This is a genomic window from Cereibacter johrii, assembly GCF_001720585.1.
GTDB classification, from domain to species: Bacteria; Pseudomonadota; Alphaproteobacteria; order Rhodobacterales; family Rhodobacteraceae; genus Cereibacter_A; species Cereibacter_A johrii.
Window position 1 is genome coordinate 1 of record NZ_MABH01000051.1, and the last position, 56,360, is coordinate 56,360.

Annotated in this window: 51 protein-coding genes and 1 pseudogene (1 of these 52 running past the window's edge); 34 read left to right on the forward strand and 18 right to left on the reverse strand. The window is 66.0% G+C overall.

Translation table 11 applies throughout. The features are described from left to right. The first annotated feature begins 167 nt into the window (after positions 1-167). The 20 genes and pseudogenes from fabF to cysE all read left to right on the forward strand — a co-directional run bounded on the left by fabF (position 168) and on the right by cysE (position 17,829). Positions 168-1,430 (forward strand): beta-ketoacyl-ACP synthase II, encoded by a 1,263-nt coding sequence (gene fabF / locus A9O63_RS03240; RefSeq protein ID WP_069330641.1) that lies wholly within the window; start codon positions 168-170, stop codon positions 1,428-1,430. Continuing rightward, positions 1,430-2,608: an endolytic transglycosylase MltG gene (mltG, locus tag A9O63_RS03245; RefSeq protein ID WP_069330642.1), complete on the forward strand. Its 1,179-nt coding sequence runs from the start codon at positions 1,430-1,432 to the stop codon at positions 2,606-2,608. Before fabF ends, mltG begins: the two co-directional genes overlap by 1 nt. Positions 2,609-2,805: 197 nt before the next feature. Continuing rightward, positions 2,806-3,123, forward strand: a complete 318-nt coding sequence (locus A9O63_RS03250) for a hypothetical protein (protein WP_069330687.1) — start codon at positions 2,806-2,808, stop codon at positions 3,121-3,123. After that, positions 3,116-4,414, forward strand: a complete 1,299-nt coding sequence (locus tag A9O63_RS03255) for a DNA-packaging protein (RefSeq protein ID WP_069330686.1) — start codon at positions 3,116-3,118, stop codon at positions 4,412-4,414. Before A9O63_RS03250 ends, A9O63_RS03255 begins: the two co-directional genes overlap by 8 nt. Before the next feature lie 71 nt (positions 4,415-4,485). Next, positions 4,486-5,655 (forward strand): annotated as a pseudogene (locus A9O63_RS03260) (phage portal protein); the annotation flags it as partial. Between the two features lie 242 nt (positions 5,656-5,897). Continuing rightward, positions 5,898-6,461 (forward strand): HK97 family phage prohead protease, encoded by a 564-nt coding sequence (locus A9O63_RS03265; protein WP_084295557.1) that lies wholly within the window; start codon positions 5,898-5,900, stop codon positions 6,459-6,461. Positions 6,462-6,526: 65 nt separating this feature from the next. Beyond that, on the forward strand, positions 6,527-7,723 hold the full coding sequence (locus A9O63_RS03270) for a phage major capsid protein (RefSeq protein ID WP_069330644.1): 1,197 nt from the start codon (positions 6,527-6,529) through the stop codon (positions 7,721-7,723). A gap of 94 nt (positions 7,724-7,817) precedes the next feature. Beyond that, positions 7,818-8,417 (forward strand): head-tail connector protein, encoded by a 600-nt coding sequence (locus A9O63_RS03275; RefSeq protein WP_069330645.1) that lies wholly within the window; start codon positions 7,818-7,820, stop codon positions 8,415-8,417. Then, positions 8,417-8,752: a head-tail adaptor protein gene (locus A9O63_RS03280; RefSeq protein ID WP_069330646.1), complete on the forward strand. Its 336-nt coding sequence runs from the start codon at positions 8,417-8,419 to the stop codon at positions 8,750-8,752. The genes A9O63_RS03275 and A9O63_RS03280 overlap by 1 nt, the downstream gene beginning before the upstream one ends. Next, positions 8,749-9,147 (forward strand): DUF3168 domain-containing protein, encoded by a 399-nt coding sequence (locus A9O63_RS03285; RefSeq protein WP_069330647.1) that lies wholly within the window; start codon positions 8,749-8,751, stop codon positions 9,145-9,147. The genes A9O63_RS03280 and A9O63_RS03285 overlap by 4 nt, the downstream gene beginning before the upstream one ends. A gap of 37 nt (positions 9,148-9,184) precedes the next feature. Continuing rightward, positions 9,185-9,598, forward strand: a complete 414-nt coding sequence (locus A9O63_RS03290; protein WP_009564481.1) for a phage major tail protein, TP901-1 family — start codon at positions 9,185-9,187, stop codon at positions 9,596-9,598. Continuing rightward, positions 9,598-9,915 carry a gene transfer agent family protein gene (locus A9O63_RS03295; RefSeq protein ID WP_069330648.1) on the forward strand — a complete coding sequence of 106 codons (318 nt, stop codon included), beginning with the start codon at positions 9,598-9,600 and terminating at the stop codon, positions 9,913-9,915. The genes A9O63_RS03290 and A9O63_RS03295 overlap by 1 nt, the downstream gene beginning before the upstream one ends. 1 nt (position 9,916) lies before the next feature. Further along, complete coding sequence (locus A9O63_RS03300; protein ID WP_069330649.1) at positions 9,917-10,117, forward strand: rcc01693 family protein; 201 nt, start codon at positions 9,917-9,919, stop codon at positions 10,115-10,117. Next, complete coding sequence (locus A9O63_RS03305; RefSeq protein ID WP_069330650.1) at positions 10,110-10,760, forward strand: phage tail tape measure protein; 651 nt, start codon at positions 10,110-10,112, stop codon at positions 10,758-10,760. The genes A9O63_RS03300 and A9O63_RS03305 overlap by 8 nt, the downstream gene beginning before the upstream one ends. A 9-nt stretch (positions 10,761-10,769) precedes the next feature. Beyond that, positions 10,770-11,402 carry a DUF2460 domain-containing protein gene (locus A9O63_RS03310; RefSeq protein WP_069330651.1) on the forward strand — a complete coding sequence of 211 codons (633 nt, stop codon included), beginning with the start codon at positions 10,770-10,772 and terminating at the stop codon, positions 11,400-11,402. Then, a complete protein-coding gene (locus A9O63_RS03315) occupies positions 11,402-12,286 on the forward strand; it encodes a DUF2163 domain-containing protein (RefSeq protein ID WP_069330652.1) in 885 nt (294 codons plus the stop codon). Before A9O63_RS03310 ends, A9O63_RS03315 begins: the two co-directional genes overlap by 1 nt. Continuing rightward, positions 12,283-12,723, forward strand: a complete 441-nt coding sequence (locus A9O63_RS03320; RefSeq protein ID WP_069330653.1) for a C40 family peptidase — start codon at positions 12,283-12,285, stop codon at positions 12,721-12,723. Before A9O63_RS03315 ends, A9O63_RS03320 begins: the two co-directional genes overlap by 4 nt. Further along, a complete protein-coding gene (locus A9O63_RS03325; RefSeq protein WP_069330654.1) occupies positions 12,723-16,613 on the forward strand; it encodes a baseplate multidomain protein megatron in 3,891 nt (1,296 codons plus the stop codon). Before A9O63_RS03320 ends, A9O63_RS03325 begins: the two co-directional genes overlap by 1 nt. A gap of 3 nt (positions 16,614-16,616) precedes the next feature. Beyond that, on the forward strand, positions 16,617-17,030 hold the full coding sequence (locus A9O63_RS03330; RefSeq protein WP_069330655.1) for a DUF7742 family protein: 414 nt from the start codon (positions 16,617-16,619) through the stop codon (positions 17,028-17,030). Beyond that, on the forward strand, positions 17,023-17,829 hold the full coding sequence (gene cysE, locus A9O63_RS03335; protein ID WP_069330656.1) for a serine O-acetyltransferase: 807 nt from the start codon (positions 17,023-17,025) through the stop codon (positions 17,827-17,829). Before A9O63_RS03330 ends, cysE begins: the two co-directional genes overlap by 8 nt. Positions 17,830-17,929: 100 nt before the next feature. Here the strand turns inward: cysE and A9O63_RS03340 are convergent, their stop codons facing one another. The 6 genes from A9O63_RS03340 to A9O63_RS03365 form a co-directional block, all read right to left on the reverse strand. Further along, positions 17,930-19,264 carry a pyruvate dehydrogenase complex dihydrolipoamide acetyltransferase gene (locus A9O63_RS03340; RefSeq protein WP_069330657.1) on the reverse strand — a complete coding sequence of 445 codons (1,335 nt, stop codon included), beginning with the start codon at positions 19,262-19,264 and terminating at the stop codon, positions 17,930-17,932. 10 nt (positions 19,265-19,274) lie between these two features. Further along, on the reverse strand, positions 19,275-20,666 hold the full coding sequence (locus A9O63_RS03345; RefSeq protein ID WP_069330658.1) for a pyruvate dehydrogenase complex E1 component subunit beta: 1,392 nt from the start codon (positions 20,664-20,666) through the stop codon (positions 19,275-19,277). A 13-nt stretch (positions 20,667-20,679) separates the two neighbouring features. Beyond that, the gene (gene pdhA, locus A9O63_RS03350) at positions 20,680-21,669 is read right to left on the reverse strand and encodes a pyruvate dehydrogenase (acetyl-transferring) E1 component subunit alpha (RefSeq protein ID WP_069330659.1); all 990 of its coding nucleotides are present in this window, start codon (positions 21,667-21,669) and stop codon (positions 20,680-20,682) included. A 225-nt stretch (positions 21,670-21,894) separates the two neighbouring features. Next, positions 21,895-22,197, reverse strand: a complete 303-nt coding sequence (locus tag A9O63_RS03355; RefSeq protein WP_069330660.1) for an FtsB family cell division protein — start codon at positions 22,195-22,197, stop codon at positions 21,895-21,897. A gap of 221 nt (positions 22,198-22,418) precedes the next feature. Further along, positions 22,419-23,348, reverse strand: coding sequence for a class I fructose-bisphosphate aldolase (locus A9O63_RS03360; RefSeq protein WP_002719641.1), 930 nt, complete (start codon positions 23,346-23,348; stop codon positions 22,419-22,421). A gap of 101 nt (positions 23,349-23,449) precedes the next feature. Further along, the gene (locus A9O63_RS03365) at positions 23,450-24,643 is read right to left on the reverse strand and encodes a phosphoglycerate kinase (protein WP_069330661.1); all 1,194 of its coding nucleotides are present in this window, start codon (positions 24,641-24,643) and stop codon (positions 23,450-23,452) included. 148 nt (positions 24,644-24,791) lie between these two features. Between A9O63_RS03365 and A9O63_RS03370 the strand changes: the two genes are divergently transcribed. Continuing rightward, complete coding sequence (locus A9O63_RS03370) at positions 24,792-25,301, forward strand: peptidylprolyl isomerase (RefSeq protein ID WP_069330662.1); 510 nt, start codon at positions 24,792-24,794, stop codon at positions 25,299-25,301. Continuing rightward, positions 25,291-25,884: a peptidylprolyl isomerase gene (locus tag A9O63_RS03375; RefSeq protein WP_084295559.1), complete on the forward strand. Its 594-nt coding sequence runs from the start codon at positions 25,291-25,293 to the stop codon at positions 25,882-25,884. Before A9O63_RS03370 ends, A9O63_RS03375 begins: the two co-directional genes overlap by 11 nt. Positions 25,885-26,119: 235 nt before the next feature. Here the strand turns inward: A9O63_RS03375 and tyrS are convergent, their stop codons facing one another. After that, entirely contained in the window at positions 26,120-27,370 is a 1,251-nt protein-coding gene (gene tyrS, locus A9O63_RS03380) for a tyrosine--tRNA ligase (RefSeq protein ID WP_069330663.1), read from the reverse strand. 75 nt (positions 27,371-27,445) lie between these two features. On the opposite strand from tyrS, the gene A9O63_RS03385 reads away from it, so the two are divergent. Further along, positions 27,446-28,561, forward strand: a complete 1,116-nt coding sequence (locus tag A9O63_RS03385) for an anhydro-N-acetylmuramic acid kinase (RefSeq protein ID WP_069330664.1) — start codon at positions 27,446-27,448, stop codon at positions 28,559-28,561. Between the two features lie 55 nt (positions 28,562-28,616). On the opposite strand, the gene A9O63_RS03390 is transcribed toward A9O63_RS03385, so the two are convergent. After that, on the reverse strand, positions 28,617-29,039 hold the full coding sequence (locus A9O63_RS03390; RefSeq protein WP_069330665.1) for a cupin domain-containing protein: 423 nt from the start codon (positions 29,037-29,039) through the stop codon (positions 28,617-28,619). Between the two features lie 225 nt (positions 29,040-29,264). On the opposite strand from A9O63_RS03390, the gene A9O63_RS03395 reads away from it, so the two are divergent. Beyond that, positions 29,265-29,447, forward strand: coding sequence for a lasso RiPP family leader peptide-containing protein (locus A9O63_RS03395; RefSeq protein WP_108223075.1), 183 nt, complete (start codon positions 29,265-29,267; stop codon positions 29,445-29,447). A gap of 70 nt (positions 29,448-29,517) precedes the next feature. Here the strand turns inward: A9O63_RS03395 and eno are convergent, their stop codons facing one another. From eno to A9O63_RS03410, 3 genes are all read right to left on the reverse strand, one after another. After that, positions 29,518-30,795 carry a phosphopyruvate hydratase gene (eno, locus tag A9O63_RS03400; protein WP_002719649.1) on the reverse strand — a complete coding sequence of 426 codons (1,278 nt, stop codon included), beginning with the start codon at positions 30,793-30,795 and terminating at the stop codon, positions 29,518-29,520. A gap of 34 nt (positions 30,796-30,829) precedes the next feature. Continuing rightward, positions 30,830-31,714, reverse strand: a complete 885-nt coding sequence (locus tag A9O63_RS03405) for a DMT family transporter (protein ID WP_069330667.1) — start codon at positions 31,712-31,714, stop codon at positions 30,830-30,832. A 65-nt stretch (positions 31,715-31,779) separates the two neighbouring features. After that, the gene (locus A9O63_RS03410) at positions 31,780-32,193 is read right to left on the reverse strand and encodes a Fur family transcriptional regulator (protein ID WP_069330668.1); all 414 of its coding nucleotides are present in this window, start codon (positions 32,191-32,193) and stop codon (positions 31,780-31,782) included. Positions 32,194-32,774: 581 nt separating this feature from the next. On the opposite strand from A9O63_RS03410, the gene A9O63_RS03415 reads away from it, so the two are divergent. After that, positions 32,775-36,431 (forward strand): vitamin B12-dependent ribonucleotide reductase, encoded by a 3,657-nt coding sequence (locus tag A9O63_RS03415; protein ID WP_069330669.1) that lies wholly within the window; start codon positions 32,775-32,777, stop codon positions 36,429-36,431. A gap of 694 nt (positions 36,432-37,125) precedes the next feature. After that, positions 37,126-37,536: a cell wall hydrolase gene (locus A9O63_RS03420; protein WP_235836919.1), complete on the forward strand. Its 411-nt coding sequence runs from the start codon at positions 37,126-37,128 to the stop codon at positions 37,534-37,536. 558 nt (positions 37,537-38,094) lie between these two features. Here the strand turns inward: A9O63_RS03420 and A9O63_RS21760 are convergent. Further along, the gene (locus tag A9O63_RS21760; protein WP_084295561.1) at positions 38,095-39,507 is read right to left on the reverse strand and encodes a Shedu immune nuclease family protein; all 1,413 of its coding nucleotides are present in this window, start codon (positions 39,505-39,507) and stop codon (positions 38,095-38,097) included. Positions 39,508-40,008: 501 nt separating this feature from the next. On the opposite strand from A9O63_RS21760, the gene A9O63_RS23700 reads away from it, so the two are divergent. The 4 genes from A9O63_RS23700 (at position 40,009) to A9O63_RS22590 (ending at position 42,917) form a co-directional block, all read left to right on the forward strand. Further along, positions 40,009-40,437: a DUF3010 family protein gene (locus A9O63_RS23700; RefSeq protein WP_084295563.1), complete on the forward strand. Its 429-nt coding sequence runs from the start codon at positions 40,009-40,011 to the stop codon at positions 40,435-40,437. Continuing rightward, complete coding sequence (locus A9O63_RS03425) at positions 40,437-41,522, forward strand: serine/threonine protein kinase (protein ID WP_069330671.1); 1,086 nt, start codon at positions 40,437-40,439, stop codon at positions 41,520-41,522. The genes A9O63_RS23700 and A9O63_RS03425 overlap by 1 nt, the downstream gene beginning before the upstream one ends. Positions 41,523-41,535: 13 nt before the next feature. Beyond that, positions 41,536-41,790: a hypothetical protein gene (locus tag A9O63_RS22585; protein ID WP_141703028.1), complete on the forward strand. Its 255-nt coding sequence runs from the start codon at positions 41,536-41,538 to the stop codon at positions 41,788-41,790. 233 nt (positions 41,791-42,023) lie between these two features. Then, positions 42,024-42,917, forward strand: a complete 894-nt coding sequence (locus tag A9O63_RS22590; RefSeq protein ID WP_141703029.1) for a hypothetical protein — start codon at positions 42,024-42,026, stop codon at positions 42,915-42,917. 546 nt (positions 42,918-43,463) lie between these two features. Here A9O63_RS22590 and A9O63_RS03430 read toward each other — a convergent pair. The 5 genes from A9O63_RS03430 to A9O63_RS03450 are packed head-to-tail and all read right to left on the reverse strand — an operon-like array spanning position 43,464 to position 52,210. Continuing rightward, the gene (locus tag A9O63_RS03430; RefSeq protein ID WP_069330672.1) at positions 43,464-45,608 is read right to left on the reverse strand and encodes an AIPR family protein; all 2,145 of its coding nucleotides are present in this window, start codon (positions 45,606-45,608) and stop codon (positions 43,464-43,466) included. Beyond that, entirely contained in the window at positions 45,605-46,579 is a 975-nt protein-coding gene (locus A9O63_RS03435) for a PD-(D/E)XK motif protein (protein WP_069330673.1), read from the reverse strand. The genes A9O63_RS03430 and A9O63_RS03435 overlap by 4 nt, the downstream gene beginning before the upstream one ends. Then, complete coding sequence (locus tag A9O63_RS03440) at positions 46,566-49,301, reverse strand: Z1 domain-containing protein (protein ID WP_069330674.1); 2,736 nt, start codon at positions 49,299-49,301, stop codon at positions 46,566-46,568. Before A9O63_RS03440 ends, A9O63_RS03435 begins: the two co-directional genes overlap by 14 nt. Continuing rightward, positions 49,298-50,818 (reverse strand): ATP-binding protein, encoded by a 1,521-nt coding sequence (locus A9O63_RS03445; RefSeq protein WP_069330675.1) that lies wholly within the window; start codon positions 50,816-50,818, stop codon positions 49,298-49,300. The genes A9O63_RS03440 and A9O63_RS03445 overlap by 4 nt, the downstream gene beginning before the upstream one ends. 51 nt (positions 50,819-50,869) lie before the next feature. After that, a complete protein-coding gene (locus A9O63_RS03450; protein WP_328585882.1) occupies positions 50,870-52,210 on the reverse strand; it encodes a DNA cytosine methyltransferase in 1,341 nt (446 codons plus the stop codon). On the opposite strand from A9O63_RS03450, the gene A9O63_RS23610 reads away from it, so the two are divergent. The 4 genes from A9O63_RS23610 to A9O63_RS03465 all read left to right on the forward strand — a co-directional run bounded on the left by A9O63_RS23610 (position 52,199) and on the right by A9O63_RS03465 (position 54,932). Continuing rightward, the gene (locus A9O63_RS23610; protein ID WP_328585883.1) at positions 52,199-52,951 is read left to right on the forward strand and encodes a very short patch repair endonuclease; all 753 of its coding nucleotides are present in this window, start codon (positions 52,199-52,201) and stop codon (positions 52,949-52,951) included. The two genes, A9O63_RS03450 and A9O63_RS23610, sit on opposite strands and share 12 nt — an antisense overlap. A gap of 741 nt (positions 52,952-53,692) precedes the next feature. Continuing rightward, positions 53,693-53,854, forward strand: coding sequence for a hypothetical protein (locus A9O63_RS23045; RefSeq protein WP_167354600.1), 162 nt, complete (start codon positions 53,693-53,695; stop codon positions 53,852-53,854). Further along, positions 53,826-54,659 carry a hypothetical protein gene (locus A9O63_RS03460; protein ID WP_069330678.1) on the forward strand — a complete coding sequence of 278 codons (834 nt, stop codon included), beginning with the start codon at positions 53,826-53,828 and terminating at the stop codon, positions 54,657-54,659. Before A9O63_RS23045 ends, A9O63_RS03460 begins: the two co-directional genes overlap by 29 nt. 12 nt (positions 54,660-54,671) lie before the next feature. Next, a complete protein-coding gene (locus A9O63_RS03465; RefSeq protein ID WP_069330679.1) occupies positions 54,672-54,932 on the forward strand; it encodes a hypothetical protein in 261 nt (86 codons plus the stop codon). Positions 54,933-55,610: 678 nt separating this feature from the next. Here A9O63_RS03465 and A9O63_RS03470 read toward each other — a convergent pair. Beyond that, positions 55,611-56,360 carry the 3' portion of a beta/alpha barrel domain-containing protein gene (locus tag A9O63_RS03470; RefSeq protein ID WP_069330680.1) on the reverse strand. The gene runs 90 nt beyond the window's last position, so the window shows 750 of its 840 coding nt (coding positions 91-840); its start codon lies off the right edge, out of view; the stop codon is at positions 55,611-55,613.

A 56,360-nucleotide genomic window follows, 5' to 3' on the forward strand; every position in this document is an offset into this window, starting at 1 on the left:
GATGCCCCCGCGGCCGGCTCCCTGGGTGCCGTGCGGCGCAGGGGCGCGCGCCGTTCGGCCGGCGGACGGGCGCACGGCCGCGGCTCCGCTTGTTGCGGAGGGCGGTGGCCGCGTGTAAGACCGCAACCCACATGGGCCCGACGACGGGCTGGCAGAGGAGTCATGGCATGCGTCGAGTGGTTGTCACGGGGCTGGGCATGGTCACGCCGCTGGCGTGCGGCGTCGAGGAGACCTGGAAGCGGCTGCTGGCCGGTCAGTCCGGCGCGGGCCTCATCCAGCGGGTCGACACGTCCAACGTGACCACGCAATATGCCTGCGAGATCCCGGTGGGCGACGGCAGCGACGGCACCTTCAACGCCGACGACTGGATGGAGCCCAAGGACCGGCGCAAGGTCGATGACTTCATCCTCTATGCCATGGCCGCGGCCACGCAGGCGGTGAAGGATTCAGGCTGGGAGCCCCAGTCCGAGGAAGACCGCTGCCGCACGGGCGTGATGATCGGCTCGGGCATCGGCGGGCTCTCGGCCATCGCCGACACGGCCGTGCTCATCAAGGAAAAGGGGCCGAAGCGCGTCTCGCCCTTCTTCATCCCCTCGGCGCTCATCAATCTGGCCTCGGGGCAGGTCTCGATCCGCTTCGGCTACAAGGGCCCGAACCATGCCGTCGTGACCGCCTGCTCGACCGGCGCCCATGCGATCGGGGACGCGGCCCGGCTGATCCAGCTCGGCGATGCCGACGTGATGCTCGCGGGCGGCGCCGAGAGCCCGATCTCCGAGATCGGCATCGCGGGCTTCAATGCCTGCAAGGCGCTCTCGACCAAGCGGGGCAACGAGCCCGAGGCCGCCTCGCGGCCCTGGGATGCCGACCGCGACGGATTCGTGATGGGCGAGGGCGCCGGCGTCGTGGTGCTCGAGGAATATGAACATGCCAGGGCGCGCGGCGCCAAGATCTATGCCGAGGTGCTGGGCTACGGTCTGTCGGGCGATGCCTACCACATCACCGCTCCGTCCGAGGACGGGGACGGCGGCTTCCGCTCGATGACCATGGCGCTGAAGCGCGCGGGCCTCGAACCCTCGGCGGTCGACTATATCAACGCCCATGGCACCTCGACCATGGCCGACGTGATCGAGCTCGGCGCGGTCGAGCGGCTTCTGGGCGAGGCGGCAGCGGCGGCCACCATGTCCTCGACCAAGTCGAGCATCGGGCACCTGCTGGGCGCTGCGGGCGCGGTCGAGGCGATCTTCTGCGTGCTGGCCATCCGCGATCAGGTGGCGCCACCCACGCTGAACCTCGACAACCCGGCCGTGGAGGCGAAGATCGACCTCGCGCCCAAGGCGGCGCGCCCGCGCAAGATCGACGTGGCGCTCTCGAATTCCTTCGGCTTCGGCGGCACGAACGCGTCGCTGGTGCTGGGACGGGTCACCTCGTGATGTGGCGCTCCGTCGCCTCCAACGCGCTGACCCTCTTCATCGTGGTGCTGGTGGCGGCGGCGGGGTTGCTGGCCTGGGGACGGCAGGAATATACCGGCCCCGGCCCGCTCGCCGAGGCCGTCTGCCTGCGGGTGGAGCGGGGCGACTCGCTCTCGGTCGTGAGCCGCAGGCTTGAGGATCAGGGCGCGGTCAGCGATGCGCGGATCTTCCGCATCGGCGCGGACTATTCCGATCAGGCCGCAGGGCTGAAGTTCGGCAGCTACCTGCTGCCGCCGGGCGCCTCGATGGCCGAGATCCTCGACATCCTGACCGCGGGCGGCCAGTCGACCTGCGGGCGCGAGGTGAACTACCGGATCGGCGTGGTGGCGGCCGAGATCATCCTGCGCGAGTTCGACGCGGCCGCCGGCCGCTATGTCGAGGTGGCGAAATTCGTGCCCGGCGAGGGCGAGGCGCCCGAGGCCTATGCGGAGGCGGCCGAGGAGGGCGACCTGCGCTGGCGCGTGACGCTCGCCGAAGGGGTGACGAGCTGGCAGGTGGTCGAGAGCCTGCGCAAGGCCGAGTTCCTCGAGGGCGAGATCAAGGAGGTTCCGCCCGAAGGGTCGCTCGCCCCCGACAGCTACGAGGTGGCCCGCGGCGACGACCGGGCAGCGCTTCTGGCGCAGATGCAGGACCGGCAGGCCCGCATCATCGCCGAGCTCTGGGCCGCGCGTTCGGCGGATGTGCCCTATGCCACGCCGGAAGAGGCGATGGTCATGGCGAGCATCGTGGAGAAGGAGACCGGCATCGCGAGCGAGCGGCCGCAGGTGGCGAGCGTCTTCGTCAACCGCCTGGCCCAGGGGATGCGGCTGCAGACCGATCCCACGGTGATCTACGGCCTGACAGAGGGCAAGGGCGTGCTGGGACGCGGCCTGCGCCAGAGCGAGCTGCGCCGCCGGACGGATTACAACACCTATGTGATCGACGGGCTGCCGCCCACGCCCATCGCCAATCCGGGGCGGCTCTCGATCGAGGCGGCGCTCAATCCGGCCGAGACCGACTATCTCTATTTCGTGGCCGATGGCAGCGGCGGGCACGCCTTCGCCACCACGCTGGCCGAGCACAACCGCAACGTGGCCGCCTGGCGCAAGATCGAGGCCGAGCGCGGGATGCCGCCGCCGGTCGGCATTCAGGGCGAGTGAGGGGCCGGGCGATCCTTACCGAAAGGTTAAGGGGTCGTCCGCCAAACCCTTGAGGATGCACGCTTTTCCGCTTGACTTTGCGGGCGGTCCGATGTATCCCTTGTGACAGGATGGAAGAGGTGGGCAAGCGGCACGGGGCAACCCGGGGCCGCTTTTCCTTTGTCCGGCCGAGCCTCGGGAGGCGAAAGCAGCAGCGCATGACGATCGTCGACAAAGCCCCGCCAGTGGATCTGCTGGCGGAGACGGAGAAGCTTTACCGCGAGGCGGCCGAGGATCTGGTCCGCGCGCGCCGGAAGCTGTCGGAAGGCCGTGCCGAGGAAGTCCGGGCCGCCGTTCAGGCGGTGAAGGACCTCAAGGCCGCGCTTCAACTGGTGATGGATGAAAGGGCGAGGGTTGAAAAGCTACGCAGAACCGCGGGCGGCATCGTGCATGACTACGCCCTCGACTTCGACGCGGCCCGACGTGAGATCGGGCGCCGGCTGGCTCGCCTCCGCGACGCCGAACAGGGTGGATGAGTTCCTGGGGCAGCTGAGCGCGAACGCGCTGCTCGCGCTGCCCTGGCTGTTCGAGTTCTGGGCGCTGCCGCACCAGCTTCCGCCCGAAGGTGTCTGGAAGAGCTGGGTGGTGATGGGCGGCCGCGGCGCGGGCAAGACCCGGGCGGGCGCCGAATGGGTGCGGGCCGAGGTCGAGGGCGCGCGTCCGGGCGATCCGGGGCGGTCGCGCCATGTGGCGCTGGTGGGCGAGACGATCGATCAGGCGCGCGAGGGGATGGTCTTCGGCGAGAGCGGGATCCTTGCCTGCTCGCCGCCCGACCGGCGGCCCGAATGGGAGGCGGGGCGCAAGCGGCTCGTCTGGCCGAACGGCGCCGTGGCGCAGATCTTCTCGGCCCACGACCCCGAGAGCCTCCGCGGGCCGCAGTTCGATGCGGCCTGGGCCGACGAGCTGGCGAAATGGGGCCGGGCCGAGGAGGCCTGGGACATGCTGCAATTCTCGCTCCGGCTGGGGGATCAACCGCGGCAGGTGGTGACGACGACGCCGCGCAACGTGCCGGTGCTGCGCCATATCCTCGACAATCCCTCGACGGTGGTGACCCACGCGCCCACCGAGGCGAACCGGGCCTATCTCGCGCGGTCGTTCCTGGCCGAGGTTCATGCCCGCTACGACGGCACGCGGCTCGGGCGGCAGGAGCTGGAGGGGCTGCTGCTGGAGGATGTGGAGGGCGCGCTCTGGACCACGGCGCGGCTCGAGGCGTCGAGGCTCGAGACGCCGGGGCCGCTCGACCGGATCGTGGTGGCGGTGGACCCGCCGGTGACGGGGACCGAGGCCTCGGACGAATGCGGCATCCTCGTGGTGGGCGCGCGGACGGCCGGACCGCCGCAGGACTGGCGGGCGGTGGTGCTCGAGGATGCTTCCGTCCGGGCCGCGAGCCCGGATCGCTGGGCGCGGGCGGCGCTCGAGGCGCTGGCGCGCCACGGGGCCGACCGGCTGGTGGCGGAGGTCAATCAGGGCGGCGATCTGGTCGAGGCGGTGATCCGGCAGATCGACCCGCTGGTGCCGTTCCGGGCGGTTCATGCCTCGCGCGGGAAGGCTGCCCGGGCCGAGCCGGTGGCCGCGCTCTACGAGCAGGGGCGGGTGCGCCATCTGCGCGGCCTGGGCGAGCTCGAGGAGCAGATGTGCCGGATGACGCTGCGCGGCTACGAGGGCCGCGGCTCGCCCGACCGGGTCGATGCGCTGGTCTGGGCGGTGACGGAGCTGATGATCGAGCCGGCGCGGGCTTGGGTCTATCCGAGGCTGCGCCGGCTCTAGATCCGGCCTCGCAGGCGACGAGAGCCGCGCCCGGCGGGGCGCATGTCCGCGCCACAATGGAGTTCTTGCTGATGCTGTTCGACTTCCTGAGGAAACCGGCGCGCGCGCCGGCGCCCGAGCGCAAGGCCTCGGCCACGGGGCCCGTGGTGGGCTGGAGCACGGGGCGCGTGGCCTGGAGCGCGCGGGACATGGTGTCGCTGACCCGGACCGGGTTTCTGGGCAATCCGATCGCCTTCCGCTCGGTCAAGCTGATCTCGGAGGCGGCGGCCGCGCTGCCTCTGGTGCTGCAGGATGCGGGGCGGCGCTACGAGAGCCACCCGATGCTGGATCTGATCGCGCGGCCCAATCCGTTGCAGGGGCGGGCCGAGCTGCTCGAGGCGCTCTATGCGCAGCTTCTGCTGACGGGAAACGCCTATCTCGAGGCGGTGGCGGGATCGGCGCGGCTGCCGGGAGAGCTGCATCTTCTGCGTTCGGACCGGATGAGCCTCGTGCCGGGGCCGGACGGGTGGCCGGTGGCCTACGATTATGCGGTGGGCGGGCGGCGCATCCGCTTCGACATGACGGCGGGCCTGCCGATCTGCCATATCCGCACCTTCCATCCGCAGAACGATCACTACGGTTTCTCGCCCTTGCAGGCGGCGGCGGTGGCGCTCGACGTGCATGTGGCGGCTTCGGCCTGGTCGAAGGCGCTGCTCGACAATGCTGCCCGGCCCTCGGGGGCCATCGTCTATCGCGGGTCGGACGGGCAGGGAACCTTGTCCTCGGATCAGTATGACCGGCTGGTGGGCGAGATCGAGGCCAACCATCAGGGCGCGCGCAACGCGGGGCGGCCGATGCTGCTGGAGGGCGGGCTCGACTGGAAGCCGATGGGCTTCTCGCCCTCCGACATGGAGTTTCACACGACGAAGGAGGCTGCGGCGCGCGAGATCGCCATCGCCTTCGGCGTGCCGCCGATGCTGCTCGGCATCCCCGGCGAGGCGACCTATGCCAACTATCAGGAGGCGCACCGGGCCTTCTACCGGCTGACGGTGCTGCCGCTGGCGGCGAAGGTCTCGGCCACGCTGTCGCACTGGCTCGGCAGTTTCAGCGGCGAGGCGGTGGAACTGCGGCCCGACCTCGATCAGGTGCCGGCGCTGGCGGCGGAGCGGGATCAGCAGTGGGCGCGGGTCGCCGCGGCGGATTTCCTGACGGAGGCCGAGAAGCGGAGGCTCCTCGGCCTGCCGAGGATCGCGGAGGAGGAGGGAGATGGATCAGGGCGGCTCCCGGTTCCTGTTTCAGAGCTTCGACGCGGCCCATGCCCGGATCGAGGCGAACGAGCGGGTCGCGGGCGAACGCTGGACGGCGCTCGATTTCCGCCTCGGCCGCATCGAGAACGGGCTGGAGCGGGTGGAGCAACGGATGTGGCTCTGGCTCTACGGTGTCGCGGCCTTCCTGCTGATGCAGGGGGCCGAGGCCGTCGTGCGGGCCCTTTTGGAGTGAGCGGATGCGAATGAGGGACGAATTCGGTGCGCCCGAACGGAAGTTTCACCGGCCCGAGACCGGGCTCGTATTGTCCGAGGGCTCGGTGATCGAGGGCTATGCGTCGATCTTCGGGCGGGCCGACAATGGCGGCGACGTGGTGGCGCGCGGCGCCTATGCCGCCTCGCTCGAGGCCATGCGGGCGCAGGGACGGCGGGCGAAGATGCTCTGGCAGCACGACCCGGCCGAGGTGATCGGCGTCTGGGACGAGGTGCACGAGGACGAGACCGGCCTGTGGGTCAGAGGCCATATCCTGCCCGAGATCGGACGCGGCCGGGAAGCCGCCGCGCTGATCGCGGCGAAGGCGCTCGACGGGCTGTCGATCGGCTACCGGACGGTGCGCGCCGAGCGGGACGGCAAGGGCCGGCGGGTGCTGACCGAGATCGAGCTCTGGGAGGTGTCGCTCGTCACCTTCCCGATGCTGCCCGAGGCGCGGGTCGCAGCCAAGGGCGAGGACCGTGACGGGCTGGACTGGCAGGACATCGCCGACCTCTTCGAGGGCGCCCGGCGAAGCCTCTCCGGGGGCTGATTGCAAGGCCGGACCGGACAGCTCCGGGCCTGACCCGAACCACCGCAAGCCAGAGGAAGACGAGGATGACCGAGACCTGGGCTCGGGCCGGGACAGGCATGTCCCCAGGCCCCGATCCGGCCGTGGAGGCGAAAGCCGCGATGGCCGGTTTCCTGAAGGAGATCAATCGCTTTCAGGATGAGGTGAAGACCGTGTTGCAACAACAGGAAGAGCGTTTGACCATGCTGGACCGCAAAACCATGATCTACGGGCGCCCGGCGCTGTCGGCTGCGGCCGACCAGGAGGCGCCGCATCGCAAGGCGTTCGGCGCCTATCTCCGCTCGGGCGACGACGACGGTCTGCGCGGCCTTGTCCTAGAGGGCAAGGCGATGACGACGAGCGTCGCGTCGGATGGCGGCTATCTGGTCGATCCGCAGACCTCCGACACCATCCGCTCGATGTTGCTGTCCACGGCCTCGATCCGTCAGATCGCCGGTGTGGTCCATGTGGAGGCCACGAGCTTCGACGTGCTGATCGACCGCACCGAAGTGGGGTCGGGCTGGGCCACCGAGGCGGGCACGATCAGCGAAAGCGCCTCGCCCACCATCGAGCGGATCTCGATCAAGCTGCACGAACTGTCGGCGATGCCCAAGGCGAGCCAGCGGCTGCTGGACGACTCGGCCTTCGACGTCGAGAGCTGGCTGGCGGGCAAGATCGCCACGCGCTTCATGCGGGCCGAGAGCGCGGCCTTCGTCAGCGGGGACGGGATCGACAAGCCGAGGGGCTTTCTGACGCCGGCGAAGGTTGCGAACGCGACCTGGAGCTGGGGCTCGATCGGCTATGTCCCCTCGGGTGCGGCGAGCGATTTCCTCGCCACGAACCCGGCCGATTGCATCATCACCCTGATCTATTCGCTCGGCGCCGATTACCGCGCGAATGCGACCTTCGTGATGAATTCCAAGACCGCGGGCGCGGTGCGCAAGATGAAGGACTCGGACGGCCGCTTCCTGTGGTCGGACGGGCTGGCCGCGGCAGAGCCTGCGCGGCTGATGGGATATCCGGTGCTGCTCTGCGAGGACATGCCGGACATTGCCGCGGGCGCCTTCGCCATCGCTTTCGGGGATTTCGCCGCCGGCTACACGATCGCCGAGCGGCCCGAGGTGCGGGTCCTGCGCGACCCGTTCTCGGCCAAGCCCCATGTCCTCTTCTACGCCACCAAGCGCGTGGGAGGCGATGTCAGCGACTATGCGGCGATCAAGCTCCTGAAGATCGCGGTGTCCTGAGGACCCCGCGGATGGCCGCCCTCGCACGGGGCGCAGCGGGCGCGCGCCGGGGTCGTCCGGCGCGCGCATCCCTCGGGAGCTTTCGGAGGCATTCATGATGTTGATCGAGCAGACGGCCGTGCCGGACAGCGCGCTGCCGATGGCCCGGTTCCGGGAGCATCTGCGGCTCGGGTCGGGCTTTGCCGAAGAGGGGCTGCAGGAGGCGCTGCTCGCGGCCTTCCTCCGGGCGGCCATCACCACCATCGAGGGCCGGACGGGCAAGGTGCTGCTGTCGCGGCGCTATCTGCTGGTGCTGGAGGAATGGCGGACCGACGAGGCGCAGGCGCTGCCGATCGCGCCGGTGGGCGAGATCCTGTCGGTGACGCTCGTCGATGCCGCGGGGCGGACTTTTCCCGTGTCGTCGACGCTCTGGCGGCTGGTGCGGGATCAGCATCGCCCGAAACTCGTGCCGCGCGGGTCGGTCCTGCCGGCGGTGCCGGAGGACGGGCGGATCGAGATCCTGTTCGAGGCGGGCTTCGGGGCGGACTGGTCCGCCGTGCCGGCCGATCTGGCGCAGGCCGTCCTGCTGCTGGCGGCCGACTATTACGAGAACCGCTACGAGCCGGGGCTGGGGGCCGCGGGCCTGCCGCGGGCCGTCACGGGCCTCATCGAGCGCTGGCGCATCGTCCGGGTGCTGGGCGGAGGGGCGGCCTGATGGGGGAGAGGCTGAACCGCCAGCTGGTCCTCGAGGCGCCCGTGGCAGAGGCGGACGGCGCCGGGGGATCGATCCTGTCGTGGACGGCGCTCGGGACCGTCTGGGGGCGCATCGAGCCCGGCACGGGACGCGAGACCCAAGGGATCGAGATCCCGCTCGGAACGGTGCCGCTGAGGATCACGGTGCGCGCAGCGCCCGCAGGTGCGGCGGCCCGGCCGCAGCCGGGTCAGCGCTTCCGCGAGGGCGCGCGTCTCTATCCGGTGCTCGCCGTGACCGAGAAGGATGCGGACGGGCGATACCTCATGTGCTTTGCGCGCGAGGAGGTTCCGGCATGAGCTATGCGGGAGCGGTCGCGCTTCAGGCGGCCCTGTATGAGCATCTTTCGGGCCAGCCCGCGCTGGCGGGCGTGCCGATCCACGACGCGGTTCCCCGCGGCGGCGGGCGCGGAACCTGGATCCTGATCGGTCCCGAGGAGGTCCGCGATGCCTCGGACGGCAGCGGCCGCGGCGCCCGGCACGATTTCACCGTCAGCGTGATGTCCGATGCGGCGGGCTTTCTTGCGGCAAAGCGCGTGGCGCTGGCCCTGTCCGACGCGCTGGTGACGGCGCCGCCCGCGCTTGAGAGGGGGCGGCTGGTGCGGCTCGATTTCCTGAGGGCCGTGGCCCGACGGCTCGCCTCGGGAGACGCGCGGCGCATCGACCTGACCTTCCGGGCCCGGATCGAGGAATGAGGCCGGCCAGAGGCCGGAGTTGGCGAGGAGTGATCGCATGAGCGTGCAGAATGGCAGGGATCTGCTGGTGAAGGTGGATCTGACGGGCAGCGGCGGGTTCGAGACGATGGCGGGCCTCCGGGCCACGCGCATCGGCTTCAATGCCGAGACGGTCGATGTGACGTCGCTGGAAAGCCAGGGCGGCTGGCGCGAGCTGCTGGCCGGAGCCGGGGTGAAATCCGCCTCCATAACGGGGTCGGGCGTGTTCAGGGACGCGGCGACGGACGAGCGGGCGCGGGCGCTGTTCTTCGCCGGAGAAGCGCCGCGCTTTCAGGTGGTGATCCCGAGTTTCGGCACGGTCGAGGGCCCCTTCGTGATCTCGGCGATCGAATATGCCGGAACCCACGATGGCGAGGCGACCTACGAGATGACGCTCGCCTCGGCGGGCAAGCTCACCTTCACGGCGCACTGATGGCCAATCCCTGGACGGGCGAGGTGGCGATCTGGCTCGACGGCCGGTGCCACACGGGCAAGCTCACGCTGGGAGCGCTGGCGGAGCTCGAGGCGGATCTCGGCGCGGACAGTCTGATCGCGCTGGTGGAGCGGTTCGAGGAGCGGCGCTTCTCGGCGCGCGACGTGATCGCCGTCCTCGTGGCGGGGCTCCGGGGCGGCGGCTGGCAGGGCACGGCCGAGGAGCTCGGCCGGGCGGAGGTGGGCGGGGGCGCGGTGGGGGCGGCCCGGGCCGCGGCGGAGCTTCTGGTGCGAGCCTTCGCGCTGCCGGAGGGATGAGATGGGCCGGCTCGACTGGCCCGCCCTCCTGCGGCTGGGGCTCGAGGGGCTGCGGCTGTCGCCCGAGGCCTTCTGGCGGCTCACGCCTGCCGAACTGAGGATCATGCTGGGCGCGTCCGCCGTGGCGCCCCTGTCGCGCGCGCGGCTCGACGAGCTGCTGCGCGCCTATCCGGATGTCGAGAAGGAAGAGGATCATGGCTGACATCGAGTCTCTGGAAGAGCAGGTGGCGGCGCTCGAGAGCACGCTCGGCAGTGCGGCCGGGATGACGGCCAGCTTCGAGAGCGAACTGGCGCGGATGCGGGACGCGATGATCTTCACGAACCGCGAGGTGGATCGTCTGTCGAGCGGCATTGGGACCGGCCTCAGGCGCGCCTTCGACGGGGTTCTGTTCGACGGCATGAAGCTCTCGGACGCAATGCAGGGTCTCGCGCAATCCATCTCGCGCACCGTCTATTCGGTGGCGATGAAGCCGGTGCAGGACGCGGTGTCGGGCTTTCTGACCAGCGGCCTCAACTCGATCCTCGGGGGGCTGATGCCTTTCGCCGGGGGGGGCGCCTTCTCGCAGGGGAGGGTCATGCCCTTCGCGCGCGGCGGTGTGGTGGCGGGAACCACGCCCTTTGCCATGCGCGGCGCCACGGGGCTCATGGGCGAGGCGGGGCCCGAGGCGATTCTGCCGCTCGCGCGCGGCGCGGACGGGCGGCTCGGCGTGCAGGCGGGGGGCGGACGCGCGGTGCAGGTGGTGATGAACGTGGCCACGCCCGATGTGCAGGGCTTCGAGCGCAGCCGGGGCCAGATCGCCGCGCAGGTGAGCCGGATGCTCGCGCGCGGGCAGCGCAACGGTTAGGGGGACGCCATGGGCTTTCACGAGGTCCGGTTTCCGACCAACCTCAGCTTCGGCTCGATCGGAGGTCCGGAGCGGCGGACCGAGATCGTCACGCTGGTCAATGGCTTCGAGGAGCGCAACAGCCTCTGGGCCCATTCGCGCCGCCGCTACGATGCGGGCGTGGCGCTCCGCTCGCTCGACGATGTCGAGGCGCTTCTGGCCTTCTTCGAGGCGCGCCGCGGCCAGCTTTACGGCTTTCGCTGGAAGGACTGGGCCGACTATCGCTCCTGTCCGGCCACCGCCTCTCCGGGGCCGATGGATCAGCCTTTGGGCACCGGCGACGGGAGCAACCGGGCGTTTGCGCTGGCCAAGACCTATCGCTCTGGAAGCGAGACCTATGTGCGGCCGGTGGCGAAACCCGTCGCGGGCTCGGTGAAGGTGGCGGTGGCGGGCGCGGTGCTGGTGGAGGGCGCGGGCTTCTCGGTCGACGAGATCAGGGGGCTCGTCACGCTCGCCGCGGCCCCCGCCGAAGGCGCCGCGGTCACGGCGGGGTTCGAGTTCGACGTGCCGGTGCGGTTCGATACCGACCGGATCCAGATCTCGATGGCCTCGTTCCAGGCGGGCGAGGTTCCGAGCGTTCCGGTGATGGAGGTGCGGGTCTGATGGGCGCGGCAGAGCTTCATGCGCATCTGAAGAGCGGCGCGACCACCGTCTGCCGGTGCTGGGCCGTGACACGGCGGGACGGCAGGCTGTTCGGCTTCACCGATCACGATCGGGATCTGACGTTCGAGGGGCGGCTGTTCCGGGCAGAGACGGGGCTCACCTCGTCGGCGCTGCAGCAGACGACGGGACTTTCGGTGGACAATGCCGAGACCGTCGGGGCGCTCTCGCATATGTCGGTGACGGAGGCGGATCTGCTCGCGGGCCGGTTCGACGGGGCGGAGGTGCTGGCATGGCTCGTGAACTGGGCCGATGTCAGCGAGAGACTGCTGCAGTTCCGCGGAACGCTGGGCGAGATCACCCATTCCGGAGGACGGTTCCGCGCAGAGCTGCGCGGCCTGACCGAGGCGCTGAACCAGCCGCAGGGGCGGGTCTATCAGCGGGCCTGTCAGGCGGTGCTGGGCGACCGGAACTGCGGGGTCGATCTGAGCGCCGAAGGATTTGCGACGGAACGGACGGTAGAGACCGTCGTCGGGCGGCAGACCTTCGGCTTCGTGGGTCTGCCTGCGTTCCCGGATCGCTGGTTCGAGCAGGGGCGGCTTGTCGTGATGACCGGTGACGCGGCGGGAGCGATGGGCGTGGTCAAGTCGGACCGGCGTCGGGGAGAGGCGCGGACGGTGGAGCTGTGGGAGGCGTTCGGGCCGCAGATCGTCGTGGGCGACCGCGTCCGCCTTGAGGCGGGCTGCGACCGGAGGGCCGAGACCTGTCGCCTGAAATTCGACAATTACAGGAACTTCCGGGGCTTTCCTCATCTTCCGGGGGAAGACTGGCTCAGCGCCTATCCGGCGGCGACGGAGACGCACGATGGCGGGAGCCTGTGGCGATGAGCGGCGCCGATGTGGTTGCAGAGGCACGGTCTTGGCTGGGCACGCCCTACGTCCATCAGGCTTCGGCCAAGGGGGCCGGCGCGGATTGTCTGGGCCTTCTCAGGGGCATCTGGCGGTCATTGATCGGCCCCGAACCGCTGAGGGTGCCGGCCTATACGCCCGATTGGTCGGAGCCGTCCGGCCATGAAGAGCTGATGGCGGCGTGCGACCGGTGGCTTGTCCGCAAGCCGCCGGAGGCTGCGGCGGAGGGAGACGTGCTGCTCTTCCGCATGAGGCCGGGCGCGGTCGCCAAGCATCTCGGCATTCTGGTTCGCCCGGGTCCGGGCGCCTCGTTCATCCACGCCTATGGCGGCCATGGCACCGTCGAAAGCCCGCTCTCCGAGCCCTGGGCCGAGCGGATCGCCGCGCGTTATGCATTTCCGGAAAGGACGGGCTGATGGCGACCCTTCTGCTGGCGGCGGCCGGATCGGCGATCGGAGCAGGCTTCGGCGGCACGGTGCTGGGGCTGACGGGCGCCGTCATCGGGCGCGCGATCGGGGCGACGGTCGGACAGATGATCGACCAGCGGCTGATGGGCGCCGGATCGCAGACGGTCCGCACCGGGCGGATCGAACGCTTTCGCCTGATGGGCGCCGGCGAGGGCGCTCCCGTGGCGCAGCTGTTCGGCCGCAATCGCGTGGCGGGACAGGTGATCTGGGCCTCCCGCTTCCTCGAGCGCCAGTCCGAGAGCTCGGGCGGCGGAAAGGGCGGCGGACCGAGATCGACCGTCGTGAGCTATTCCTATTCCGTCAGCCTCGCCATTGCGCTGTGCCAGGGCGAGATCCTGCGCATCGGCCGCATCTGGGCCGACGGTGCCGAGATTGCGGCGGGCTCGCTCAACCTCCGGCTCTATCGCGGGACAGAGGCTCAACTGCCGGATCCCAAGATCGAGGCGGTGGAGGGGGCGGGCATGGCGCCGGCCTATCGCGGGATCGCCTATGTGGTCATCGAGGATCTCGACCTCGCCCGGTTCGGCAACCGGGTCCCGCAATTCTCGTTCGAGGTGATGCGGGCGGCGCAGGGGGCTCTGGCGGATCGGGTGATGACCCTGCAGCGGGCGGTGAAGGGCGTGGCGCTGATCCCGGGAACGGGAGAATATGCTCTGGCCACGAGCCGTCTCGCCTATAGCGCCGAGCCGGGCGAGACCAGGGCCGCCAACATGCACACGGCCACGGGGGAGAGCGACATGCGCACCTCGCTTGCACAGCTGAGGGGCGAGCTTCCGGCCTGTCGTTCGGTGTCGCTGGTCGTGTCCTGGTTCGGGAGCGATCTGCGCTGCGGCACCTGCGAGATCCGTCCGAAGGTCGAGAAACATCTCGACGCGGCGACCATGGCCTGGCGCTCGGGCGGCATCGACCGCGAGCAGGCCGAGCGGGTGGCGCGGCTCGACGACCGTCCGGTCTATGGGGGAACGCCTGCGGATGCGGCGGTGGTCGAGGCGATCCTCGCCCTGAAGGCGCAGAACTGTTCGGTGCTCTATTATCCGTTCATCCTCATGGAGCAGCTTCCGGGCAATGATCTGCCGGACCCCTGGTCGGGTGCGGCGGGCCAGCCGGCCCTGCCCTGGCGCGGGCGGATCACGCTCTCCGCGGCGCCGGGGCGGCCGGGGACGCCTGACAGGACAGGAGCGGCCGAGGACGAGGTGCGCGCCTTCTTCGGCGATGCGGACCCTGGCCAGTTCCGCATCGAGGACGGGCGCGTGATCCATGAGGGCGCCGATGACTGGCGCTACCGGCGCTTCATCCTCCACGCGGCCTGGCTCTGTCGGCTGGCGGGCGGGGTGGAGGCCTTCTGCGTGGGATCCGAGTTGCGCGGGCTGACGAGGATCCGGGGGGCGAACGACAGCTTCCCGGCAGTGGCGGAACTGCGGAGGCTTGCGGCCGATGTCCGCGACATTCTCGGGGCCGAGGTGAAGATCGGTTACGCCGCGGACTGGAGCGAATGGTCCGGTCTCCATGCCGATGGCAATCTCTACTTCCATCTCGATCCGCTCTGGTCGGACCCTAACATCGATTTCATCGGCATCGACAATTACATGCCGCTCTCGGACTGGCGCGAGGCCGAGACCCATGCGGACGCGCGGTGGCCCTCGGTGCAGGATCTGGACTATCTCAAGTCGAACATCGCCGGAGGCGAGGGTTTCGAGGGGTATTATCCCGACGAGGCAGCGGCGGCGGCTCAGGACCGGCGGCCGATCACCGACATGGATTTCGCAGAGCCTTGGGTGCATCGCCCGAAGGACCTCCGATCCTGGTGGTCGTTGCCCCATCACGAGCGCATCGGCGGCGTGCGGCAGGCGGAGCCGACCGGCTGGGTCCCCCGCTCGAAGCCGATCTGGTTCACCGAATACGGGTGTCCGGCGCTCGACCTCGGGACCAACCAGCCGAACCTGTTCATCGATCCCAAAAGCTCGGAATCGGCGCTGCCGCGCGGCTCGTCGGGGCGACGCGACGACGGGATCGCGATGAACTACCTGCGGGCGATGGCCGAATATTGGGAGGATGAGGCCAACAATCCCGTCTCGGACCTCTACGGCGGCCCCATGGTCGACATGGGCCGCGCCCATGTCTGGGCCTGGGACGCCCGTCCCTTTCCGGCCTTTCCCGCCCTTGGCGATGTCTGGTCCGACGGGGCGAACTATGCGCGGGGCCATTGGCTGAACGGTCGCGCGGCCTCGCAACCGCTCTCTGCCGTGGTGGCCGAGATCTGCGAACGATCCGGGGTGACTGCCATCGACGTCACGCAATTGCAGGGCGTGGTGCGCGGCTACGGGATTTCCGAGGTCGACAGTGCGCGGGCGGCCCTGCAGCCGCTGATGCTGGCCTATGGCTTCGAGGCGCTGGAGCGCGAGGGCAAGCTGATCTTCCGCATGCGCGACGGGCGCGCGAAGGCCACCGTCTCGCGCGAGACCCTGGTGGCGTCGGACGATCTCGAGGGCGCGCTCGAGCGCGTGCGCGCGGCGGAGGTCGAGACCGCGGGCCGGGTGCGGCTGAACTTTCTCGAGGCGGAAGGCGACTATGAGGCACGGCAGGTCGAGGCCGCCTTCCCGGACGAAGCGACCTTTGCCGTCTCGCAGTCCGAGGTGCCGCTCGTCCTCACCTCGGGCGAGGCGCGTGGCGCCGTCGAGCGGTGGCTGGCCGAGGCCCGCGTGGCGCGCGACAGTCTGCGTCTGGCCCTGCCGCGGTCGGCTCTGGCCTTCGGTGCCGGCGACGTTCTGGAGATCGAGGGGCGGCGCTATCGCATCGACCGCCTCGATCAGGCCGAATGCCAGCTGGCGGAGGCGGTCCGTGTGGAGCCCGGCATCTATCGCCCCGCCGACATGGCCGAAGAGCAGGTGCGCACGCGCCGCATCGTGGCTTCCGGTCCGGTCCGGCCGATCTTTCTCGATCTGCCGCTTCTCACGGGAGCCGAGCTGCCCCATTCCCCCCACCTGGGTGTGGTGGCGGCGCCCTGGCCGGGGCAGGTCGCGGTCTGGAGCGCGACGCAGGATGCGGGCTACCGCCTGAACCGGCTTCTGGGCGTGGCCGCGACGGCGGGCATCACCGAGACGACCCTGCGGGCCGCGCCGATCGGGCGGTGGGACATGGGCCCGCCGCTCCGGGTGCGGCTGCAGGGGCCGCCGCTCGCCGCGGCCTCGGATCTCGAGGTGCTGAACGGCGCCAACCTCATGGCCATCGGGGACGGCCGACCGGACGGGTGGGAGCTCTTCCAGTTCGCGGAGGCGCGGCTGGTCTCGCCCCGCGTCTGGGAGCTTTCGCGCAGGCTCCGGGGGCAGGCGAGAACCGATGGGCAGATGCCCGAGATCTGGCCCGAAGGCAGCACGGTCGTTCTCGTCAATGGCGCGCTGAGCCAACTCCAGATGCCGCTCGCCGACAGGGGGCTCGCCCGGCATTACCGGATCGGCGCCGCTGCCCGCGGCTACGACGACCCGGACACCATCCACCGGGTCGAGGCCTTCGCCGGGATCGGGCTCCGGCCCTATGCGCCGGTCCATCTGGCGGTGGAGCGGGACGGAGACCACATCCTTCTGCGCTGGATCCGGCGCACCCGCGTCGACGGCGACAGCTGGGAGAGCCGCGAGGTGCCTCTGGGAGAGGAGAGCGAGCTCTATCTGGTCCGCGTCGTGGCAGGGGGAGAGGTGCGCCGACAGGTCGAGGTGCGCGAGCCGCGCTGGACCTACACCGGGGCAGCGCAAGCGGCGGATGGCGTGGGACGCGCCTTCGTCCTCGAAGTCGCCCAGGTGTCGGAGAGCTTCGGGCCCGGACCGTTCCGGCGGATCGCGCTCTGACCCATGCGGCGGGTTCTTCTGGCCGATCTGCTCGCGGTGGCGGACTGGCTCGCGCCCATGCCGCCCGCGCAGCGGCCCGAGGCGCTGGCCGGCCTCATCGAGCGGGCGCATCTCGCGCACAAGATCTCCAGACGCCTCGGCCATGCCCATCCCTCCTGGGGAAACGGGTGCCTCGCCTCGGCTGTGGCAGGTCTCGCGCACCGGAGGGAGGGCCACGATCCGGATCCCGACCAGCTCGAATCCCTGGCCCTGGTGGCAGCCGCCGTCGCGGGACGGCAACGGCGGGCGCAGGCCCACCGCGAGGGGCGGGGCCAGAGGAAGGCTCTTCCTGAAAGTGAATGCGTCCCTTCCCCTGTCGGTCGGAGTGACTATGTGGTATTTTCGGCGGTGACGAGGAAAGGACGCTGCGATGGCTGAGGCAAGACCCCGTGTTGCGACAGTGGACCCGGTCTGGCAACGGATCGTGGAAGAGGGCCATGCCGCCATCCTTGCCGAGCCTCTCCTTGGCGGGCTCGTCCATTCGAGTCTCCTGCACCATCCCTCGATGGAACGGGCGCTTGCCTACCGCTTCTCGCTGAAGCTCGCCTCGGGCGAGATGAGCGAGCAGATCCTGCGCGAGATCGCGGATGAGGCCTATGCGTCGGACCCGGAGCTCGGGCAGATGGCGCGGGCCGACATGGTCGCCGTCTACGAGCGCGACCCCGCCTGCCATCGCTTCCTCCAGCCGATCCTCTTCTTCAAGGGCTATCAGGCGGTTCAGGCCTATCGCGTGGGCCACTGGCTCTGGACGAACGGACGGCAGGACCTGGCCTATTTCGTGCAGATGCGGGTGTCGGAGGCCTTCGGCGTCGATGTCCACCCGGCGGACCGGATCGGGCGCGGCATCATGATCGACCACGCGCATTCCATCGTCATCGGCGAGACGGCCGTCGTGGGCGACAATGTCTCGATGCTCCATTCGGTCACTCTCGGCGGCACCGGCAAGGAGGATGGCGACCGCCATCCGAAGATCGGCAACGGGGTGCTGATCGGGGCAGGGGCCAAGGTTCTCGGCAACATCCATGTGGGCCATTGCAGCCGGATCGCGGCCGGCTCCGTCGTGCTGCAGGACGTGCCGCCCTGCACGACGGTGGCGGGCGTCCCTGCGCGCGTGGTGGGGGAAGCGGGCTGCGCGCAGCCCGCCGTCACGATGGACCATCTTCTCAGCGACGGCTGAGCCGCCCGATATGAAAAAGGGGCCGATCCGCGAGGATCGGCCCCTTTTTCATGTCCTGGGCGTGCAGCGGGCGCTCCCGTGCAGGGAGCGCCGCCACATGTCAGGCCAGCATGGCGATCGGGTTCTCGAGATTCTCGACGATCGCCTTGAGGAACTCGGCCCCCAGCGCGCCGTCGATCACCCGGTGGTCCACCGACAGCGTCATCGACATCATGGTGGCCGTCGTGATCGCGCCGTCCTTGCCCACCACCGGCTTGCGGATGCCTGCGCCGACGGCCAGGATCGAGCCGTGCGGCGGGTTGATGACCGCATCGAAATTCTCCACCCCGAACATGCCGAGGTTCGAGATCGCGAAGCTGCCGCCCTGATATTCGTGCGGTGCGAGCTTCTTCGTGCGGGCGCGGGCGGCGAGATCCTTCATCTCGGCCGACAGCGCCGACAGGCTCTTCTGGTGCGCATCGCGCAGCACCGGCGTGAAGAGCCCGCCCTCGATGGCCACCGCCACCGCCACGTCCGAGGGCTTCAGCCGCAGGATCCGGTCTCCGGCCCAGACGGCATTCGCGTTCGGCACCTGCTGGAGCGCCACCGCACAGGCCTTGATGATGAAGTCGTTGACCGAGAGCTTCACGCCCCGGCTCTCGAGCTTCGCATTGAGGTCGGCGCGGAAGGCCATCAGCGCATCCAGAGCCACCTCGCGCCGGAGGTAGAAGTGCGGGATGGTCTGCTTGGCCTCGGACAGGCGCGCGGCAATGGTCTTGCGCATCCCGTCGAGGGTCACTTCCTCATAGTCGCGATCCGCGAAGAGCTTCGCCACCGAGGCCGCGGAGGCGGCCGGCGAGACGCCCGTCGCTGCCGCTGCGGCGGGCGCTTCGGCCTTCGGCGCCGCGGCTTCCGCCTTGGCTGCGGGAGCGGCCGAGGGCTGCGCCCCCTCGACATCGGCCTTCACGATCCGGCCGCGGGGGCCCGAGCCCTTCACCGCGGCAAGGTCGATCCCCTTCTCCCTGGCGATCCGGCGGGCGAGCGGCGAGGCGAAGACACGTTCTCCCTCGGACCGGGCCGCCTGCGCCTCGGGTGCCTTGGCAGCCGGGGCAGGGGCCGGGGCCTCCTTCGGAGCCCCCTGCGCGGGAGCGGCCTCGTCGGCCGGTTCCTGCGGCTCCGGCACCTTCGCGGAGGACACGGCGTCCGCACTTTCGCCCTCTTCCACCAGCACGGCGATGGGCGTGTTGACCTTCACGCCCGCCGTGCCCTCGGCGATCAGGATCTTGCCGAGGATGCCCTCGTCGACCGCCTCGAACTCCATGGTGGCCTTGTCGGTCTCGATCTCGGCGATGATGTCGCCCGAGCGGACCTCATCGCCTTCCTTCTTCAGCCATTTCGCGAGCGTCCCCTCCTCCATCGTCGGAGACAGCGCGGGCATCAGGATCTCGGTTGCCATGGGCTTCTCCTCAGCGGTAGCAGACGGATTTCGCGGCCTCGACCACCTCGGCCGTGGTCACGAGCGCGTGCTTCTCGAGATTGGCGGCATAGGGCATCGGCACATCCTTGCCCGTCAGGTTCAGCACCGGCGCATCGAGCCAGTCGAAGGCCTGCTGCATGATCGTCGCCGCGAGATGATTGCCGATGGAGCCCACCGGCCAGCCTTCCTCGACGGTGATGCAGCGGTTGGTCTTCTTCACCGACTCGATCACCGTGTCGTAGTCGATGGGGCGCAGCGTGCGCAGGTCGATCACCTCGGCCGAGATGCCCTCGTCGGCCAGCTTGTCGGCCGCTTCCAGCGCATAGGTCATGCCGATGCCGAAGGAGACGATGGTGACATCCGTCCCCTCGCGCCAGATCCGGGCCTTGCCGAAGGGGATCGTAAAATCGTCCATCACCGGCACATCGAAGGACCGGCCGTAGAGGATCTCGTTCTCGAGGAAGATCACCGGGTTCGGATCGCGGATCGCGGACTTGAGGAGACCTTTCGCATCCGCCGCCGAATAGGGCATCACCACCTTCAGACCCGGGATCTGCGCATACCAGGCCGCATAATCCTGGCTGTGCTGCGCGCCCACGCGGGCGGCGGCGCCGTTCGGGCCGCGGAACACGATGGGGCAGCCCATCTGGCCGCCCGACATGTAGAGCGTCTTGGCGGCCGAGTTGATGATCTGGTCGATCGCCTGCATGGCGAAGTTGAAGGTCATGAATTCGACGATGGGGCGGAGCCCGCCGAAGGCCGCGCCCACCGCAATGCCCGCGAAGCCATGCTCGGTGATCGGCGTGTCGACCACGCGCCGGTCGCCGAACTCGTCCAGAAGCCCCTGGCTGATCTTGTAGGCGCCCTGATACTCGCCCACTTCCTCGCCCATCAGGAAGACATGCTCGTCGCCGCGCATCTCTTCCGCCATCGCCTCGCGGAGCGCCTCGCGCACCGTCATGCTCTTCATCTGCGTGCCCTCCGGCCAGTCGGGCGAGCGGTCGCGCTTGCCCGGCACCGAGGCGCCCGGCGAAGAGACGAGCGGCTCGTCCACGGCCTTGCCTTCCGACGCTTCGGCGGGCTCGGGCTGCTTTTCCTTCTGGGTCGGCACGGGAGCCTGCACCTCGTCGGCGCTTTCCCCCTCCTCGACCAGAACGGCGATGGGCGTGTTCACCTTCACGCCGGCCGTGCCCTCGGCCACGAGGAGCTTGCCCACCGTGCCCTCGTCGACGGCCTCGAATTCCATGGTGGCCTTGTCGGTCTCGATCTCGGCGATGATCTGGCCGGACTTGCCCTCATCGCCTTCCTTTACGAGCCATTTGGCGAGCGTGCCTTCCTCCATCGTCGGCGACAGGGCGGGCATCAGAACCTGGGTTGCCATGCGTCTTTACTCCTCAGGCGTAGATGTCGGTCCAGAGTTCCTCGAGCGCGGGCTCGGGGCTCTCCTTGGCGAAGTCGGCGGCCTCGTTCACCACGGCCTTGATCTCCTTGTCGATCGCCTTGAGGTCGTCATCGGTCGCGAGATTGCCCTGGATCAGCAGGTCGCGGACATGTTCGATCGCGTCCTTCTCGTCGCGCATCCGCTGGACCTCCTCGCGGGTGCGGTACTTGGCCGGGTCGGACATGGAGTGGCCGCGGTAGCGGTAGGTCATCATCTCGAGAATGTAGGGCCCCTGGCCCGCGCGGCAGGCGGCGACCGCCTTCTCGCCGGCGGCCTTCACGGCCAGCACATCCATGCCGTCCACCGACTCGCCCTTGATGCCGTAGGCCGCGCCGCGCTCCCAGAGCGAGGGCGACTTCGTCGAGCGCTTCACGCTGGTGCCCATCGCATACTGGTTGTTCTCGATCACGAAGATCACCGGCAGGCTCCAGAGCTTGGCCATGTTGTAGGCCTCGTAGACCTGGCCCTGGTTGGCGGCACCGTCGCCGAAATAGGTGAAGGTGACATTGTCGTTGCCGAGATAGCGGTCGGCGAAGGCCAGACCCGCGCCGAGCGGCACCTGGGCGCCCACGATGCCGTGGCCGCCGTAGAAATGCTTCTCTTTCGAGAACATGTGCATCGAGCCGCCCTTGCCCTTCGAATAGCCGCCCTCGCGGCCCGTGAGCTCGGCCATCACGCCCTTGGCATCCATGCCGCAGGCCAGCATGTGGCCGTGGTCGCGGTAGGAGGTGATGCGCTTGTCCCCCTCCTTGGCGGCGGCTTCGAGGCCGACCACCACGGCTTCCTGGCCGATGTAGAGATGGCAGAAGCCGCCGATCAGGCCCATGCCGTAGAGTTGGCCCGCCTTCTCTTCGAAGCGGCGGATCAGGAGCATCTCGCGGTAGTAACGGACAAGCTCCTCCTTCGATGCGTTGGATTGCTCGGGCGATTTTCTGGTGGCCATGGCGGCGCCTCCCGTCGAGACAAGTAGTTCAAGGCTAAACTACCTTTAGCGCATCCCAGGAGCGGGGGCGAGAGCGAATCTGCGGCCCGGCGGGGGCGCGCTCTTCAGGCCCCTCCGGGGCCATCATCGCGCGCCGCTGCCGCGGACAGGACGGCAAGGCCCGCGCCCCGGGGCGAGGCTGCGGGAAGACAAACGACAGGAAAGGGCAGGCGGTTTCCGCGCCTGTCAGCGGATGACGATCTCGTCGGCGCGGACATAGCCCAGCACCGAACGGGCCTGCTCGTCCAGAAGGTCGAGGTCGAGATAGCTGTCCGACAGGCGGAGCGTCTTGTTCTCCATGTCGGCCAGTTCGGCGGCGATCCGGTCGCGCTCGTTGCGCAGTGCTTCGGCCTCGGCCTGGATCTGGACCTGCCGGAAGACCCCATAGTCGCCCTGCACCGCGGCGAAGGTGAAATAGACGGAGAGCGAGAAGGCCAGCGCGAAATAGAGGCTGGCGCCGATCGCGGGTCGGGAGGTCGGGATGTTCATGCTCTGCCTCTGGTCACGCCCCTCGTTCGGCGGGGGCGATGGCGCGCATCATGCCAGAGCGGCCCGCAGTTGGGAAACGGAAAACGCACGGTAGCTGCGGGGGCAGGAGGGCGATCCGGCAGGGGTCTCGTTGGTCCGCGCCGGAGCGAAACGTGCGGAGGGAGACCCTTCCCGAGGAAGGGCGGGGGAGGCCCTCCCCCGAGGGGAAGGGCCCGCAGGCCTCAGGCGCGGCCCTTGTAGATGTCGACGAGCTTGCCGAGCATCGCGAGCGCGTCCTCGCGGCTCCGCTGGAAGCTGTTGCGGCCGATGATCGAGCCGTTGCCGCCGCCGTCGCGGATCGCGCGGGCGTCGTCATAGACCGAATCCTCGCCCTTCTTGGCGCCGCCCGAGAAGACCACGATGCGGCGGCCGGCGAAGGCCGAGTCCATGCAGTGCTTCACGCGCGCGGCCTGGGTCGAGACGTCGATCTGCTGCGCCTCGTAGACCTTCTTGGCCTCGCCCAGCATCAGATGATCGGTCGAGAGCTTGATCTTGATGATATGGGCGCCGATCAGGGCCGCGATCTGCGCCGCATAGGCCGCCACGTCGATCGCCGTCTCGCCGTCCTTGCTGATCGCCTCGCCGCGCGGATAGGACCAGATCACGGTGGCGATCCCCTTGGCCGCGGCTTCCTTGCGCATGGCCACGATCTCTTCGTACATGTCGAGCTGCGCATCCGAGCCCGGGTAGATCGTGAAGCCGATGGCCGCGCAGCCGAGCCGCAGCGCATCATCGACCGACGCGGTCACCGCCTGGTTCTTGCCGGCCGTGTCGCTCATCAGCGAGTTGGCCGAGTTCACCTTGAGAATGGTCGGGATCTGGCCCGCGAACGTGTCGGCGCCGGCTTCCAGCATGCCGAGCGGCGCCGCATAGGCGCTGAGGCCCGCATCGATGGCGAGCTGGTAGTGATAGTGGGGATCGTAGCCCGCCGGGTTCGGCGCGAAGGTCCGGGCGGGGCCGTGCTCGAAGCCCTGGTCGACCGGCAGGATGATCATCTTGCCCGTGCCGCCCAGTTTCCCCTCCATCAGCATCCGGCACAGGTTGGCCTTCACGCCGGGCGTTTCGCCCTCATAGTTGGCGAGGATCTTCTGAACTGCTCTGCTAGCGCGCATTCCGCGGGTCCTTTCGATTGCGTCCCACGGGACTTAGACCGGCGAAATGCGCATATCAATGTTGTTCGCGCTAACGTGGCGCTGCGGCGCGGAAATTCGCCTCAGACAGTGAGCGCGGCCACCCCGGGCAGCTCCTTGCCCTCCATCCATTCGAGGAAGGCACCGCCCGCCGTCGAGATGTAGGAGAAGCCCTCGGCCGCGCCCGCCTTGTTGAGGGCGGCCACCGTGTCGCCGCCGCCCGCCACCGAAATGAGCTGGCCCGCCTTGGTGAGCTGCGCCACCTGAAGCGCCGCGGCATTGGTCGCCGCATCGAAGGGCTCGATCTCGAAGGCGCCGAGCGGGCCGTTCCAGATCAGCGTCCTGGCCGAGGCGAACACTTCGGAGAGGGCCGCCACGGTCTTCGGGCCCGCATCGAGGATCATCGCGTCGGCGGGGCAGGCCGCCGTCTCGACCGTCTCGTTCGCGGCGCCCGCCTTGAACTCGCGCGCCACCACCACATCGAGCGGCAGATGGATCGTGCAGCCCGCGGCCTTCGCCTTGGACAGGATCTCGCGCGCGGTATCGGCCATGTCGCGCTCGGCCAGCGACTTGCCGACCTCGATCCCCTGCGCCACGAGGAAGGTGTTGGCCATGCCGCCGCCGATCACCAGATGATCGACCCGGCCCACGAGATTGCCGAGGAGGTCGAGCTTGGTCGAGACCTTGGCACCGCCCACCACCGCCACCACCGGACGCTCGGGATGGCCGAGAGCGGCCTCGAGCGCCTTCAGCTCGGCCTCCATCAGCCGGCCGGCGGCCGAGGGCAGGAGACGGGCCAGGCCTTCGGTCGAGGAATGGGCGCGGTGCGCGGCCGAGAAGGCGTCGTTGACATAGACCTGCCCCAGCTTCGCCATGGCGGCGGCGAGCTCGGGATCGTTCTTCTCCTCGCCGGCATGGAAGCGGGTGTTCTCGAGGAGGAGCACCTCGCCCTCGAGCATGGCGGCCACGGCCTGCTCGGCCTCGGAGCCCACGCAATCGGCGGCGAAGCTCACCTTGGTGCCGGGCAGCGCCTTCTGCAGCGCGGGCAGCACGAGGCGGAGGCTCATCTCCTCCACCACCTTGCCCTTCGGACGGCCGAAATGGGCGAGCAGGACGGGCTTGCCGCCCTTCTTCAGGATATCCTCGACGGTGGGGACGATCTTCTCGATCCGGGTGGCGTCGGTGACCTCGCCATTCTCCATCGGCACGTTCACATCCACGCGCACCAGCACGACCTTGCCGGCAAGATCCATGTCGTCGAGTGTCTTCCAGCCCATTCCGGTTCCTCCTGAAGCGACGTTTCCCGCTTCCAAGCCGATCGCCGTGCGCCCGTCAACCGGCGTTCGGCCGCAGGGGGACGAATTCAGACCTTTTCCTGACCGCGCGCGGCCACTAGGTTGGCCCCGATTGCAAGAGGAGGGCCCCATGGCCGAGATCAAGGATCCCGAAAACACCATCATCATGACGCTGAAGGACGGCGAGGTGGTGATCGAGCTTCTGTCGGACGTCGCCCCGAAGCACAGCGAACGGATGAAGGCCCTGGCCCGTGCCAAGGCCTATGACAACGTGGTCTTCCACCGCGTGATCGAAGGCTTCATGGCCCAGACCGGCGATGTCGCGAACGGGAACACGGAAGAGGGCTTCAACATCCGCCGCGCCGGGACGGGCGGGTCGGACATGCCGGACCTGCCGGCGGAATTCTCGAAGCTGCCGCACGCGCGCGGCACGCTCGGTGCGGCCCGGTCGCAGAATCCGAACTCGGCCAATTCGCAGTTCTTCATCAACTTCCGCGACAACGACTTCCTGAACGGCCAATATACCGTTTACGGGCGCGTGATCTCGGGGATGGAGCATGTGGACAAGATCGCCCGCGGCGAGCCCCCGGCGAACCCTGACAAGATGCTGACCGTGCGGGTGGCGGCCGATGTCGTCTGAGAAGTTCCTGTTCGCAGGGCTGATGTCGCTGGGCCTCGCGGTGCTGGGCGGCTACGGCCTGTCGCAGTCGGCGGTCTTCGCGCAGGCGGCCGAGGACGGGCCGGGGCCGAACCTCGTGATCGAGGTGACGGGAGAGGCCGAGGGCGAGGTGGTGATCGACCTCCTGCCCGATGTGGCGCCTGCCCATGTGGAGCGCATGGTCACGCTGGCCCGTGAAGGCGCCTATGACGGCGTGGTCTTCCACCGCGTGATCGAGGGCTTCATGGCCCAGACCGGCGATGTGGAATTCGGCAAGGGAGACAGTCTCGGCCGCGCCGGCACCGGCGGGTCGAGCTATCCCGACCTTCCCGCCGAATTCTCGGACGTGCCCTTCACGCGCGGCGTGGTGGGCATGGCGCGCTCGAACGATAAGAACTCGGCCAATTCGCAGTTCTTCATCATGTTCGCGCCGGGCGAGTTCCTGAACGGCGAGTATACGGTGGTGGGCCGCGTGGTGCAGGGCATGGAGGTGGTGGACAGGATCGCCCGTGGCGAGCCTCCGCGGACGCCGGACGCGATGGCGAAAGTCACCGTGGCCGAGTGAGGCCGCGGTCGGACGGGGGGCTGTCTGCCCCCCGCACCCCCCGAGGATATTTGGGCAGAGTGAAAGGGCGCCGGAAGGCGTCCTTTTTGCGTCCGGCCCGGCTGGACGGGGGCTGCGGGGCAGAGGGATCGCCGGGGTCGGGGGCGGCCGGGGCGCGGCGATCGGGCCTGGCGGGGAATGAGGGGGCAGGACCGTGGCCGCCCCTTGGTCCGGGGCGGCGTCCGGCCGTGCGCCGTCAGGACAGGCGGACGAGCTTGTGCTTCTTCTTGCCGATCGAGACCTTCAGCTCCTCGCCCACGGTCGCGACCGTGACCGGGGCGTTCGCATCCCCCACCGGCTCGTTGTTGAAGCGCAGCCCGTTCTCGGCCACGAGGCGCTTGGCCTCCTTGCCCGAGGCGACGAGGCCCGCGGCCACCAGGAAATGCGCGACCGACAGCCCGTCGGCCAGCGTCGCCGCGGGAAGCTCCACCACTTCGAGGGCGCCGCCCACGCCGCCCTCCTCGAAGACCGCGCGGGCGGTGGCCTCGGCCGCTTGGGCGGCCTCCCGGCCGTGGAGGAGCGTCGTCACCTCGTTGGCGAGCAGGATCTTGGCCGCGTTGATCTCCGAGCCCTGCAGCGCGCCCAGCCGGTCGCACTCCTCGACGGGCAGGTCGGTGTAGAGCTTGAGGAACCGCCCCACATCCGCATCGGTCGTGTTGCGCCAGAACTGCCAGAAGTCGTAGGGCGCCAGCATCTCGCCGTTGAGCCAGACCGCGCCGCCCGCGGACTTGCCCATCTTGCGCCCGTCCGAGGTCGTGAGCAGCGGCGAGGTCAGGCCGAAGATCTCTCCCTCCAGCACGCGGCGTGTCAGGTCGATCCCGTTGACGATGTTGCCCCACTGGTCCGAGCCGCCCATCTGCAGCCGGCAGCCGTAGCGGCGGAACAGCTCGAGGAAGTCGTAGGCCTGCAGGATCATGTAGTTGAACTCGAGGAACGACAGCGACTGTTCGCGGTCGAGCCGGCTCTTCACGCTTTCGAACGAGAGCATCCGGTTGACCGAGAAATGCCGCCCGATATCGCGCAGGAAATCGAGGTAGTTCAGGTGATCGAGCCATTCGGCATTGTTGAGCATCAGCGCGTCGGTCGCGCCCTCGCCGTAGGAGAGGTAGCGCGCAAAGACCTTGCGCATGCCTTCGATATTCTCGTCGATCTTGTCGGGCGTGAGCAGCGGACGCTCCTCGGAGCGGAAGGAGGGGTCGCCCACCTTCGTCGTGCCGCCGCCCATCAGGGTGATCGGCTTGTGCCCGGGCTTCTGCAGCCAGCGCAGCATCATGATGTTGAGGAGATGGCCCACATGCAGCGAGGCCGCCGTCGCATCATAGCCGATATAGGCGGGAACCACCCCCTTCGACAGGGCCTCGTCCAGTGCCTGCAGGTCGGTGCAGTCGGCGAGGTAGCCGCGCTCCTGCATCACGCGCAGGAAATCGGATTTGGGATGGTAGGTCATCGGTCCCTCGTGCCTTGGCCGGTCGTCGCGGCTATGATGGCGGGATATATCCGGGGCGGTCGTGGAGGGAAAGCCATGTTGAAGGGCGGAGCGGTCTGGGCGCTGGGGACGATGTCGGGCACCTCGCTCGACGGGGTCGATGCGGCGATGGTGCTGACCGACGGCGAGCGGATCCTCGAGTTCGGCGAGACGCGGTATCGCGCCTATTCCCCTGCCGAGCGCGCGGTGCTGCGGGCAGCCCTCGGGCGCTGGCCCGGCGAGGCGGCGGTGGCCGGGGCCGCAGAGGTGGTGGAGGCGGCCCATGCCGAGCTTCTGGCGGCCTTCCGCGGCGCCGAGATCGTGGGCTTTCACGGCCAGACGCTCGCACATGAGCCGGGCGGGCGGGGCACGCATCAGGCGGGCTCGGGCGAGCGGCTCGCGCGGGCGCTGGGGCTGCCGGTGGCGTGGGACTTCCGCTCGGCGGATGTGGCGGCGGGCGGGCAGGGCGCGCCGCTTGCGCCCTTCTACCATTTCGCCTGCGCGCGGCGGGCGGGCGCCGACCGGCCGGTGGCCTTCCTCAATCTCGGCGGCGTGGGCAACCTGACCTGGGTCGATCCGCGCCAGACCGCGCCCGAGGCGCCCGGCGCCTGCCTTGCCTTCGATACCGGTCCCGCCAATGCGCCGATCGACGATCTGATGCAGGCCCGCCTCGGGCAGAGCCACGACGAGGGCGGGCGGCTCGCGGCCGAGGGAGAGGTGGCCGAAACGGTGCTCGCGCGTTTTCTCGATCACGCCTTCTTCGCCCGGATGCCGCCGAAATCGCTCGACCGCGACGCGTTCGCGGATCTGCTGACGGCTGTCGCGGGTCTGTCCGATGCGGATGCTGCGGCGACCCTGACCGCGGCGGCGGCGGCGGCGGTGGCGCGCGGGGCCGCGCATTTCCCAACCCCGGTGCGCCAGCTTCTCGTGACCGGGGGCGGGCGGCACAATCCCGTGCTGATGGCCATGCTCGAGGCGCGCACCGGGATCGAGGCGGTGCCGGTCGAGCAGGTGGGCCTCGACGGCGACATGCTGGAGGCGCAGGCCTTCGCCTATCTCGCGGTGCGGGTGGCGCGGGGGCTGCCCACGTCGGGCCCCTCCACCACCGGCGTGCCCGCCTGCCTCGGCGGCGGCCGCGTGAGCCGGCCCGAGGCCCTGGCGCTCCAGCCCTGAAGGCCCCTGCCTCGGGGTCAAGGGGACCGGAGCGGGACGGGCGCAGGGCTGCGGCTCAGGCGCGGGGGATGTCGAACCCGTCCGGCGCGAGCTCGAAACCCTCGAAGCGGAAGCCGGGGCTGACGGTGCAGCCCACGAGGCTCCAGTCCCCGGTCGAGCGCGCGGCCTGCCAATGGTGGGGCGGCACGATCCCCTGCGGGCTCTCGCCCGCCAGCACGTCCGGCCCGAGCCGGATCTCGCGGGCCGGTCCCGCGGCTTCGGCGGCGACAGAGAGAAGCAGCGGCGCGCCGGCATGGAAGTGCCAGATCTCGGTCGCATCGATCCGGTGCCAGTGCGACCGCTCGCCGGCCTTCAGCAGGAAGAGGATCGCCGTCCCGGGCGGGCGCCCCTCGGCCGGGGCGCGCCAGGTCTCGCGATACCAGCCGCCCTCCGGATGGGGGGCGAGCCCGAGGCGGGCGACGATCCGGTCTGCATCCATGCTCTCTCTCCGGTGGGCGGTTGCGCCGCCAGTCTGGCGCAGGGGCCGCGGTCTGCAAGCCCCCTCTGGCGCGCCGGATTGCGCGCCTCGGTTGATGGGCCCTGAAGGAGGAGGTTGTATTATCCCGCACCCCCCTCGCCAGACCGGCCTAACCCGTTATCAGCTATGGGTCTTCGGCCTAACTGGATCCGGCCGGGGACCCATCCGACACAGGGGAGACGAGACTTGGACAAGGCAATCGCCACCGCCGACCGCGCCTACGAGGCGCCGGTCCTGCGCGTTCACGGCACACTCGAGGAGATGACCCATGGCCGCGGCCATGGTGGCTTCGGCGGGGGCTGGGGCTGGGGCTGGGGCGGAGGCCGTCCGCACCGCCCGCACGATCCCTGCGACTATACCTTCTCCTGATCGCCGGGGCGGCAGGCAAAAGGCCCGGACGCGCGTGCGTCCGGGCCTTCGCATGTCCGTGGCGCGGGCCTCAGACCTTCAGGATCGAGCGGCCGGCATATTCCGCCACTTCGCCCAGCATCTCCTCGATGCGGATCAGCTGGTTGTATTTCGCCAGACGGTCCGAGCGCGACAGCGAGCCGGTCTTGATCTGGCCGCAGTTGGTGGCGACCGCGAGATCGGCGATGGTCGCATCCTCGGTCTCGCCCGAGCGGTGCGACATCACGTTGGTGTAGCGCGCGCGGTGGGCCATATCGACGGCCATCAGCGTCTCGGTCAGCGAGCCGATCTGGTTCACCTTGACCAGCATCGAGTTCGCGACGCCCGCCTTGATGCCCTGTTCGAGACGCTTGGGGTTGGTCACGAAGAGGTCGTCGCCCACCAGCTGCACCTTGGCGCCGAGCTTGTCGGTCAGGAGCTTCCAGCCCTCCCAGTCGTCCTCGGCGCAGCCGTCCTCGATCGAGATGATCGGATAGTCGGCGCAGAGCGCGGCGAGATAATCCACATTCTCGGCCGAGGTCAGCGATTTGCCCTCGCCCTTCATCTCGTATTTGCCGCCCTTGAAATATTCGGTCGAGGCGCAGTCGAGCGCGAGGTAGATGTCCTCGCCCGGCTTGTAGCCCGCCTTCTCGATCGAGCGCAGGATGTAGTCCAGCGCCTCGCGGGTGGACGAGATGTTCGGCGCAAAGCCGCCCTCGTCGCCGATGCCGGTGTTGAAGCCGCCCGCGGCGAGCTCCTTCTTCAGCGTGTGGAACACTTCCGAGCCCATGCGGATCGCCTCGCGCACGTTCTGCGCGGCCACCGGCATGATCATGAATTCCTGGATGTCGATCGGGTTGTCCGCATGTTCGCCGCCGTTGATGATGTTCATCATCGGCACCGGCAGGACGCGCGCGGAGGAGCCGCCCACATAGCGGAAGAGGGGCTGGTTGGTGAATTCGGCCGCGGCCTTGGCAACCGCCAGCGAGACGCCGAGGATCGCGTTCGCGCCGAGGCGGCCCTTGTTCGGCGTGCCGTCCATCTCGATCATGGTGCGGTCGATGCCGACCTGCTCGGTCGCATCGAAGCCCACCAGCATCTCGGCGATCTCGCCGTTGACAGCCGCAACCGCCTCGAGCACGCCCTTGCCCATGTAGCGCGACTTGTCGCCGTCGCGCTTCTCGACGGCCTCGTGCGCGCCGGTCGAGGCGCCCGAGGGCACGGCGGCGCGGCCGAAGGCGCCGCTTTCCAGCGTGACGTCCACCTCGACGGTGGGGTTGCCGCGGCTGTCGAGGATCTCGCGGGCGTGGATGTCGATGATCGTGCTCATGGGTGGTCCCTGGTTGCCGAGGTTTGCGCGCTTCTTACTCTGCGGCCGCCCGCATGGAAAGACGGCGAAGCCGCTGCTCGCGCATGAAGCTGTAGAGGCCCGAGCCGATGATGAGCGCGGCCCCGGCCAGCATCCAGCCGTCCGGCCGTTCGTGGAAGACGAGGAAACCGATCAGCATGGCAAAGACGAGCCGCGAGTAGCGGAAGGGCACGATGGCCGAGACATCGCCCACCCGGGTGGCGAGGATCAGCGTCCAGTAGCCCACGAAGCTGAAGCTGACCGCGCCCAGCAGAAGGGCCGCCTGTCCGGGCGTGGGCCAGGTGGCGCCGCCTCCCACGGCCAGCATCATGGCGCCCAGAAGTGCCACGGTGAGAAAGGCCCAGGCGCCCACCTGCATGGTCGAGGTCGAGGGCGCCACGCGCCGCGTCGCGAGGTCGCGGACGGCAAGGCCCGCCACCCCCAGCACCGCCCAGAGCGAGGCCGTGTCGAACCCGTCGAGCCCCGGTCGGATCACGACGATCACGCCCACGAAGCCCACGGCGATGGCGCTCCAGCGCCGCCAGCCCACGCGCTCGCCGAGAAAGAGCGCGGCGCCGAAGGTCACGACGAGCGGCGCGGCCTGCAGGATCGCCGAGACGGAGGAGAGCTGCCCGAGCGTGAGCGCGGTCACGAAGCCCGCGGTGCCCACCATCTCGCCGCCGTTCCGCCAGAGGATCGGCCCCGCCAGCGCCTCGCGCGAGAGCACGGCCTTGCCCTCGCGGCGGGCGAGCGCCCAGAAGAGCGGCGCGGCGAAGAGGCCAAGGAACATGAGGATCTGCCCCGTCGGCATGTTCGCCGCGGCGAGCTTCACGAACATGTCCTCCATGGCGAAGCCGGCCATCGAGACGACCATCATCACGATGCCGCGCAAGTTTTCCATGTCTGTCCCAATCTTGGGGAGCCTGTCGCCGGGTAGCGAGCGAAGGGCTGCCGTGATGTCGGGCGTCAGCCCTTCCGGACGGGCCGGCCGAACAGTTCGAAGCGGTGGCCCCCCAGCCGGTAGCCCAGCCGCGCCGCGATCTTTTCCTGCAGCGCCTCGATCTCGGGATCGACGAACTCGATCACCTCGCCCGTGGTCACATCGATCAGATGGTCGTGGTGGTCGCGCTCGGCATCCTCGTAGCGCGCGCGCCCGTCGCCGAACTCGAGCCGCTCGAGGATGCCCGCCTCCTCGAACAGCTTGACCGTGCGGTAGACCGTGGCGATCGAGATGCGCGGATCGACGGCCGAGGCGCGGGCGTGCAGCTCCTCGACATCGGGATGGTCGGCGGATTCGCCGATCACGCGCGCGATGGTGCGGCGCTGTTCGGTCATGCGCAGGCCCTTGGCCTCGCAGCGGGAAATGATCGAGTCCTGCATGTGGATCTCCGGTATCGCGGGCCGGTTTCGAGGCAGGTCTAAGCGATAGCCGCCGCCTGGGCCAGACCTTTCCGACGGCCCGCCGGCCGGGGAATCGCCCTGCCGCCGGACCGCCCCCGGGACCGGCCCGCGTTGCACGGATGCCACCCGAAAGATTCGCCTTTTCCGCGACTTGCAGCGCCGCGACTCGGGGCAGGCCGCTTCGTCCCCAATCCGGGCCATCCGCGCAAGCACCCGTCCCGGCGAGGCTTTGGCCGCTTGTCCGCCAGACCGCCCGCACTTGTCCACACAGATACCCACAGCCTTTCGGATGATACCACCCATGGAGCCGAATGGCCCGTCAAGCACATTATCTTGGGGGCAGGCGGAAGAATCGCGTTGCCACCCTGTAGGGTTTGAGACAATTTGAGGGAGTAGCGCGGCCGGCCACTCCTCATGGCGGCGGGCGCGGATGAACCACCGACAGATGCCCGTTCGACGGGCCGATCCAGCTCGCCTGCGCGGGCCGGTCCGGCTTTGCGCGACCGGCGCACGAGATCAACCAGGGGCTCGCGGCCCCCGAGGCACAACGGAGAGGCGAGATGAAGATCGAGCGGAAGTTCACCACGGCGGAGGGCGGCGCCTATGGCGGCGTCGGCTTCACCACGACGGTGTCCGAGATCCGGAACCCCGACGGCACCGTGGTCTTCCGCAACGAGAGCGTCGAGGTGCCCGAAGGCTGGAGCCAGGTCGCCTCGGACGTGCTCGCCCAGAAATATTTCCGCAAGGCGGGCGTGCCCGCCCGCCTCAAGCGCGTGAAGGAGAAGGGGGTCCCGGACTTCCTGTGGCGCTCGGTGGCCGACGAGGCGGCGCTGGCGCAGCTTCCCGAAGAGGAGCGGTTCGCGGGCGAGACCTCGGCGCGGCAGGTGTTCGACCGTCTGGCCGGCGCCTGGGCCTACTGGGGCTGGAAGGGCGGCTATTTCTCGACCGAGGCCGATGCGCGCGCCTATTACGACGAGATGCGGCACATGCTGGCCCGGCAGATGGCCGCGCCGAACTCGCCGCAATGGTTCAACACCGGCCTTCACTGGGCCTATGGCATTGACGGCCCGTCGCAGGGCCACTTCTATGTCGATCACGCGACCGGCAAGCTGCAGAAGTCCGACAGCGCCTACGAACATCCCCAGCCGCACGCCTGCTTCATCCAGTCGGTGCAGGACGACCTCGTGAACGAGGGCGGGATCATGGATCTCTGGGTGCGCGAGGCGCGGCTGTTCAAATACGGCTCGGGCACCGGCACCAACTTCTCGAGTCTGCGCGGCGAGGGCGAGAAACTCTCGGGCGGCGGCAAATCCTCGGGCCTCATGGGGTTCCTGAAGATCGGCGACCGGGCGGCGGGTGCCATCAAGTCGGGCGGCACCACGCGCCGCGCGGCCAAGATGGTGATCTGCGACATGGATCACCCCGACATCGAGCAGTTCATCAACTGGAAAGTCATCGAGGAACAGAAGGTCGCCTCTCTGGTCGCCGGTTCGAAGCAGCATGAAGCGAAGCTGAACGACATCTTCGCCGCCATCCGCAGCTTCGACGGATCGATCGAGGGAGCGACCGACCCGGCCGGAAACGCAGGCCTCAAGACCGCGATCCGCGCCGCCAAAAAGGCCATGATCCCCGAGACCTACATCAACCGCGTGCTGCAGTATGCGCGGCAGGGCTTCTCCTCGATCGAATTCCCGACCTACGACACCGACTGGGATTCCGAGGCCTATACGACCGTGTCGGGCCAGAATTCGAACAACTCGGTCCGCGTGACCGATGCCTTCCTGCAGGCGGTGAAGGACGATGCCGACTGGGCGCTCGTCCGGCGCACCGACGGCAAGGTCGCCAAGACGATCAAGGCGCGCGAGCTCTGGGATCAGGTGGGCCATGCCGCCTGGGCCTGCGCCGACCCGGGCATCCAGTTCCACGACACGGTGAACGCCTGGCACACCTGCCCCGAGGACGGGCAGATCCGCGGTTCGAACCCGTGCTCGGAATACATGTTCCTCGATGACACGGCCTGCAACCTGGCCTCGATGAACCTGCTCACCTTCTTCGAGGCGGGCCGCTTCGATGCCGAGGGCTATGTCCATGCCACGCGGCTCTGGACGGTCACGCTCGAGATCTCGGTGATGATGGCGCAGTTCCCCTCGAAGGAAATCGCGCAGCTTTCCTACGATTTCCGCACGCTGGGCCTGGGTTACGCCAACATCGGCGGGCTGCTGATGAACATGGGGCTGGGCTACGATTCCTGCGAGGGCCGGGCGCTCTGCGGCGCGCTCTCGGCCATCATGACCGGCGTGGCCTATGCCACCTCGGCCGAGATGGCGGGCGAACTCGGCGCCTTCTCGGGATACAAGCGCAACGCCGCCCACATGCTGCGCGTCATCCGCAACCACCGCACCGCCGCCCACGGCCACACGACCGGCTACGAGGGCGTCAACGTGAGCCCGGTCGCGCTCGATCAGGTGAACTGCCCCGATCCGCGGCTGGTGGCGCTCGCCAAATCCTCGTGGGACGAGGCGCTGCGGCTCGGCGAGGCGCATGGCTACCGCAACGCGCAGGTGACGGTGATCGCGCCCACGGGCACCATCGGCCTCGTGATGGACTGCGACACCACCGGCATCGAGCCCGACTTCGCACTGGTGAAGTTCAAGAAGCTCGCGGGCGGCGGCTACTTCAAGATCATCAACCGCTCGGTGCCCGCAGCGCTCGAGTCGCTGGGCTATGCCTCGTCGCAGATCTCGCAGATCGTGGCCTATGCGGTGGGCCACGGCACGCTCGCCAACTGCCCGACGATCAGCCATTCGGCGCTGGTGGGCCATGGGTTCGGCGCCCGCGAGATCGAGAAGATCGAGGCGGCGCTGCCCTCGGCCTTCGACATCCGCTTCGTCTTCAACCAGTGGACGCTGGGCGAGGACTTCTGCAAGGGCGCGCTCGGCATCCCGGCCGACAAGCTCGCCGACCCGACCTTCGACCTGCTGCGCCATCTGGGCTTCACGCGGGCGCAGATCGAGGCCGCCAACGACCATGTCTGCGGGACCATGACGCTGGAGGGCGCGCCGCATCTGAAGGACGAGCATCTGCCGGTCTTCGACTGCGCCAACCCCTGCGGCAAGAAAGGCAAGCGCTATCTCTCGGTCGAGAGCCACATCCACATGATGGCGGCGGCCCAGAGCTTCATCTCGGGCGCGATCTCGAAGACGATCAACATGCCGAACTCGGCCACCATCGCCGAGACGCTGGCGGCCTACGAGCTGTCGCACTCGCTGGGCATCAAGGCCAACGCGCTCTATCGCGACGGCTCGAAACTGTCTCAGCCGCTCGCATCCGCGCTGGTCGAGGACGATGAGGAGGCCGAGGAGATCCTCGCCACCGGCACGCCTCAGGAGAAGGCCATCGTGCTGGCCGAGAAGATCGTCGAGAAGGTGATCGTCAAGGAGATCGTGCGCAGCCACCGCGAGAAGCTGCCCGAGCGCCGCAAGGGATATACGCAGAAGGCGATCGTCGGCGGCCACAAGGTCTATCTGCGGACCGGCGAATACAAGGACGGCAGCCTCGGCGAGATCTTCATCGACATGCACAAGGAAGGTGCGGGCTTCCGGGCGATGATGAACAACTTCGCCATCGCCGTCTCGGTGGGCCTGCAATATGGCGTGCCGCTCGAGGAGTTCGTCGACGCCTTCACCTTCACCAAGTTCGAGCCCGCGGGCATGGTGCAGGGCAACGACTCGATCAAGAACGCGACCTCGATCCTCGACTACATCTTCCGCGAGCTGGCGGTATCCTACCTCGACCGGACCGACCTTGCCCATGTGAAGCCGGAAGGCGCGAGCTTCGACGATCTGGGCGGCGGCACCGACGAGGGCCGGAAGTCGAACGTGACGGAAGTGTCGGAGGCGGCCGCCTCGCGCAGCCTCGAGGTGCTCAAGCAGATCAGCTCGACGGGCTATCTGCGCAAGCGCCTGCCGCAGGAACTGACGGTGCTGCAGGGCGGGATGGCCGTGGGCTTCGACACGGTCCCCGTGATGGGCACCATCGGCGAAAGCCGGAGCGTGACCGCGATTGCCTCCGGCACGGTGACGATGGACGCGCGCGCCAAGGCCAAGATGCAGGGCTACGAGGGCGATCCCTGCGGCGAATGCGGCAACTACACGCTGGTCCGCAACGGCACCTGCATGAAGTGCAACACCTGCGGCGGCACGAGCGGCTGCAGCTGAGGAACCTGAGGCGGTTGTCCAGGTCAGGATCAAACGCCCTCTTCCGGTGATTTCGGCCACCCCTTGTCGCGGGTATGGCACTTTCTGCCGGTAACGCACTGAATTTCTTAGGCCGGGCGTCAGTTCTTGTCGCCCGGCCAGGATGCCCTCACTTCGGTCGGTTCTGTTGGTCTTGGGAATGGCTTCGGTGCGACACGAGCGTGGGCTTCACGAGGTTCCCTCTTGGATCAGGCAGATCATTTTCCGGTTTCCGGGACAATCCGGCTCGGTGTTCTGCAGCATCCGCCGCGCTGGTGCGAGTGGCGACGGGCCCGAACTCAGACGACGCTGCTCCGATAGCGGATACGAGACCTTCGCCGCCTTGGTGGCCCGTTGCGGTGAGAGCCAAGCTTCCTGTTCCGAGGCTCAATCCTTGGAGGCGGTCGATCGGGTCTGCGCTTGTCTTGCGTCATTCAGATCGGCCAACGGATCTGATCCTCGCAGATCGCGAGGGAGATTCGCAATCGATGTGCGGGCGCCAGAGGAACGACAGGTGGAAGTGACGACGCGCGTGGCCCAGGCTGCCGCCGCCGACCGGGAACGAAAATCGAAGGACGAAAGATCGATGGAGCTTTCCCGCAAGGCCCTCGTCGCCGTCTCCTGTCTCTAGGCAGCCGTGCTTCTCGCAGCTTGCGGCCACAGCCCGCAGGAATGCATGGAGCGAGTGATGTACTTCGAGTCGAACCGCTCCAGCCGCGACGGCATGATCGCGGTCGGAACGGTGGTGATGAACCGCGTCGAGTCCCCGCAATTCCCCGACACCGTTTGCGGAGTTGTTGGACAGCGCGGCCAATTCGCCCCGGGCGTCATGAAGCGGCGGATGAACCCGAAGTCGATGCCGCTCGTCCGCGAAACGGCGATCTCCGTCCTGCAGGGCGAGCGCCATCCTCTGGTCGGCAAGGCGACCTTCTTTCACACGGCCGGACATCGCTTCCCGTACGACAACATGCACTATGTCCTCGTGACTGGCGGCAATGCCTTCTACGAGAAGCGGCCAAACTATCTCGTGACACAGCCTTTGCCGCCGGAGCCGGTCGAGGGTCTGACGGGCTGGCACGGCGGCTAGTAACGGCGCCTCGTCACGCTCCCCTCGCCGTCCTTCTTCCGACGTACGCGCTTATAGCGAGATGAACTCCTGTGGCCATCTGGCGCGACTGGCAGAAGGGCGCAGAAAGCCACCGGGGCCGCTCCACACCGTTCAATAGGGCGGACAATCGGGGTCGGCCCAACCGAAGTTTGATCGTAGGAGCCCGCTTCTCAGAAGCGGCCGTTCGAACAGACCGCAGCGATGGGACCGAGCAGCCCATTGCTGGCCCTCGTGCGCCGCGCGGCGTGAGGCCAAGCGCCGACGCGGCGGGCAGAAAGCAGCTGACACTCCTCAAGGCCAGCACGCCAATTATTAGAACAGGAGGGCGGAAAGCCGACGGACGGCAGCTCGATGTAACGTTTGCAGCGACTGGGCGCAGCCGCCGTTCTTGCACCGTGTCACGACCTAACGTCTTCAAAGGCGAAGTCCTAGCCCGCTTCGGCAACATCGACTTCAGCACAACCAGCCGTGCCTAGGGATCGACACTGCTTGGAATGTAACGTTAACATGGCGTGAGCCTTGTAGCAGGCGGGACTTTTAGGCAAGGGCACCAGAAAGCAAGTCTCTTAGAGACTTGAGCTTCACGAGGAGTTCGTCAAAAGTGATGATCCATACGCCATGCAGGCTTGAGCGATACAGTTCAAGAGACCTCCTCTTTGGGGCATCAGGCATCACACCGGCCACGATCACCCCTTTAATGCCATGCCCTCGCAAATCATACATTCCATTTTTTGATCTAGTTAAATGGATCTCCTCGCTAAACTTTCCAATTTGATCTAAGTTCTGAATCACAGTTGCGGCAAGCTCCGACGAGGGGCCATACACACCACCTCGATACTCCTTCTTACTTAGAAGTTCGGTTTGGGGCGTCTTGATCTCGACCAAAGCAACGCTGTCGGTCATGCGATTCCTCATGAGAAAATCCGCAATCTTCTCCCCGGAGCCGTCTAGCAGCTTTCCACCCACATGTGCTTGGCCCTGAACCACTACCATGGGCGCCCCGAAGGTCATGTCCAAGATAAAAGGATTTAGGGTGAATTGCTGTTGCCAATGCGACTCGGGCAGGCACTTACTAATGTTTGTATCTATTATTTTGATTAGTTGATCTAGAGATGCCAGCTCTATTTCCTCATGGAGCTTGGCGAGGCCACTCCCTTCCGAGCGCAACGATTTTCTTACCGTCTCTTTGGCTAATCGAATAATTGACGATCTATCCTTGTTCGACAGCTTGACGTCGATCATTGCGGGGCCAATAGCATTTGCGATGTCGTCAGGCTTCCTGTCGAGCGGCGTCAGGGGGAACTTTTTAGGATCAAGGCGGGTGAGAAGATTGGTGTATCCGATCTGCGTTTTTCTGCGCCGTGACTGCTCTTGAGCTGCAGCGTCGGATCTGCCGCCAGCCCTGCGCAGCTCGTCGAATAGTTGGTAGCTGATTTCATAGGTCTTTCCTTCGTCGCTGAGAGATACCTCCTCATAATCTTCCCTATACAAAAGCCTAACGTTATTCACCCCCTCAAGCTTCGATATATTGTCCGTGAAGAACTTCAATCTTCTGTCAAATCCGAGGCCGAAGTTTGGGTCGGTCAGGAGGCCTTTAGGAAGTCCTTCCGCTATGTAGGCTTCGACGTCATCAACTGTATCGAAGGAATAATCCGGCGAAAATTTCTCATCACCGACGACGAGCTCTATACTTTTTATTTGTCCATACTTCGGATCAAGAAACTTGGCGTTATCCGGCATTGTGTAGAGTGGAAAGATCTTTGTAACTCGTCGAGCGATGTCAAGGCGTAGCATTAAGGCGTGACCTAATACAATCTGCCCAGACCGGCGCGCCATCTCAACCCTAGACGCCGAGGGACGCCAATAAGCGTCCACGATATAATTTTCAGGTCGCTCAAGTGAGAATTTTCCGCGATCCTGGTCCCCATACTGAAGTCCGTACTGTGCCATGTACCCCTCGCATCCCGATTTTCAAAGGTTAACCGCAGAGGAACTCCGAAGAAAAGGGGGTATCATTCCAGGACCGGTATCACGCGGAAGGGCTTAATAATACCACACGGACTAACGGCCCGACGACGTCGTCCTGCATGTTGTGCTGTCGCAGCTACGCAGGACAACCTCAGGGACGAGACTAGGCAGCATTGCGTGGGATCCATCGGTGGTTCAGGGCCGGATGCATCGCTTTGTCACGCTCCCTGGTATGGAGGCGTGAAGCCGGCTCTCCTGGCCTGCGGCCCAATGTCGCAAAACGCAGAGCGTGACGTGCGCGCCGCAGTATTTTTCGGCCCATCGCCTGCACGCTGGATCATCACTCTCAGTCGGCCGCCCGGCGAAGCCTTCACCAGTGGCGGTTACTGGATCGCACTGCGGCTATCGTTTGCCCGTGGCAAATGCTCGGTCAATGGTGTAGGATTCTCATGATACTAGTGAAGTTGCTTTGCGCGAGGGAACATGCGGGTCTGTGGTGTTCACATCTCGGGAAGCACGGCCAATCTTGCGGTCGTGTCGCCGGATGACGCGGGCGGGATTGCATATCATCCATGTCACACCCGGAAGATCATACTAGAGGATGAGAAGTCTGGCGATTCACTGAAGGCGTTCCTCCATGCAATTACTGCGTTCGCTCACGAGAACCAAGTCGACAGCTTTTGCATAAAGCAGCGCCCGTCTGGCGGTCACCGAGGCGCTGGCGGGCCTTCCTTCAAAGTTGAAGCTCTGGTGCAATTAGTCCCTGACGTTCCCAGCTACTTTGCGAATCCGGTCGCACTTTCGAAGTTTGCAAAAACTAACGTCGCTGGACTACCAATCGGTCTGCAAGGCTATCTTGTAGACGCATATCGCTGCGGCGCTTTCCAGCTAAAGAAGCTCGGAGTGATCTAATGCCGTACGACATCGCGGCGTTGCCCGCCAACTTGCAACCGACAGCGGCCCGGTTGAGCGACAGCATCACCTTCGTGGAGAGCATCGCAAAGGGAGCAAACGGCTACGTTCTGATCGGCCACCAAGCGCTGTTAGACCGAATGGTCGTAGTTAAATTTTACTATTGGGGCGATGGTGTTCATATCGAGCCAGCAATGCTGGCCCGCTTGGAATCGCGCCATGTCCTTAAAGTCGATCACGCCGAGGCAATAGACAAGAACGATGCCTTTTTTATTACGCGCTACTGTTCTGCCGGCGACTTAGATGACGAATTAGCGAGCCGATCTTTCGGGCCTGTAGAAGCAATAGACGCTCTTCTTCAGATCGGCTCTGGGGTGAGCTATTTGCATGGCGAGGGATACCTTCACCGCGACCTCAAGCCATCCAATTTGTTCGTGACCGACGATGGCACGAGGGTAATCGGCGACTTTGGTTCTGTGGTGCAGATCGGCGACGATGATTTTGCCAACAGCCTCTCCAAGCATTCCATTATCTATCGACCGCCCGAAGACTTCTTGGGTAACCGGTTCTACAGGCAAGGGGATATCTATCAACTTGGAATGATCCTGTATCAGATACTTGGAGGTGGGCTCCCCTATGATCTCGAGAATTGGGTAACACCACAGCAGTCTGCTCATGGAGCGACCTTGGACGAGGTCGACAGAGAGATCTATTTCAATTCGTTGATTGAAGCGCGAGTCTGCAGGGGCAAAGTCCTGCAGTTGGACACTCTGCCGGACTACGTTCCCAATACTTTAAAGCGCGTTATTCGTACGGCATCTCATGTAAATATGGACCGCCGCTATCCGACGACGGCTGACCTCCTCGCGGCCCTAAACAACTTAAGGCGGCGCATTTTTGACTGGCGGATCGACGGCGGCGTTCTGACGCTACGCGACCGCGATCGCAAATACCGGATTTTACCTCGCGGCTGCCAGTTTCACGTTGAAAAGCAGATTGGCGCAGGGTGGCGCCGTCAACACGAACTGACTTTTAATATAAGGGCGGATGCGATCGCCCGTGTGGAAGACACTATTCGTAAGTAGGTGAGGGGTTTGAGTGGCGGCTGCAGTCGTGCTCCCAATGCTGTACTTTTACACGCTGCGTAACTACCTAAAGTCCGGCGATATCAAAGCATCTCAAAAGCTTTCGGCCGAGCAGGGGGCCCGAGCAGAAGGACTAAGAAGGCGGGTTTCGGACGAATTGTTGGACGACTTCACCATGTCTTTCGAAAAGCTCTGGGCTGCGGAAGAGTACATCAAGGACATGCCTACTGAGGACAGAAAAGGTTTGGGCCGAGAGGCTCCAGAATGAAGCGGATAGTGATTCTGGCTTGTTCCAAGGCTAGAAATTTTTCAGCTACGTGTCGCCTTGCCGAATTGACACAAAGGGCGGTTTTTCAGAAGTATTGGCAGACCTCGGAGCGAAATGGAGTGATAGAATAGCTGGGAGTGCACACAATGAACTCGTTTGTACGAGTGCTGGTGATTGAACGGACCCGCGATAGTCTAATCCACTGATGAAGTAAATGGTACCGGCGGAGGCGAATGATGGGCGATGACCAAGATGCACGTACAACTGCGGGCAGCTTCGAGCAGCGGCTAAACCGGCTGGACGAGGCAATCGATCGCTTGCAACCACGAGCAAACCGATGGCAGCAAAATTTTGACTGGGGCGCTAAAAATTTCTTCGTCTTTTCGGCAGTAGCGGGCGCCGTTGGTACGGTCGTTCTAGGTCTTTGGGGCGGCGGAAAGCTATACATACAAACACAAGATCTAATCGACCGCACCGATCGAAGGATATCGGCAATCGTTGGAGCCAGTCAACCAGACACTGCGAGTGTCTTCGGCCTCGTAGGTCCAGAAGATAGAACAATTCGCTATAGCGCCAGTCTTGAGCCCGCGCGTATAGGGAGGCAGACTTATTATCGCTTATTTCTACAGGCACGTCTTCGGGTTTCAATAACCGGTGAGCCGGGAACGATAACAGGTTACTATGTATACCTTGAAGGCAAGATGCTGGATGCAGCGGCGCTCGGATTTGACGGCCAACCGGATGAATTAATTAAGCTGTCCTGGGGTTCACCGTTTGGTGAAAATTATAGTGAGAGCGAAGCTGAAATTATTACGAGTAAATCGAGCGGAACCATAGGGGTCTCTTGGTCAATATCTTTGAAAGACTGCAATCGGGCGCTGGAGGTTCTTGAAAAATTAACATCCTCCGAAGAGGAGGAAATGGGGAAAACATGGATCGTCCCGGTATTTCGTTATATCGAAGATGCGCCGGAATTTCGCGGCTTCAACAACCAGATTGTGCGAGGCGCAGTTTTTGATTGTTATGACGAAGGTGTGGGCCAAGAATTTCAGTCTTCATTTGAGGACTCAAGTGAATTGGAGAGCACAAGCGTAATCGATGACGTCAAAAAGCCGAGTACCAAATAGTTGAATTACCCACCACTGCATTTGATCGTTGACCATGAACATTCCCGAACGAAACGCTGGCGCCGGTGAGGCGATATCCAGCCTTCAGGCTTTGCTATGCCTGTCAAAACGACGTTTTTTTCTCCTGAACTGAAGGCGGCCTTGGGATTGCGACCTGGAGAGTCAGAACCACGGTCCTTCTCCCTTTGAAAGGGCTGCGAGACGCACGAACGGCAGCAATGCGGAAGCTGCGCCGAAGCGCGGAGACTGTCCGTGAACGGCAGGCCTGGGGTCAGCTGCATCTGTCGCGCACGGCGCGTATACCAATTCGGGAGGTCCGCTCCCTGCGCTTCGCCCCCGTTCGCGGTGTGGAACCGAGTGTCCGGTATCGCTGGTTTCTGCCACCACCTGTCCCGCTGTCGTCAGACCGCTTTCCGCCGTCAATGCCCGGGTTCTGGTCGGTGCCGCGTGGTGTGCGTCCGCGAATGGGTTGACTTCCGCTTTTCGAGCGGCTCCTTGCCCAAGGGGTAGGCCGGAAGATGGTTCGCAACTCAGGCGTTGCGTGTTTCATTCGGTAACCTGCGCATCAGCTGCTCGAGCCTTGCTGAGCGGGGCGCATTGGGCATCGCTATGGCCTTGCCCGTCGCCAAAGCCCATGGTGCGCAGTCGCGAAAGAGCGTCGAGCGCGTGGTGCGATTGCAGGTCGGTGGGAAGCCGACGCGGCATGGACGCGCAGATACCGAGGATCTGCTGATCCTTCGGTGTAAGGCGTTTCCGCTCGCACCCCCACGCGAGGACTTCCTGCCAGAATTTTGCGCCCAGCGTCACGACTTCCGACTGGGCGTTGATTCCCTCGGTCATGGCCTTCTTTGCCTTCTCGTCCCGTTTTGCCACACGCGCCGAGTCCAGCAATATCAGGCAGGTCTCAAAGTCATCATCATGGTTCAGCGTCCGGGCCTTGATCCCGTTCCAGCAGGCTTGCTGCTTCGCCCATTCCGACATGTTGCGGACACCAGCCGGGGGATGGGTAATGACGTCGTGTGCTTCTGCCGCGGCCAGAAGCAGGGCCCGCCGAAGTGGGTCGGGAACGGACTGCCGCCGCCAGATCGCGTCCAGGTCGAGGACCTGCTTTTCGCCGTTGGCATCGTGAAACACCTTCGCCATGGCGTAGGTGACGATGTTGGCGCGATAGCCGCCCTCGTACCACGGCTGCTTCGGAACCTCGGTCTCGAGCCATCGAAACAGGATCGCCTTCGAGATCAGCCGCTTGTACCAGAGCTCGTCGTACCTGGCGTCGCTCCTGGACCATGCTTCGCCGATGTCCTTGGCGAATTCGGCGAAGTTCTTCTGGGCGCCACGCGAGACGATGTGCGGCTGGCCGGCCGCCGAGAACTCGAACTTGGCGAGATCGGTCTTGCTGAAGAGCTGCGACTTCGGAAACTCCAGATCGAACTTCTTCTGCTGGGCTGGTGTCAGGCGCGCGCGGGCGTTGATGAACTGCCCTCGTGACCGTTCGTAGAACCACTTGGTGTCATGGCGTTCCCCCTCCCGCGCGGTGAAGATCACGTTGCGCGAGAACTGCTCCATCCGGATGTGGAACGGATGGTTCGAGAAGAAATCGGCCGCATTCACCTTGTTTTGCGTATTGGCGTATTCCGAGATCTTTGGCACGATGTCCTCCGAGCGGTCGGGTGGGACGACCGTCAGTTTCATCTGCACGAAGACGTGGGGGAGCTGATCCCTGGCAGACTTCAGCCCCGCATGGATCGACCCCGTCGTCTGGGCCCCGTTGACGATCTGCAGATTGCTTATCGAGTCAATGGCCAAACCGTCATTCGTCCGTACGCACGACACGGCGTCGGCCGTTGCCGACAGCCCATTGTTGTAGGGAAAGAAGAGTTCGGGCTCATCCTTGATTGTCTTCTGGATGCCCTTGTTGGTCTTGGCTCGTGCCTGCAGGAACGAACGGACATTGGCCTCGAGAAGGCGGGCGCCCCACCTGTCGTAGACTGCGGCCAATTGCTCGCCCGGCACGATCAGCAGATAGCTTTCAAGAGCCGCACCGTTTTGCGATGCCTTCAGCGCTGGGAGGGGTGCCCCGAAATCCCGCGCAAAATGGATGACCACGTCCTCACGAGCCTGTCCCGAACGGTCGAAACGTTCGAAGCGGGCCAGATCCCAGACCGACCAGGTGATCGGCACATCGCCGATGTCCGCCAGTTTCACCGTATCGTCGCGGCCGATGTATTGCCGGTTGGAAACAAGGATCAGCTTGACCTTCGTGACCTGCGACCAGGTCGTGATGATCAGGTCCGAGACCTGGAAGGCCGGGTTTGCCTCGTTCAGGGAGTCCCGGAATTCCTCAGTCCTTGCCTTCTTCAGAAAGCGGATCAGGGGGTTCAGGATCCGGGGTACATCCTGCTTGCCGAAGGTCTGCACCTTGTCGCTGTCGGCGAAGTCGCAGACGATCAGCCCCAGCACGCCCTCGCTGTCGCGAGGGTCGCCAGCATAGCCGTCGATCCTCAGTCGTTGGCCTCCGTCCAGTCCGGCGGGGCAGTAGAAGGAAGGGTGCGCCACATCAATTTCACCGGCCTCGCTCAGCCGCTCGGCCATCCGATCGAAGAAGGCCTCCACAGGAAAGATGCCACTGGTATCCGCCTCACGGCGAATATCGGCCATGAGGTTCTGATGATATTCTTCGAGTTCGCTCAAGGCTGGACCTCCTCGATCAGGTTTTCCAGCACGTCGTCCCAGTCGGCCCGAAACGGGTTACAGGCAGACAATGCGAGGGAATAGGATACCGAGGACACGCCAAGTGGCACCGGAGCAGAGATTCGGGGAAAGTCCTCGGTCACGGCATGGAAGTGAGGGGCAGACACGATCCAGCGCCAGGCCGAATAGTCGTGCAGGACGTCGTAACCCGCGTCGGCCAAATGCAGGTCCCACTCCATGATGGCCGAAGGCTCGGTCCGCTCCAGAAGCTCGGTGACCTCCGAGACGTGCTCAGTCAGGGTACGACCGTGTGGCGGTTGCACCTTGTCGACGGCAAGCCCCGCCAGCCACAGACGCCGATCCGGCACATCAGCAAGCTGGTGCTCATTCGAGATCTTCACGAACGGCTGGGAGGCCCCGCGTCGTGCCTTGACCTCGATGCAGTCGGCCTCGAGCTCGAAATCCTTCGGCGCACCTGAAGGTCCTGTCCATGCAGTGAGCGCCGGTTTGGCACCGCGCCTATCGATCAGCAATTTCAGAACCTCGATCTCGCCGATCAGGCCCTTCTGGGCTTCTTCCGACAGCACTTCGAGCTTTCCGCCGCGCAGAAGGTAGTGCCACCTGAAGGTGCGTCCTATGGCGCGTTCAAGGGCCTCTGCCTCGGTTTCGGCAAGCTCGCCTGCCGCCATTACATCGCGGCAGAGGGTCTCGAACAGTTCAAGCTGGGCATTGTCCTTGAGTCGAATGTAGAGGATCGGGCCACCCGGCAATGTCTGGAACCGGATTTCGAGGTTACGGAGCTTCGGCAGGTCTGGCGTCGGCTTAGGCAGCTCGGCCAATTGCAGCACAAGTGCTACATCGGCGCGTGGCATGACTGCCCAGAACCAGTTCCACCGAGCCGAGGCCGAAACCCGGCGCGTGTCGACCTTTCCGACCTCGAGGCCGGCCCACGGCGTGTCATTCGGTATCACCGAGAGCCTCCTCCTCGATTTCTTCCTCGCCGAACATCTCGCGCATGCGGATGGTGTTGACGATGTATTCCACTGTGCCGCCCTGCACGTCGGACGGCGGGAAGCAGATGCTCCACGCGAGGACCAGTCCGGGCGACTTTGCCTTCAGGTCTTCCGGGACCACCGGTTCGACAAATCGGAGGATGATCAACGGGCGGCGCCCCGGTATCTCGCAGAAGATTCGTGGCGGAAGGGTTTCCGGTACGGGCTTGCCGTCACGAATCCGCTCTGAGCGAAAGGCACTGGTGGCTGCGTCGATTTGCTCCTTGGTCAGCCCGACACGCTCGTCGCCGGGCGAACCGACGCGTCTGCTGGTGCCGCTGATGGCGAGGACGCCTTGGCGCAGATCCGGCTCACCGACCGATCGGCCGAACGCCCGCATGTCGATGCCGGACAGATCAGCGGGTGTAGCATCTGCCTTCTGTGCGCTGGCGAAGAGGACGTCCCAATCCTTGAGCTCGCTTTCGGCGCGCGCATCAATGTAGTCTGCCATTAGCCTCGGATCAGTGAGGGGATCAGAGGCATCGGCGCGGAAGGCCCGAAGGAAATTGCGGATCAGGCCAACGGAGACCCCGCTGAAGAGGGTTCCACGAGACGGGTGTTGCGGTGCCGGCCCACTGGCCTTTATTGCCACCGCCAGCGCCTGCCCGGCCTGTCGGTTGCGGTCCAGTTGATCGCGATCCGTGCGGATGCGTGTCGTTTCGACCAGCTTTCCTGCCAAGCCGACCTTCATCGGGAACTCGCGTCCCGTACCCATCTTGTTTCGCGCCGTCACGATCAGCGATTCCGGATGGCTCCGCACGGCCAGACCGAACTGCTCTGGCGTGGCCTTGGCCAGTTCCATGCGCTTGAGCTGCGTCTGCAGGTCGTCCATCGCCTCGTGGATATGGGCATACCAGCCGACACCATCGGCAGGGATCCAGACCCTGCACAGATCCTCGTAGCCCGGCCGATAGCCGAACCACCGGCCCATCTGCATGAGCGTGTCATACATCATGGAGTTCCGCAGGAAGTAGCTGATCGTCAGCCCTTCCAGCGTCAGGCCGCGCGAGAGGGAGAAGCCGCCTACGGCGATCACCGTCACGCCATGTTCCCCGGCCTGGTCATAATCGAGCGGCTGCGACCGCTTCGACGCGTTGACTTCGATTACACGCGCGGCAATCAGAACCTCGTGCAGGCGAGCCTGGACGGTGGGCCAGTCCGCGCCCTCGGCGTCGGCGAACTCGCTCTCCCAGACAGCATGCAGCGCAGCGATCTCCGGGTTTCGCAGCGCGGCGCGACCTTTCGCGCCATCTACCGCGACCGCGTCGCGCATCCGGTCGACCACATCGGCCACCCGCGATCGCAACCGTCCCTGGACATCGGTGAAGCGCGAGGCGTTGACCAGCATCGAGGCATGCGCGGCCTGCTGACCCCTCGCATTCCGGATCGCCCTCGCGACGATGAACGCGCGCACCGCCCGGATCAGGCTTCCCGGCAGCACTTCGACCGGATGGTCGATCTGGTGCTTCATCGGCAGGATGTCCTCGTTGTCGTCGATTAGGCGGACATGCCGATCACGAGCATCGAGGAACACCTTCTGTGCCCCGAAATAGTTCGACGGCGTGTCGAGGCCGATGATGAAGTGCCGCGGGAACAGGTCCTGCTTCAGCGTCTCGTCGTCGGTGTCCGGGTCGATGAAGATGTTGGCGAAGGGCGTCGCCGTATAGCCGACATAGCAGCTGCGGTGGAACAGAGAGAGCAGCTCGCGGATCTGGCCATTGATGCGGGTCACCTCGTCGCGCGCATAGGCCGTGTTGATCGAGGCATTGTCAGCCTCGTCATCGATCAGCAGCATGGGCTGGCTGACCATCTGCGTGCTCTGGTGGACGGAGTGCTCCTTCAGCCATTCCAGCAAATTCTTGAGGGTGCTGGAGTTCTTCTTGATTACCAGGACCACGGGGACGTTGATCTGACCAAGTTGCGCGGTGAAGGTCGTTGCGGTCGATTTGTTGAAATCGCGCAGGGTGTTGGTCAGGGATACCGGGAACTCCCGCTGGTCAAAAGTTCCAACACCTATGATCTTCTGCCGCTGCGCCTTGTTGGCATGGGCCAGCCGCCCAGTATCCCGGCCGATGAAGCCCTCGTCAATGCGGGCCTGGGTCTGGTTGCGCAGGTTGTTGTGAATGCCAGCGATCACCACGATCAAACGATAACCCGCATCGGCCGCCTTGCAGATCAGCCCTGTATAGTTGGCGGTCTTGCCGCTTTGTACATGGCCCACGACCATGCCGCGGCGGCTCCAGGGGCTCAGGTTGCGAGGATCGCCAAGGCGATCCAGTACACGATCCGTCACCTCGTCCGTGGCGTCGATCACTGACTTCGGCAGCCCCTTCAGGTTCAGGAGCTTGCGATACCGGCCCCAGTAGAAGTCGCCGATCTCGCCGTTGATCCGGGCGTCATGCAACCAGGGGCGAAAATCCTCCGCATCCACGATGGCGCCGAAGCCCATGCTGATGCCGTACTTTTCCTCAATCAGGCGCGCGAGATCCTCGGCGTCGTCATCTTCGATCTGGTCCGTGAACATGGGCATGACACGAAGCTGGGCGATGATCTCCCGGATCGACTGTGCCGTATGGGGGCCGGGCTGAGATGCCATGTACATGGACGTCATGCCTTCGAGGCTGCTCAGGATCTGCTTCACTTGTCTTCCTTCGTCTCGACCGTCGCCGCGATGATGCGCTCTGTATCTTCCCAAGCCGACCTGAACGGATCGACGTCCTTCATCAGTGCCTTGATTTCCTTCATGTCCTTGTGCGCTCCGAGCAGGACAGAAAGAGTTGCCTGCACGGCCTGAGCCAGTGTGTCTTCGTCCACCCGATCCGGGACGATCTGCTCGGCCGTGCCAGCCATGTCTGCGTGCAACGTTTCGATGGGCAATGATGCCCCGACCAGAGCAATGCAGTTGAAGAAGCCGCGCCGGAGGTCCGGGGGCAGGCTCTCGGCGAAATCGGCAAACGCGGGATGTTCGATGTTCGGGCGGTAGCGGATCTGTCCATCTGCCTGAATCCGGTGCCACATGGGCAGCCGTTCATGATCGACGAGCTTCTGGCCCCGCTTGCTGTAGGTGCGCTTCGATCCGGCGAGGATGCGTTCGATAACCTTCTTCAGGCGATCGCGCACGACAGGCGGCAACTGTGCCGACGATTTCTTGACGTCGATCTTCCAGTCGGCGTCCATGCTGTTGGGAATGTCGATCCTGACCCGGGACAGCTTCGTGAGTTCAGATTGTCGGCACAGGCCGAACCACGTACCGTGCAGGATCAGACGCTTGCCGCGATACAGGTAGAACCCCTGCGATTTCAGGTGACCTTCCGGCCCGCCGATATCTTCCCAATCCGTCTTGGACATCTGCTTGTGATGGGGAAGCGTGAAGCTCTGGATCTCCACATCGCCCCTTATCAGGGCCAGCTTTTCTTCAGGGTCTGCAATTGTTGCCGGGTTCTTTCGGGCGAAGGGATCAAGGGCGCGCAGCAGTCGCTCGTTCAGGAGTATGCGCAGCGGTTTGGAATCCTCCATGAACCGGTGGAAGACCAGGCGCAGGTGACGTTCCGTTTCCGCTATTCTCTGATTGATGACCTCGGCGCGCTTGGCGGCATTGTGGGAGTAGCCGCCGGTCAGTCGGTCGAGTTTCTGCCAGAGGACAAGTGTGCCTGTCTGGCCCAACTTGTTGATCCCGGGGATGAGATCGAAATGATCGGGCAGTTGCACCGCCCATTCGTTCCGTTGAGCCACATCATCAAGATCCCAGATGGCTGCGCTCGTTTGTCCGGATCGTCGGGAAACCACCGTCAAGCGGCGGCACTGGGAAAAGCTGGCGCTCTTGAGGCCGAGTCCGAACCGCCCGAGGTCCGGTTCATCGCGCGTAGCCAGCGGGTTCTTGCTGCCTGGTCGCATGGCCGCGACAAGCTCGTCTTCCGTCATGCCCTCCCCATCGTCGATGATCGCGATGTATGGCTCGTCGGAAAAGGTCTCGGTGACAATCTGGATCCTGCGGGCGCCAGCGGCAATAGAATTGTCGATCACGTCCGAAACGGCCGTTTCGAGGGAATAACCGATATCCCTCAGACCCTCGATCAAGGCCGCGGCGTGAGGGGTGGCATCTGCTCGCCTGTAAGCAATCATTTCCCTGCAACTTGCCTGGTAGACTTCGTCTCCCATCAGGCTCGATCAAGATGGCACAATCAAGGCCAATCGGACTCTCCGGGACGCTCAGGTGTCAGCTTTTGTCAGGGCGGCGTACACGAGGCTTGCGATCTGCCTCGCAAGAAACGGGGGAACCGCATTGCCGACCTGAACATATTGCTGGGTCCGGTTTCCGAGAAACAGATAGTCGTCGGGGAAGGTTTGCAGGCGAGCGGCTTCGCGCACCGTCAGGCTGCGGCACTGCAAGGGATCGGGATGGATGAAATAATGGCCGTCCTTGGAGATGTGACTGGTCACCGTCGTCGAGGGCTCGTGGGCAAGCTGGACGCGGAAGCGGTCGTTGAACACGCCGCTGTGCCAGTTCCTGTGATCCGGGCTGAGAACCAGGGGGAAATCCGCGGCCTTCGGGCTGTAGCCACGTGACTTGCCGAAGACGGCCGCAAACAGGTAGCGGCCAAGATCCGAAGCCATGTGCGCCCTGGTGGTGTGTTGGGCCAGTGCGCGCAGGTCCGGACGCTCCAGCCAGCGCATCAGGTCGTCGTTCGACGTTCCGTAGCCTGCAGGAAGCACGGCTGAAGAACGTCGGGTCTCGGCGCCGTGCTTCAGGAGTTCGGCGACCTCGCGGAAGTCGGAGTGCAGGGCACCGACCTCCGCGCCCTTCAGGATCCTCGCGAGAAGTTTCGCGAAGCCGGTCACCTCCCGTTGCCACGCTGCGGCGCTGTCGGTCGCTCGACTGATGCCGCTGCGCAGGGGTGGCATGTTGCCGATGGTCTCGGCGACCGTTCGGGGCGTGCCCAGGATCGGAACGCTCGCCCCTGCCGCGCGGGTTGCGAGATCCGACCGGAGGCCGACGATGATGACGCGATGGCGGCGCTGCGGGACACCGAATTCTTCGGTGCGCACGATGAAGTCGGATGGCCTCGTCGCCTCCTGCAAGGTTGCCTTTCCATCGGAGACGCGGATCGCTCGCAGTTCGTATTGATGCCCGTGACCCGTGCCTAGGGAGGCCAGGTCTTCCATGAGCATCTCGAAGACCAACCGGCTTTCGACGGTCGAGGACAGCATGCCCTTGACGTTCTCCATGACAAAGACGGCCGGCCGCAGGCGGTCCAGCACCCGGATGTACTCCCGGAACAGGTAGTGGCGGTGATCTTCCTCGGGGACGTAGTCGGCCTTTCCACGCGACCGCGCCCGGCCGACCAGCGAGTAGGCCTGACAGGGTGGACCGCCGATCAGGATCGTGTCGTCAAAGGCCTGTCTCAGTTTGCCAAGCGTCTCGTCGATGGCCACGGCGGCCGGATCGGCGCCCAGTTCGAGACAGCGCGCTTCGCTGGTGGCTGCAGCCCATGAGCCGGCGTCGACCTCTGCCCAGTCCGGTTCGTCCGTCAGTCCGGCATGGAACTTCACGAAAGCTTCCGGCAGGGCACCATGCTGCCAACCGAAGGCGCGAAGGAAGGCGCGAAGAGCAAGGGTCCGATGAGCCGACTCCTCCTTCTCGACCGATATGCCTATGTGGAACGGGGAATGTTCATCCAGGTTGAGCGAGGCAAATCCCTCGCCGAGGCCGCCCGGGCCTGCGAACAGATCGACGACGCCGAAAGTGGCTGGCAATTCTTGGTCCTCTCGGATTCGGTGGATGGTTGTATACTGGTTCCACGGGCCGAGACCAGGAGGCAGATGACAGATATCGTCGATAGCCGGACCCGATCCCGCATGATGTCCGGGATCCGCGGAAAGAACACGAAACCTGAACTCGTTCTGCGCCGCTCACTGCACGCGGCGGGGTACCGGTTTCGACTTCATGCAAAGGGGGTGCCTGGAAAGCCGGATATCGTGATGCCGAAGTACCGGGCTGTCATCCTGGTGCATGGCTGCTTCTGGCATCGCCACGAGGGGTGCCGGTATTCGACCCTTCCCTCGACGCGCCCGGAATTCTGGATGGCAAAGTTCAAGGCAAACGTTGCTCGGGATGAGGTAGTCCGCATGGCTCTTCTTGAGGCGGGATGGCGGGTGGCCACTGTCTGGGAGTGCGCCTTGCGCACCGGGGCAGGTGTGGCGGCCGCTCGGGAGCGCATCGAGGCATGGCTCCATGGTACAGGCGCCGAGCTTCATCTGGGCGAGGCTGATCACGTGGCCACAGCGCGTTGAAGCCGCGTAGTGCCATCATCAAAAGAATAGGCGCGCGGCGCGTCCGCCCACCGCGCTGTCATGGCAGCAGGCGGCGGGATCCTACGGCAGCTCAAATCGGCCGCCCCTCGATTTTGTTCTTCCGAATTCCTAGAAACGGCCAATATCACCTGCAGGAAAGGTCGGCAGGAGAGGGTCAGGCGACAGGCTTGGCGGGGCAGGAGGCGGCTCCGCGACAGGGGAGCAGGGGTGGGAGACCCCGTGTCCGACCCTCTTGACGATCACGACAGATCGCCGCTTTCAACGGGCTCCATCCCATGCCATTCGATCACCATTCCCCTGCCAACCTCTTCGCCGTCCAGGCTTGGCTGGATGAACATGGAACAGCGGCGGCCAATGCCGCGCGCCTTCTCCGTGGTGCTGCGGCTGCCGATGGTGTGTTCCGCCTGATCGCTGACGTGCGGCAGGCAGAGGGCTGCTCGCGGCTCATGCGCACAAGGCTCGAGGCTTCTGAGCCTCGAGGACGCCGACCGGGATCCGTTCCCGTCGATGCTCCCTCTGCATCCTGCCGATCCGCGGGTGCTGGAGATCTGCCTCCTCTCCGACAGCCTCTCCAGCCTCCTTTCGGAGATCGCGCCGGCACGGCCCGTCGCGGCCTGAGCGCCTCACCGCAGACCAGCCGCCCCAGGCGGAGCGGCTGCTTGAACGCGCCAGTTCGTCCGTCGCGGCCGTCGCCGCGCGCTGGCGCAGGAGCAATCCTCGATGACAGTGTTTCAACCCGGCTTCCCGGCCCCTGAACCGCATGACCGCGCGACCCGCATCCGGGCGCATCTCGACCGCCACGGAGCCTCGCTGGCCGACGTCGTCGCCGCGATCGACGACGTCTGCGTCTCTCATGCGCTGGAGACGGCGGGTACACGGTGAAGCCCGAGGTGGAACTCTGTCCGAGATCACCGCCTACGATCCGCAGGTCAACCGCCGGTTCACCAAGATCCTGCCCCGCGACCTCGACCCGCTCGACGGCGGCAACATGCTCGGCATCGTGGGCAAGTACGCGGCCAAGGCTGGCCTGCAGTTTCAGCCCGACGGCGAGATCGCCGGACGCCTCATCCATGGTAGCCGCGGACGGTTCGGGCGGGCCGTCGAGACGACGATCAACGCCATCGAACGGGCGCTCGCGGAAAGCTCCGGCGCCCTGACGGGCCTGATGCCGCAGGGAAACGCGGATGTACTCGACCGGTTGCTGACGGTCGACGCCTCGGACGGCGAGCGCCTCGCCGAACGCATGCGCCGGTCGCTCTCCGTGACCGCGATGCCCGCGTACCTGAACTGCTGTCGTCTGCAGGCCGAGGCTCTTGTTAGGCACGGGGTGGTGACCCGGATTGGCGAAGACCGGAATAACAGGCAATTCGGCCTGAACATGAGGGCCGTCGAGGATCTCGACGAGTTCCTTGCCCGCTTCCGGTCGGCCGGTACCGGAGCATCGGCTTTGACCGCCGGCATGGCCGATGTAGTCGAGGCGTCCAGGATCCTCCGCTGGCCGGCGATCGACATCATCAAGCTCGTGCTCGGCGGGCGGTTGAAGCGTGTCGCGCTCCTGTCGGCTGACCTGAAGCTCAAGTCCGTTCTCGTGGATACCGAAGAGGTGCGGGAGCGCCTCCGTGAAGGGGACGGTGAAGGCCGGCTATCCGTGGTCGAAGCGGCGGAGAGGCTGCAGCTCGAACCCTAGGCGGTCCAGAACTTGACGTCCAGGACCGACCGCAAGGGCAGGGCTCTGCTTCCTTTCACCAAGAGCCGCAACGCCGCGGGCCAAGTCCGACTCTGTTTCGACCCCTGCGATGTGGAGGCCTTTGCGGACGCCCATGTCGAACTCAGGGCACTTGCGGCGGAGCGCGGCATCTCCACCAAGGTCCTCCAGGCCGAATTGTTGAGACTGGGGATCCACGCGATCCTGCCGAAGTCATCGCTGAACAAGCTTGTCTATCGACGAGCGGACCTCTGAACCTGCAGACTTGACCTTCGACGCGGCCGCCCCTTGGGGCGGCCGCTTTGCTTTCAGGCGCATTCTTTCTCGCTCGGGCACGAGGGCGACAAACGGGTGACAAAGAGGGGGAATTAACGGCCGAATGGCAGGCGCACCTCAATAAAAGCAAGTGGTTAGTCTTTGCCGAAGGGCCTTATTCCCTACCTCCAACAGTGGGGGCGCGGAACTGGTTCCGCGCTCCAGTATTCCGGCGTGCAGATGGCACGACGCGGGAGAGCTTTCGCGAGCCGCAGGGGAGGCCATGCACCCTGAAGCGCGGCCACGCGGAAGCAACGATCCTGAACTTTTCCACCGATTTCCGCCGAGCTGTGGATAACTTTGGGAGACTACCCATGAAGAAAAAGTCCGAGATCACGAGCGCGAAGGCCGCCTCGGCAGCCGGCAAAGTGCTCCGCGACCCCAGATCGAGTGCCGCCGCGAAAACTGCCGCCGGCTCTGCCTTGACGCAGAGGCCGGCTCAGAAGAAGCCGCGCTAGGCGTTGAGCTTGAACCCATGCTCCGGTTCCTTCGCCCGCACAGGGCGGAGGACTGCGGCGGGGGCGCGGGTGCTCGTCACGTCGTGTCGCTGCGATGCCAAGCCCGCGGACGAGGCCAACGCGTTCCGGGCCAGCTGATCCGGTGCATCAGCCCCGCCTCTCAGTCCCTCTCGAAGGCCACCCGGATGTCGGCCAGCGGCGCGTGGTAGGGCATCGACGTCATCAGCACGTCCGCTCCGCTGGTGGCATAGGCGGCCGCGAGCGGGGTGGGGATCGCGCCGACGGCGATCAGCTGGCCCTGCCATCCCCGATCGAGCGACCGTGCGGTCGCGGCCACCTCGTCCGGCAGCATCCTCCGAAGCTGAATCATGTCGACGCCGAGGTCCGCCGCCGCCTGCGCGTGCTCGAGGGTCTCCACCTCGACGGCGACGGGGCGGCCGGGATGCGTCTTGCGCATCTGCGCCACCCGGTCCCGGACAGAGGCCGCACCCTCGAAGGCGAAATGCTCCGCGAGAATGAGGGTGGTGGTCGGATATGCCCCGAGGTGCACCACGGCGCCGCCCGAGATCGCCGCCTTGAGAGCCAGAGGGCGCGCACCCGGGATCGCCTTGCGCGGACAGGCGACGACGATCCCGGGGTTGGCCGCCCGGGCCGCCGCGACGAAGGCGGCTGTGGCGGTCGCAACACCGGAGGCCCATTCGATCAGGGACTGCGCTGGCTGCCACCCGGAGGTGAGGGACGCGAGAGGGCCCCGCGCCGCCACGAGAAGGTCGTTCGTCTCGACGCGTGCCCCGCTTTCGGCGGCGATGTCCACGGCGCAGCCCAGCAGGGTGAACATGCGCTCGGCCTCCTCCAGGCCGCAGATGGTGCCGGCGGCGCCGGCCCGCATGGTGACGGTCATCCCTCGGCT

Excerpts from the sequence above, each read along its gene's own strand:
- A9O63_RS03275 (WP_069330645.1), top strand. The coding sequence starts at position 7,818 with ATGATGTTGATCGAGCAGACGGCCGTGCCGGACAGCGCGCTGCCGATG.
- A9O63_RS03265 (WP_084295557.1), top strand. The coding sequence starts at position 5,898 with ATGCGAATGAGGGACGAATTCGGTGCGCCCGAACGGAAGTTTCACCGG.
- A9O63_RS03295 (WP_069330648.1), top strand. The coding sequence starts at position 9,598 with ATGGCCAATCCCTGGACGGGCGAGGTGGCGATCTGGCTCGACGGCCGG.
- A9O63_RS03390 (WP_069330665.1), bottom strand. The coding sequence starts at position 29,039 with ATGGATGCAGACCGGATCGTCGCCCGCCTCGGGCTCGCCCCCCATCCG.
- eno (WP_002719649.1), bottom strand. The coding sequence starts at position 30,795 with ATGAGCACGATCATCGACATCCACGCCCGCGAGATCCTCGACAGCCGC.
- A9O63_RS03285 (WP_069330647.1), top strand. The coding sequence starts at position 8,749 with ATGAGCTATGCGGGAGCGGTCGCGCTTCAGGCGGCCCTGTATGAGCAT.
- A9O63_RS03375 (WP_084295559.1), top strand. The coding sequence starts at position 25,291 with ATGTCGTCTGAGAAGTTCCTGTTCGCAGGGCTGATGTCGCTGGGCCTC.
- A9O63_RS03340 (WP_069330657.1), bottom strand. The coding sequence starts at position 19,264 with ATGGCAACCGAGATCCTGATGCCCGCGCTGTCTCCGACGATGGAGGAG.
- A9O63_RS03405 (WP_069330667.1), bottom strand. The coding sequence starts at position 31,714 with ATGGAAAACTTGCGCGGCATCGTGATGATGGTCGTCTCGATGGCCGGC.
- A9O63_RS03425 (WP_069330671.1), top strand. The coding sequence starts at position 40,437 with ATGCCGTACGACATCGCGGCGTTGCCCGCCAACTTGCAACCGACAGCG.
- A9O63_RS03320 (WP_069330653.1), top strand. The coding sequence starts at position 12,283 with ATGAGCGGCGCCGATGTGGTTGCAGAGGCACGGTCTTGGCTGGGCACG.
- A9O63_RS03355 (WP_069330660.1), bottom strand. The coding sequence starts at position 22,197 with ATGAACATCCCGACCTCCCGACCCGCGATCGGCGCCAGCCTCTATTTC.
- A9O63_RS03300 (WP_069330649.1), top strand. The coding sequence starts at position 9,917 with ATGGGCCGGCTCGACTGGCCCGCCCTCCTGCGGCTGGGGCTCGAGGGG.
- A9O63_RS03290 (WP_009564481.1), top strand. The coding sequence starts at position 9,185 with ATGAGCGTGCAGAATGGCAGGGATCTGCTGGTGAAGGTGGATCTGACG.
- A9O63_RS03385 (WP_069330664.1), top strand. The coding sequence starts at position 27,446 with ATGTTGAAGGGCGGAGCGGTCTGGGCGCTGGGGACGATGTCGGGCACC.
- A9O63_RS03250 (WP_069330687.1), top strand. The coding sequence starts at position 2,806 with ATGACGATCGTCGACAAAGCCCCGCCAGTGGATCTGCTGGCGGAGACG.
- A9O63_RS03415 (WP_069330669.1), top strand. The coding sequence starts at position 32,775 with ATGAAGATCGAGCGGAAGTTCACCACGGCGGAGGGCGGCGCCTATGGC.
- A9O63_RS03315 (WP_069330652.1), top strand. The coding sequence starts at position 11,402 with ATGGGCGCGGCAGAGCTTCATGCGCATCTGAAGAGCGGCGCGACCACC.
- fabF (WP_069330641.1), top strand. The coding sequence starts at position 168 with ATGCGTCGAGTGGTTGTCACGGGGCTGGGCATGGTCACGCCGCTGGCG.
- tyrS (WP_069330663.1), bottom strand. The coding sequence starts at position 27,370 with ATGACCTACCATCCCAAATCCGATTTCCTGCGCGTGATGCAGGAGCGC.
- A9O63_RS23045 (WP_167354600.1), top strand. The coding sequence starts at position 53,693 with ATGACAGTGTTTCAACCCGGCTTCCCGGCCCCTGAACCGCATGACCGC.
- cysE (WP_069330656.1), top strand. The coding sequence starts at position 17,023 with ATGGCTGAGGCAAGACCCCGTGTTGCGACAGTGGACCCGGTCTGGCAA.
- A9O63_RS03445 (WP_069330675.1), bottom strand. The coding sequence starts at position 50,818 with ATGGGAGACGAAGTCTACCAGGCAAGTTGCAGGGAAATGATTGCTTAC.
- A9O63_RS22590 (WP_141703029.1), top strand. The coding sequence starts at position 42,024 with ATGATGGGCGATGACCAAGATGCACGTACAACTGCGGGCAGCTTCGAG.
- A9O63_RS03420 (WP_235836919.1), top strand. The coding sequence starts at position 37,126 with ATGGAGCGAGTGATGTACTTCGAGTCGAACCGCTCCAGCCGCGACGGC.
- A9O63_RS03310 (WP_069330651.1), top strand. The coding sequence starts at position 10,770 with ATGGGCTTTCACGAGGTCCGGTTTCCGACCAACCTCAGCTTCGGCTCG.
- A9O63_RS03360 (WP_002719641.1), bottom strand. The coding sequence starts at position 23,348 with ATGCGCGCTAGCAGAGCAGTTCAGAAGATCCTCGCCAACTATGAGGGC.
- A9O63_RS03345 (WP_069330658.1), bottom strand. The coding sequence starts at position 20,666 with ATGGCAACCCAGGTTCTGATGCCCGCCCTGTCGCCGACGATGGAGGAA.
- mltG (WP_069330642.1), top strand. The coding sequence starts at position 1,430 with ATGTGGCGCTCCGTCGCCTCCAACGCGCTGACCCTCTTCATCGTGGTG.
- A9O63_RS03305 (WP_069330650.1), top strand. The coding sequence starts at position 10,110 with ATGGCTGACATCGAGTCTCTGGAAGAGCAGGTGGCGGCGCTCGAGAGC.
- A9O63_RS03270 (WP_069330644.1), top strand. The coding sequence starts at position 6,527 with ATGACCGAGACCTGGGCTCGGGCCGGGACAGGCATGTCCCCAGGCCCC.
- A9O63_RS03330 (WP_069330655.1), top strand. The coding sequence starts at position 16,617 with ATGCGGCGGGTTCTTCTGGCCGATCTGCTCGCGGTGGCGGACTGGCTC.
- A9O63_RS03280 (WP_069330646.1), top strand. The coding sequence starts at position 8,417 with ATGGGGGAGAGGCTGAACCGCCAGCTGGTCCTCGAGGCGCCCGTGGCA.
- A9O63_RS23700 (WP_084295563.1), top strand. The coding sequence starts at position 40,009 with ATGCGGGTCTGTGGTGTTCACATCTCGGGAAGCACGGCCAATCTTGCG.
- A9O63_RS03365 (WP_069330661.1), bottom strand. The coding sequence starts at position 24,643 with ATGGGCTGGAAGACACTCGACGACATGGATCTTGCCGGCAAGGTCGTG.
- A9O63_RS23610 (WP_328585883.1), top strand. The coding sequence starts at position 52,199 with ATGGAACTTCACGAAAGCTTCCGGCAGGGCACCATGCTGCCAACCGAA.
- A9O63_RS03460 (WP_069330678.1), top strand. The coding sequence starts at position 53,826 with ATGCGCTGGAGACGGCGGGTACACGGTGAAGCCCGAGGTGGAACTCTG.
- pdhA (WP_069330659.1), bottom strand. The coding sequence starts at position 21,669 with ATGGCCACCAGAAAATCGCCCGAGCAATCCAACGCATCGAAGGAGGAG.
- A9O63_RS03325 (WP_069330654.1), top strand. The coding sequence starts at position 12,723 with ATGGCGACCCTTCTGCTGGCGGCGGCCGGATCGGCGATCGGAGCAGGC.
- A9O63_RS03370 (WP_069330662.1), top strand. The coding sequence starts at position 24,792 with ATGGCCGAGATCAAGGATCCCGAAAACACCATCATCATGACGCTGAAG.
- A9O63_RS21760 (WP_084295561.1), bottom strand. The coding sequence starts at position 39,507 with ATGGCACAGTACGGACTTCAGTATGGGGACCAGGATCGCGGAAAATTC.
- A9O63_RS03410 (WP_069330668.1), bottom strand. The coding sequence starts at position 32,193 with ATGCAGGACTCGATCATTTCCCGCTGCGAGGCCAAGGGCCTGCGCATG.